Origin of the sequence: Stenotrophomonas sp. YAU14A_MKIMI4_1 (genome assembly GCF_003086855.1) — a bacterium.
In the GTDB taxonomy this organism is placed as follows: domain Bacteria; phylum Pseudomonadota; class Gammaproteobacteria; order Xanthomonadales; family Xanthomonadaceae; genus Stenotrophomonas.
In genome coordinates this window covers 2,849,422-2,906,488 of sequence record NZ_CP025998.1, presented here as the reverse complement: position 1 = coordinate 2,906,488, position 57,067 = coordinate 2,849,422, and the positions used below count along the sequence as shown (strand labels likewise).

Below are 57,067 nucleotides of genomic sequence, written 5' to 3'. Positions count from 1 at the left end.
GGGCGGGCGCGCAGCGTGCCGTGGCGGGCCATCCAGTCCATGGTGCCGTACAGGCCCTGGCCCAGCCAATCGGCCAGGTGCGCTTCATCCTCGCCCAGCTCGATGCCGGCAATGCCGCAGCGCTGGAAGCCGTGCGCGCGCGCCAGATCGCGGATGCGCTGCACGGCCAGGGCCGGATCGAGGGGGGCAGGGGCAGGGGACATGCGCACCAGTATAAAATCTCCGCATGGCCAACCTTGCCGATCTGTTCGATTCCGCTGCCGCGCGTGCGCTCGATGCGCAGGCGTCGGCGCTCGCCGGCGATGGCGGCTGGGAGCTGATGGCCCAGGCCGGGCTGGCCGCCTGGCAGCGCCTGTTGCGGCACTGGCCGCAGGCGCTGCATGTGGGCGTGGTGGTGGGCAGTGGCAACAATGGCGGCGATGGCTTGGTGCTGGCCCGCCATGCGCAGCTGGCCGGGCGCCGGGTGAGCGTGCTGACCCAGCCGGGCAGACCGCCGGGCACCCCGCTGGCTCGCCGCGCCGCATCAGATTTCAAGTCCGTCGGGGGCGCCATGGCCGAGTTCAACGGAACGTTGCCTGACGCCGATATCTGGGTCGATGCCCTGTTCGGCCTGGGCTTTGACCGTGCGCCGGAAGGCGTGGCCAAGGCGCTGATCGACGCGTTGAACGCGCAGGGCTCACCGGTGCTGGCACTGGATGTGCCCAGCGGCGTGGACGCCGACCGTGGCAGCGTGCCCGGTGTCGCGGTGCATGCCGCGCTGACGCTGCAGTTCATCGTGCCGCACCGCGGTCTGTATACCGGCAGCGCACTGGAGCATGTGGGCGAACACGCCCTGGCGGCGCTGCAGTTGCCCAAGGCGGCCTGGCAGGGCGTGGAAGCGGCCGCTGAATGTTGGACGGGTGATCGCCTGGCGGCGCTGCTGCCGCCGCGGCGGGCCAACACACACAAGGGGGAATCGGGCCACGTCCTGTGCGTGGGCGGCAACCATGGCAGTGGCGGCGCCATCGCCCTGGCCGCCGAAGCCGCCCTGCGCGCGGGTGCGGGCTTGTTGAGCATCGGCACCCGTCGCGATCACGTGGGCCCGTTGCTGGCCCGCCTGCCCGAAGCCATGGCCCATGCGCTGGAAGACGGTGACGCGCTGCCGGCGCTGCTGGGCCGGGCCGGCGTGGTGGCGATCGGTCCGGGCCTGGGCCAGGACGACTGGGCGCGCGCGCTGTTTGCGCGGGTAACGGCCGGCGGCAAGCCGCTGGTGATCGACGCTGATGCCCTGAACCTGCTGGCCCAGGACCCGCACAGCATTGCCGACGCCATCCTGACCCCGCACCCCGGCGAGGCAGCCCGCCTGCTGGAGACCACTACCGCGGCCATCCAGGTCGACCGTGCCGGCAGTGCGCAGGCCCTGGCGCAGCGTTATCACGCCGTGGTGGTGCTGAAGGGCGCCGGCAGCATTGTTGCTGCGCCGGGGCAGACGCCGCGCCTGATCGCCGCGGGCAACCCCGGCATGGCCGTGGGTGGCATGGGCGACCTGCTGACCGGCATCATTGCCAGCCTGCGCGCGCAGGGGCTGTGCGCCTTCGACGCGGCGGCGGCCGGTGCGCTCCTGCATGCCCTGGCCGGCGATGCCGCGGCGGCCGATGGTGCGCGCGGCCTGCTTCCTACTGATCTGCTGGCGCCCCTGCGGCGGCTGGCCAACCCGGAACACCCCCGATGACTGAATTCTTCCTGGCCGATCCCGAGGCCACCGACCTGCTGGGCCAGTGGCTGGCCGCGACCCGTCCGCCGCAGGCGGTGGTTGAACTACGTGGCGACCTGGGGGCGGGCAAATCCACCACCGCTCGCGCGCTGCTGCGTGCACTGGGCGTGCAGGGGGCCATCCGCAGCCCGACCTACACCCTGGTCGAGCGCTATCCGCTGGCCAGCGGTGGCGAGGCCTGGCACCTGGACCTGTATCGCATCGGCCAGGCCGGCGAGCTGGATTTCCTGGGATTGGACGAGGGCAGTGCGGTGCTGTGGCTGGTGGAATGGCCCGAGCGCGGCGCTGGTGCGCTGCCGCCGACTGACCTGGTGGTGGCGCTGGAAATCGAAGGCCATGGCCGGCGCGTCCGTCTCACCGGCGTCAGCGACGCAGGCCGGGAGTGGCTGGATCGGCTTCCCGATGGGGGCGACTTGCAGGCCATTTCTGTCGCCTGACGAGAACAAACATCGGCAGGTTACGGATTATTAAGGAAAAAGGTGTTGCATTCCGTTCAGCGCGGTGATTGAATCCTGAGCCATGCGCCTGGGGAACCGTCTCATCGCCATCTGTGCCGCCGTCGGACTGGGTCTGACGAGCGCGGCTGCGTGGGCGGGCGAGGTTCGCCAGGTGGTGCTGAACACCGGTTCGACCGGCACCCGCGCCGAGATCGCGCTGGTTGGCAGTGGCGGCTACAAGACCCTGTCGCTGTCCTCGCCCAACCGGCTGGTGGTCGATTTCCCCGACTCCAGCGCGGTGCGCAACCTGAAGATGCCGGCGGCGCAGGGCGTGGTTACGGCTGTGCGTACCGGCCAGCCGGTGCCCGGCACCTTCCGCGTGGTCTTCGATCTGGCCGAATCGGTCGCGCCGTTCCGCCCGCAGATGCAGCGCGAAGGCAATGAATCCAAGCTGGTGATCGAGTGGCCGGGTGACGGCGCGGCACCGGTTGCCAGTGCGCCGGCCGCGCAGGCCCCTGTTGCCAGCCCGGCGCCCGCGCCCACGCCGGCGGCGCAGAACGCGCAGACCCGCGGTGATGCCGCCCGCGCTACTGCGCTGCTGACCGCGCAGGTGCAGCAGCAGGCCAGCGCCAGTGGGGCGGCTCCGGTGGCACCGGCGCCCGCACCCACCACCACGCCGGCACAGGTTGCTGCAGCGGGCACCGTGGCCGCCAGTTCGCCGGCTGCCGGTTCCCCGGCTGCCATTCTGGCCGGGCAGCCGACCCGCGCCGTGGTCAGCACGCCGGCCGCACCGGCGCCGACACCTGCAGCTCCCACCGAGGCGCCGCGCCCGGCCATGCCCAGCGATGCCTCGCGTATCCGCATGCAGCCCGGCATGCGCCAGCTGGTGGTGGCGATCGACCCGGGGCACGGTGGCCAGGATCCGGGCGCGATCGGCCCCACCGGCAAGCGCGAAAAGGACGTGACTCTGGCGGTTGCGCGTGAACTGGCGCGCCAGGTCAACGCAACGCCGGGCCTGAAGGCCTTCCTGACCCGCGACAGCGACGTCTTCATCCCGCTGCCGATGCGTGCGCAGAAGGCGCGTGCGAACAAGGCCGACATCTTCATTTCGATCCACGCCGACGCCGCGGAAAACCGCTCGGCCACCGGTTCGTCGGTGTACGTGCTGTCCACCAAGGGCGCGTCCTCGCAGCGTGCGCGCTGGCTGGCAGACAAGGAAAACGCGGCCGACCTTGTCGGCGGCGTGCGCCTGCAGCAGACCGAAGGCACCCTGGCCAACGTGCTGCTGGACCTGGCCCAGAGTGGCTACATGAAGGCATCCGAAGACGCGGCCGGGCACGTGCTGGGCGGCCTGAAGCGCATCGGCAACAACCACAAGCCGAACATCGAGCGGGCCAACTTCGCGGTGCTGCGTACCTCGGACATGCCGGCCATGCTGGTGGAAACGGCCTTCATCTCCAACCCGGACGAAGAGCGCCGCCTGACCGACCCGGCGTACCAGCGCAAGGTTGCCGGCGCCGTGCTGGATGGCGTGCACACCTTCTTCAGCCGCCAGCCGCCGCCGGGCACGCTGTACGCCGCCCGCGCCCAGGCCGAGATCGACGCCGCCGCCACCATGGCCGGCGGCAGCAAGTAACCCGCGGTTTGCGCGACCGGTAGCGCCGGGCCGTGCCCGGCGGACGTGTGCCTCCGTTATCATCGCTGGATGAAGTCTGATGCTCATCCGCGCCCGATCCGGCCGTTGCCGGAAATCCTGATCAACCAGATCGCCGCCGGCGAAGTGGTCGAACGCCCTGCGTCGGTCGTGAAGGAACTTGTCGAGAACGCCATCGATGCCGGCGCCAGCCGCGTCGACATCGATCTGGAAGAGGGCGGCGTGCGCCTGATCCGCATCCGCGACAACGGCAGCGGCATCGCGCCGGAACAGTTGCCGCTGGCGGTATCGCGGCACGCCACCAGCAAGATCGCCGATCTGGACGATCTGGAATCGGTGGCCACGCTGGGCTTCCGCGGCGAAGCACTGCCGTCCATCGCCTCGGTCAGCCGCTTCACCCTGGCCTCGCGCCGCGCGCATGACGAACATGGTTCGGCGCTGCAGATCGAAGGCGGCAAGATCGGTGAAGTGACCCCGCGCGCGCATGCGCCGGGCACCACGGTGGAAGTGCGCGAACTGTTCTACAACGTGCCGGCACGACGCAAGTTCCTGCGCGCCGAGCGCACCGAACTGGGCCATATCGAAGAATGGCTGCGTTCGCTGGCGCTGGCACGGCCCGATGTCGAGCTGCGCGTGTCCCACAACGGCAAGGCATCGCGGCGCTACAAGCCGGGTGATCTGTACTCCGATACGCGGTTGGCGGAAACCCTGGGCGAGGATTTCGCCACCCAGGCGGTGCGCGTGGACCACAGCGGTGCCGGCCTGCGACTGCACGGCTGGATCGCGCAGCCGCATTATTCGCGGGCCAGCGCCGACCAGCAGTATCTGTACGTGAACGGCCGTTCGGTGCGCGACCGCAGCGTGGCGCATGCGGTGAAGATGGCCTACGGCGATGTGCTGTATCACGGCCGCCAGCCGGCGTATGTGCTGTTCCTGGAACTGGACCCGACCCGGGTGGACGTGAACGTGCATCCGGCCAAGCACGAGGTGCGCTTCCGTGATTCGCGGCTGGTGCACGATTTCGTCTACCGCACGCTGAAAGACGCGCTGGCCGATACCCGCGCCGGCGTGTCCGCGCAGGAGATCGGTGCCGGTGCGGCCCACCCCGTAGACCCCGCGGGTGGGCCGGTGCTGTCCAGTGCCGGGGCGTCGGGCTTTGGCCTGGTGCGCGGCCCCGCGCCCGGTTCGGGCGGTGGCGGTGGTGGTTTCTCCGGCTGGCGCCCGCAGCAGCCGCTGGGCCTGCAGGTGGCCGATGCGCCAGCCGCCTACGCCGCGCTGTATGCCGCACCCGGTGCGGGCGAGCGCAGCGGCGCGCTGCCGCCCATGCCCAGCGAGAACGGCCTGCCGGTAACCAGTGCCGATGCCGGCGTGCCGCCGCTGGGCTACGCCATCGCCCAGTTGCACGGCATCTACATCCTGGCCGAGAACGCCGAAGGCCTGATCGTGGTGGACATGCATGCCGCCCACGAGCGCATCGGCTACGAACGGCTGAAGAATGCGCACGACGGCATCGGCCTGCAGTCGCAGCCGTTGCTGGTGCCGATTACCCTGGCCGTGGGCGAGCGCGAGGCCGATACCGCTGAAACCGAAGCGGAAACGCTGGCCGCGCTGGGGTTTGAAGTGACCCGTGCCGGCCCGGGCGCGCTGCATGTGCGCAGCATTCCGGCACTGCTGGCCAATGCCGAGCCGGAGGGCCTGCTGCGCGACGTGCTGACCGATCTGCGTGAGCACGGCCAGAGCCGGCGCATTGCCAGTGCGCGTGACGAACTGCTGTCGACCATGGCCTGCCACGGCGCGGTGCGCGCCAACCGGCGCCTGACCGTGCCGGAAATGAACGCGCTGCTGCGCGACATGGAGATCACCGAGCGATCCGGCCAGTGCAACCACGGCCGGCCGACCTGGGCCCGTTTTTCGCTGGCGGAGATCGACCGCTGGTTCCTGCGCGGCCGCTGAGCCGCGCTACCTGGAGGGGAGCATCGATGCGTTACTGGGGAGCGGGCGGCCTGCTGGTCGCCCTGGCGCTGGCAGCCTGCAGTCCGGCCCCCGCGCCGGCGCCGGTTCAGGCCGAAGATCCGGCCTTTGCCGCGCAACAGCAGCAGTGGCGGGTGCAGCGCTACCAGGATCTGGTGCGGCCCGATGGCTGGACCGCGCTGGTGGGCCTGCACTGGCTGCAGAACAAGTCGCATTTCATCGGCAGCGGTGCCACCAGTGGCATCCGCCTGGCGGTGGGCCCGGCCAAGCTGGGCCTGCTACGCCGCGAAGGCAGCCAATGGTGGTTCACCCCCGAAGCCGGCACCGACGTGACCCATGAGGGTCAGCCGGTGCGGGGCCGCATCCGCATGGACACCGACAAGGACGCGCAGCCCACGTTGCTGGCCTTCGATGGCGGCAAGGGCCAGTTGAGCCTGATCCGCCGTGGCCCGCGTGACGCGCTGCGGGTGAAGCACGCCGATGCGGTGGCCCGGCGCGATTTCGCCGGCCTGCAGTACTGGCCGGGCGGTACCCAGTGGCAGGTACCGGCGCGGTTCATCGCCCACCCGGCCGGCAAGACCCTGCCCATCGTCGATATCACCGGCCTGACCACCGAGATGCCCAATGCAGGGGCGGTGGAGTTCGAGCGTGACGGACGGCAATGGCGCCTGGAAGCGATCGGTGAACCGGGCCAGCCGCTGTTCCTGATCTTCGCCGACCGCACCAGCGGCCATGGCAGCTATCCGGCCGGCCGCTACCTGGATACCGCCGCGCCCGCCGCGGACGGCAGCCTGACCCTGGACTTCAACCACGCCTACAACCCGCCCTGTGCCTTCACCGCCTTCGCGACCTGTCCGCTGTCGCCGCCGGAAAACCGGATGGACCTGCGCGTGGATGCGGGCGAGAAGGCCTACCACCTGCCCCCGGGAGAGGGCTGACCATGTCGATCAGAACCCTGTTGCGAAATGCTGCACTGTTGCTGGCCTGTGCCGTTGCGCCCCTGGCGGCCGCGCGCGGTGCGCCTGCCGAGAGCGGCGCCAGCAAGCCGCCGGTGCCGCTGCTGTGGAAGGTGACCGGCGCCGGTGATGCGCGGCTGTACCTGCTCGGCTCGTTCCACCTGCTCACTGCGCAGGACTATCCGTTGTCGGCCGATGTCGAGAAGGCCTTCGACGCCTCGCAGCGCGTGGTGTTCGAACTGTCACCGGAAGACATGCAATCGCCGCAGCTGGCCAGCCGCATGGTGCAGGCCGCCACCCGCACCGACGGCAGCGAGCTCAAGCGTGACCTGGACGAGGCGACCTGGCAGAAGCTGCAGGCGTTTGCGGCCAGCAACAATCTGCCGCTGGCGCAGTTGCAGGGCATGAAGGCCTGGTTCGTGGGCCTGACCATTTCGGTCGGGCAGATGCAGAAGATGGGCCTGGACCCGGCGCTGGGCCTGGACCGCCATTTCATGGAGCGCGCGCAGAAGACCGGGCGCAGGACCGCGGGCCTGGAAGACATCGATACCCAGATCAGCATGCTGGACGGCATGAGCGCCACCGAACAGCGGCAGATGCTGGCCGAGGCGCTGGACGAGGTGGCCAAGGGTGATGCGCAGGCGCGCCAGCTGCACGATGCCTGGCGCCGTGGCGATGAGCGCCTGCTGTGGAACAAGATGGCCGTGGAGATGCGCCAGCAGTACCCGCAGCTCTACCAGCGCATCAACACCGGCCGCAACGACGCCTGGGTGCCCAAGCTGGTGCCGTACCTGCAGGCCGGGCAGGGTGGCACCCTGGTGGTGGTGGGCGGGCTGCACCTGCTGGGCAGCGATGGCGTGGTGGAAAAGCTGAAGGCCAAGGGCTACAAGGTCGAGCGCGTGTGCACGGGGTGCAAGCGGTAGATCCACGCCACGCGTGGATGCCGCGGCAACGACGGCTGCAACAAAAAACGGCGCGCCAGGGGCGCGCCGTTTTCGTTGCAGCCGATGGCCGGACTCAGCGCCGGGTCTTGCCGCCGGTGCCGGTGCTGGCACCGCCCTCGTTCGGCTTGCTGCCGGTACCGGTACCGGTGCCGCCCGGGCGCGGGCCGCCGAAGCCGGCGCCCATGTTGCGCTGGAACTCCTGCCACAGCTCCAGGTTGCGTTCGGTCAGCTGGTTCATCATCGCCCACGGGGTCTGCCCCAGCAGGTTGCCCATCTGCTGGCGGAACTGCTGCTGCTGGTCCAGGAAGACCTGCATGCTGCGTTCCAGGTAGTTGCCCATGAAGCCCTGCAGCGAATCGCCATAGAAGCGGATCAGCTGGCTCAGCAGCTGGGTGGACAGCATCGGTTCGCCGTCCTGTTCCTGGTCGGCAATGATCTGCAGCAGCACCGAGCGGGTCAGGTCGTCGCTGCTCTTGGCGTCGCGGACCTCGAAATCCTCGCCATCCAGGATCAGCTGGCGCACGTCTTCGATGGTGATGTAGCTGGAAATCTCGGTGTCGTACAGACGACGATTCGGATACTTCTTGATGATGCGGGTCGCAGCCATGAAGCGGTACTCGTCACAGTAGATGTGCAGCATGGCGCAGTGCACAAGCCTTGGCAACCGCCCCAGCCCCCGCCGGGCTTGGCTTTGCACGCCGATCATGTTGCGCAGCAAGGGTTTGCGTGCTGCGCAGCATGAGCGCGCAGCGACCGCTCCGGAGCGGCGCGGTCGCCCGGGTTGCGCGGCTTACCAGCCCATGTGGTGGCCGCCGTTGATGTCCAGGTTGCTGCCGGTGATCCAGGCCGCCTCGTCGGCTACCAGGAACGACACGCCATAGGCGATTTCTTCCGGCTTGCCCAGGCGCCCGGTGGGAATGTCGGCAATGATCTTGGCGCGCACCTCTTCGGGCACGGCCATCACCATGTCGGTGGCCACGTAGCCCGGAGAAATGGTGTTGACGGTGATGCCGAAGCCGGCGTTCTCGCGTGCCAGCGAGATGGTGAAGCCGTGCATGCCGGCCTTGGCCGCGGCGTAGTTGGCCTGGCCATACTGGCCCTTCAGGCCGTTGATCGAACTGATCTGGATGACCCGGCCCCAGCCGCGGCGGCGCATGCCTTCGATCACCGGGCGGGTGACGTTGAACACCGAATTGAGGTTGGTGTTGATCACATCGTGCCACTGCTCGGCGCGCATGCGATGGAAGGTGGTGTCGCGGGTGATGCCGGCGTTGTTGACCAGGATCTCGACCGGGCCCAGTTCGGCTTCCACCGCGCGCACCATGGCCTCGGCGCTGGCCGGGTCGGAGACATCGCCGGGGAAGATCGACACGTTGTAGCCGCACGCGGTCATGGCCTGCTGCCAGGCGCGGGCCTTGGCTTCGTCACGGTAGTTGGTGGCGACCCGGTGGCCCTGGTCGGCCAGGCGTTGGCAGATGGCGGTACCGATGCCGCCGGTTCCGCCGGTGACCAGTGCGACGCGAGATGTCATGGAATGCTGTCCGGGTTTCAGGTGGGGGAAAGGGGATTCTGCAACATCGGCGCGGAAAGTGCGCCGTCGGCCAGCAGGATGTCCTGCCGTGGCAGGCGCGCCGGATCGAAGGCGTGCCGGGCGGCCTGCAGCAGCGTGTGCAGGTCTGCGCAGTCGTCCAGCGCCGCCGGCGGCTGCCCCAGCAGTGCCCACAGCTGGCGCAGCACTGGCAGCGGCCGCGCGCTGTCCACCGGCAGGGCCGCCAGCGATTTGGACAGCTTGTGGCCCGGTGAATCCAGCAGCAGCGGCAGGTGCCAGTAGCGCGGCACGGCCAGGCCCAGGGCCTGCTGCAACAGGATCTGGCGGGCGGTGGAATCGAGCAGGTCGGCGCCGCGCACCACCTCGGTCACGCCCTGTGCGGCATCGTCCACCACCACCGCCAGCTGGTAGGCCCAGCAGCCGTCGGCGCGGCGCAGCACGAAATCGCCAACCTCGGCGTGTACGTCCTGCTGCTGCGGGCCGCGCAGGCCGTCGATGAAGCGGACCACGCTGCCCGGCGGCACCCGGAAGCGGACGGCCGGGTCCGGTCGCGGCGTGCGGGCCACGCAGCGGTGGTGGATGCCGCCGCTGGCTGCCAGATCGCTGCGGCTGCAGTGGCAGACGAAGGCCAGGTCGCTGGCCAGCAGCACATCCAGCGCGGCCTGGTAGACAGCGTTGCGCTCGCTCTGCCAGAGCACCGGGCCATCGTGGGCCAGGCCGAAATCGGCCAGGGTGCGTAGCTGCGCCTGCGCGGCACCTGGCACGGTGCGCGGCGGATCCACGTCTTCAATGCGCAGCCGCCAGAGGCCGCCGGCGTGGCGCGCGAGCAGCCAACTACCGAAGGCGGCAAGCAGGGAACCGGGGTGCAGCAGGCCGGTGGGCGAGGGCGCAAAGCGGCCGCAGGGAATGGGGGAGGTCATGCTGGCTGAATCGTCGGTCAGGTTGGCGCTTGAATTCAAGCTGACTGCACCGCAAATTGGCAGATATCGACCCCTTCCGAGCCGGAATTTCCCATGTTCACCCGCATCGCACTCTTTCTAGCCACGAACTTTGCCGTGCTTATCCTGGCCAGCATCGTGATGTCGCTGCTGGGGGTCAATCCCAGCCAGATGAGCGGCCTGCTGGTGATGGCCGCGATCTTCGGCTTCGGCGGCTCCTTCATTTCGCTGCTGCTGTCCAAGTGGATGGCCAAGCGTTCCACCGGCGCGGTGGTGATCACCGAGCCGCGCAACCCGACCGAGCGCTGGCTGCTGGCCACCGTTGAACGCCAGGCCAAGGCCGCCGGCATCGGCATGCCGGAAGTGGCCGTGTATGACGGCCCGGAAATCAATGCGTTCGCCACCGGTGCCAACCGCAACAACGCGCTGGTGGCGGTGTCCACCGGTCTGCTGCACAACATGAGCGAAGACGAGGCCGAGGCCGTGCTGGGCCACGAGATCGCCCACGTGGCCAACGGTGACATGATCACCATGGCGCTGCTGCAGGGCGTGCTGAACACCTTCGTGATCGTGCTGGCCCGCGTGGTGGGTGGTGTGATCGACAGCGCGCTGTCGGGCAACCGCGAAGGCGGCGGCCGTGGCTTTGCGTACTACATCATCGTGTTCGTGCTGGAGATGGTGTTTGGCCTGTTCGCCACCATGATCTCGATGTGGTTCTCGCGCCATCGCGAATTCCGTGCCGACGCTGGTGGTGCATCGCTGGCCGGTCGCCAGAAGATGATTGCCGCGCTGGAACGCCTGCAGCTGAACCATGGCCAGAGCACGCTGCCCAGCCAGATCGCCGCCTTCGGCATTGCCGGCTCGACCGCCAAGAAGCTGTTCATGAGCCACCCGCCGCTGGAAGAGCGCATTGCCGCGCTGCGGGCTTCGACGGTGGCGTAAGCCTCGGCTTTCAAGATAGTGCAGGAACGCCTGGCCCCGCGCCGGGCGTTTTTGTTTGCGGCAATGTATGCGTCGGTAGTGCCGGGTCATGTCCGGCGGATCATTTCCGCGCCTGCGGAGAGGTGTCACTTTCTTTGCTCGTGCACCGTGCTGCAGGAGCAGCGCGGAACGGCGCAGCCGGCCCGCAGGGTGGCGCACATGGATGTGCGCCATCAAGAAAGTAACCAAAGAAACACGCCGCCATCCGCGAGCCGCCGTGCTGCGCACGACGGTTCCCTGCGCTCCTCGGTGACCCAGGGGACGGCGCGGAACTCGCTGCGCTCAGACACCCGCGCCTCTTCGCCCCTGGTTCCCCTGCGGTGCTCGGCTCGCTACAAGGCGGACCCACGTCAAGGTCAAGAGCCACAGCCGCCCGTACCTGGCAGCGTGTAGATCCATGACACATCGCCGCCTACACAAACGAAAACGGCACCTTCGCAGGTGCCGTTTCAGTGAATCGCGTTACGTGGACGCTCAGAACTTCGCGTCGAACTCGGCGGCGTAGGCGGTGTTCACCAGCACCTTCTGCAGGGCCTCGGCCACCTTCAGGTTGCCGGCTACGATCTGGTGGGTGTCCGGGCCGCGGTTGTCCATGCGGCCCAGGGTGGCGCCCTTGAAGTCGCACACCTTGCCGCCGGCTTCGCGCACCAGCAGCAGGCCAGCGGCCACGTCCCAGGCCTTCACGCCGGCTTCGAAGTAGGCATCGGCGCGGCCGCAGGCCACGTAGGCCAGGTCCAGCGCGGCCGAACCGGTGCGGCGCACGTCTTCGGCATGCACCAGCAGTGCGTCCAACGCCTTCAGCTGTGCGCTGGCGCGGCTGCGCTCACGCGGCGCGAAGCCGGTGTGGATCATGGTGCCTTCCAGGTCCTTGCGGTCGGCCACGCGGATGCGGCGGTCGTTGAGCACGGCGCCTGCACCGCGGCTGGCAGTGAACAGTTCATTGCGCAGCGGGTCGAAGATCACCGCGTCGGTCGGTTCGCCGTTCTCCACCAAGGCGATGGACACGCAGTAGTGCGGCACGCCGCGCAGGTAGTTGCTGGTGCCGTCGAGCGGGTCGATGACCCACATCTGGCGACGCTCGCCCTGCACGCCACCTTCTTCACCGAAGATGCCGTAGTCGGGGTAGGCGCGCTTGAGTTCCTTGACGATCACCTTTTCCGCATCGGCATCGACTTCGCTGGCGTAGTCCATGCGGCCCTTCTGCACCACATTCAGCGCCTCGAGCTTGTTGATGTTGCGCAACAGGACGTTGCCGGCGAGGCGGGCGGCCTTGACCATGACGGTGACGGCGGGTTTCTGCATGGCGTGGGCTCCCGGAAAGGCAGAAGAGAAGGGCTGGCGGGGGAAAAGAGCGGGTCCGGCGCAGTGGCCGGCCGCACAGTTTACCATTGGTCTTCGTCCAGCTCGACCTTTTCCCTGTTCATGTCCCAGTTTCCCGCCGCCACCCGCATCCGTTTCGTCCTTGTTGGCACCCAGCACCCCGGCAACATGGGGGCCGCCGCGCGCGCCCTGAAGACCATGGGCCTGGCCCGGCTGGTGCTGGTCGCCCCCGAAAAGCCGCTGGACGAGGAGGCCTTCCGCCGCTCGGCCGGTGCCGAAGACGTGCTGGGTGACGCGCCCGTGGTGTCCACCCTGGCCGAGGCCGTTGCCGACTGCACCCTGGTGCTGGGCTGCACGGCCCGCGCGCGCCGGGTGCAGCTGGAAGAGTTCCTGCCGGTCGATGCCGCCGCCCGTGCGGTGGACAAGGCCGGGCAGGGCGCCGAGGTGGCGCTGGTGTTCGGCCGCGAGCGCACCGGCCTGACCAACGAAGAGCTGCAGCTGTGCCACGCCGCCGTGCATATTCCGTCCGACCCGGCGTTCAGTTCGCTCAATCTGGCCGCAGCGGTGCAGGTGCTGGCCTATGAAACGCGCATGCGCCTGCTGGGCCAGCAGCCGGTGGTACAGGCTGAAGAAGGCCTGCGCGAACAGGCGGCCAGCCATGAACAGCTGGAGAGCTTCTTCGGCCAGTTGGGGCAGACCCTGGATGAGATCGATTTCCACAAGGGGCGGGCGCCCGAATCGGCCATGCGCAAGCTGCGCCGCCTGTTCCTGCGCGCCGAGCCCAGCGAGCAGGAAGTGCGCCTGCTGCGCGGCATCCTGGCCGACGCCCAGCGCATGGCCCGGCTGGCGCAGCCGAAGGATGCGCGGGGCTGACGAAGTTCTCATTTTTTCAGGTAGTCTGTCGCGATTACCTGGGGGATGAATCGTGCTGTCGGGTCTGCGGAAGGCAATGCAGGGGGGACTGCTGAGCCTGGCCTGGGTGCTGCTGGCCGGGATGGCGCATGCTGCGCCGGCGCCCGACCCGGTGCTGGTGCTGGGGCGGATCAGCGACAACCCGAAGGCGCATTACGAACAGCTGCAACCGTTGCTGGACTATGTGGTGGCCCGCATGCACGACGTGGGCATCCGCGAAGGACGGATCCTGATGGCGCGCGATCCGCAGCAGATGGCCAGCTATCTGCGCCGCGGCCGGGTCGACTGGGTCACGGAAACGGCCGGGACCGCGGTAGCGCTGGGCCTGCGCAGCGGTGCGCAACCGCTGCTGCTGACCGAGCGCAGCGGCGTGCGCGAGTACCACACGGTGTTCTTCGTGCGCCGCGACAGTGCGCTGCAGCGTGTGGAAGACCTGCGCGGGCATCGCCTGGCCCTGCAGAACACCGCGTCCACCAGCGCCTACCTGGTGCCGGTGATGACCCTGCTTGAGCGCGGGGTGACGCCGCAGATCCTGGCCGGCAACTGGGATGTGCCCGGCCCGGACGCGGTGGGCTATGTGTTTGCCCGCAGCGAACTGAACGTCGCCACCTTCGTGCACAAGGGGCTGGCCGACGGCGGTGCGGTCAGCAGCGTGGACTGGGAGGATGAGGCGCGGGTGCCGGCAGCGTTCCGCCGCGACTTCCGCGTACTGCTGCGCACCGAGCCTTACCCGCGCGCGGTGGAGGTGGTGCGTGGCGACCTGGACCCGCGGGTGCGCGAGCGCCTGCAGCAGGTGCTGCTGCAGGCCGCCTCCGATCCACGTGCGCAGGTGGCATTGCAGCGTTTTTTTGGTACTTCCGGGTTCCACCGCGTCGATGCGCATGCGCAGCAGCGGCTGGATGAATTGAAACAAGGGTTGACGCGCGTGCGGATGGAAGTTGAATGAAATGGCTCGGCTCCGGGATGCAGGCCCGATTCCTGCTCGCCATGGGCGGAGCAATGCTGGTGGTGATCGCGATCCTGGCCGTGCTGCTGGGGCGCCAGGCATCGATGCAGAGCGAGGTGAAGAGCCTCAGCGGCGGGGTGATCCACGAGCTGTTCGATCGCAGCGTGCGCAGCCGCGGCGAGGCACTGGCGCGTGAACTGTCCGATTCATTGGCCAACCCGCTGTATTACAACGACCTGGACCAGGTTGGTGCGCTGGTGCGCGGTACGGCGCGGCAGCCGGTGGTGCGCTATGTGCTGGTGTTCGACGAGCGCGGGCGCCTGGTGCACGACGGCTCGCTGGACGTGGCCGGCTTCGGCCGCGAAATGGACGACCCGCTGGCGCGTGGCGCGGTGAAGGCACAGACCCTGGTGGTGCAGCAGTCGCCCACCGTGCTGGACAACGCCATGCCGATCACCGTGGGCAAGCAGCGCATCGGCGGCGTGCGTGTGGGCATGGCGCTGGACGAGGTGCATGAGCGCGAAGTGGCCGCCAACGCGACCCTGGGCCAGCGCCTGCAGCAGGTTGGCAGCCGCCACCTGGGCTGGCTGCTGCTGATGCTGGGCCTGCTGGTGGTGATCGGGGTCGTGGTGATCATGTACGTGCAGCGCACGCTGGTCACGCCCATCCGCGAGCTGGCTGCAGCGGCACGCCGTATCGAAGCCGGCGATTACCAGGCGCCGCTGGCCGAGAACACCCGCGACGACGAGGTGGGTGAGCTGGTGCGTGGTTTCGCCCGCATGCGCGATGCGATTGCCCGCCATGACCGCGAAGTGCGGCACATGGCCTATACCGATGCGCTGACCGGGCTGACCAATCGGCTGGCCTTCCGCGAAGCGCTGGACCACCGCCTGATGGCGGCGCGCGCGTCCGGGCATCGCCTGGGGCTGCTGTTTGCCGACATCGATGACTTCAAGCGGGTGAACGACACCCTGGGCCATGAGGCCGGTGACGAGGCGCTGCTGCAGTTCGCCCAGCGCATTTCCAGCGCGGTGGCCGAAGCCGGCGGTGACGAAGCCTTGCTGGCGCGGTTCGGTGGCGACGAGTTCGTGATCCTGGTCGGCGACGGTGATGTGGCGGCCAATGCCCGCCTGCTGGCCGAAGTGCTGGTGCGCGAGCTGGGCAAGCCGCTGGTGGTGCAGGGGCGCGAGCTGTTCCTGGGCACCTCCATCGGTGTGACCCTGTTCCCCGACGATGCCGCCGATGCCACCACGCTGTTGAAGAACGGCGACATCGCCATGTACCAGGCCAAGATGGCCGGCAAGAACTGCTTCCGTTACTACAGCCGGGCCATGGACCACGCGGTCGAACGCCGCGTGCACATGGAACAGGAACTGCGCGGCGCCTGGGAGCGCGGCGAGCTGCGCCTGGCCTACCAGCCTATCTTCCGCATGCGCGACCGCCGCCTGGTGGGCGTGGAAGTGCTGCTGCGCTGGCAGCACCCCACGCTGGGCACCATTCCGCCGTCGGTGTTCATTGAAGTGGCCGAACAGAGCGGGCTGATCGAGATCATCGGGCCGAAGGTGCTGCGCGCCGCCTGCATGGAGGCCTCGCAGTGGCCACGCGGGGCGGCCGGCGATGAACTGTTCGTATCGGTGAACGTGTCGCCGCGGCAGCTGCGCGGCGGCGAACTGCCCGCCCTGGTGGCGCAGTGCCTGCACGAATCCGGCCTGCCGGCATCACGCCTGCACCTGGAGCTGACCGAAACGGCGGTGATCGGCGATGAAATGGTTGCCGCGCAGTTGCTGGACAAGCTGCACCGCACCGGCGTGAAGGTGTGGCTGGACGATTTCGGTACCGGCTTCTCCGGTCTCAGCCATCTGCGCCAGGTGCCGGTGGACGGGGTGAAGATCGACAAGAGCTTCGTGGCCGACATGCAGCGCGACCCGGATGACCTGGCCCTGACCACGGCGATCATCGCCATGGCCCATGCACTGGGCATCACCGTGGTGGCCGAAGGCATCGAGCAGGAAGCGCAGTTCGAGCTGCTGGCCCAGCGCGGCTGCGACCTGGGCCAGGGCTACCGCTTGAGCCACCCGGTGACCGCCACCGAAGTGGTGCGGATGATCGAATCGGGGTTGTAAACGCCTATCCACGCATGGCGTGGATCTACCGGGGCGGGCGTGAGGCGTAACCAGTAGATCCACGCCATGCGTGGATGCCGGGTTACACCGGGCGCTTGCTTGGGTCGCCGGGCAGTTCGCGCACCAGCTTCGGCACCAGGTAACCGGACAGCCGCGCGGTCAGGCCGGCCACCAGCGCCTTGGCCTGCGCATCGTCCACTTCGAAGTGGGCCACGCCTTCCACCCGGTCCAGCTGGTGCAGGTAGTACGGCAGCACGCCAGCGGCGAAGCTGCGTTCGCTCAGGTCCTGCAGGGCCTGCACGCTGTCGTTCACCCCGCGCAGCAGCACGGCCTGGTTCAGCAGCTGCGCGCCGGTGCCGCGCAGGCGCGCCATGGCGCCGTCGACGCTGGCATCGAACTCGTTGGCATGGTTGGCGTGAACCACAATCGCCAGCGGCCAGGGCAGGCTGCCCAGCCAGGCCAGCAGTTCATCGTCCACGCGCTCGGGCAGCACGATGGGCAGGCGGGTGTGGATGCGCAGGCGGCGCACATGCGGAATCCGCCGCAGCGCGTCGGTCAGTTCCACCAGCTTGTGGGTGGCCAGCGACAGCGGATCGCCGCCGGACAGGATCACCTCGTCGATGTCCGCATCGTCGGCAATGGCCTGCACCGCCTCCTGCCAGCCGCCCTTGGCCGCGTTTTCCGCGCCGTAGTCGAAGTGCCGGCGGAAGCAATAGCGGCAGTTGATCGCGCAGCTGCCGGTGGCCACCAGCAGGGCACGGCCACGGTACTTCTGGATGACCCCGGTGGCCTTCCTGGCCGCGCCATCGCCCACGGCATCGAAGCTGAACCCGGGGACCACCTGCATTTCCGCATCGATCGGCAGCACCTGGCGCAGCAGCGGGTCGCTGGCATCGCCGTGGCGCATGCGGGCGACGAACCCCTGCGGCACGCGCAGCGCGAACTGCGCCATGGCCGCTTCGGAAACCCCCAGCGCCGCCGGGTCCAGGCCCAGCTGGGCCAGCAGCTGCTGCGGGTCACGCAGTGCCTGCCGCCAGAGCTGCTGCCAGCGTGCGGGCGCGCCCGGAGACTGGGGCCGGGGGAAGGCGGAAAGCTGCATGGAGAGGGGGCCTGCGGTTATCATGGGGGCATAAATCAGTTGCCCACCGGGGTTCCGGTGGGCTTTCCATTCTATCCGGCTCGCCGCACCCGCGGCGGTTTTGCCATTTGAGGAGCTTGAGCATGGCCACTGTGGGCATGAATGACGTCAAGAACGGGATGAAGATCCTGGTCAACAACGAACCGGCGGTCATCACGGATACCGAGTATGTGAAGCCGGGCAAGGGCCAGGCCTTCACCCGCGTGAAGTACCGCTTCATCCGTTCGGGCCGCGTGGTGGAACTGACCATGAAGGCGACCGACGACCTGGAAGTGGCCGACGTTGTCGACACCGACATGAACTACATGTACAGCGATGGCGAGTACTGGCACTTCATGGACCCGGAAACCTTCGAGCAGGTGCAGGCCGACAAGGCCGGCATGGGCGGCGCCGAAAAGTGGCTGAAGGGCGAAGAAGCCTGCATCGTGACCCTGTTCAACGGCGCGCCGATCTTCGTGCAGCCGCCGAACTTCGTTGAACTGAAGATCACCGAAACCGATCCGGGCGTGCGTGGTGACACCTCGGGCGGCGGCGGCAAGCCGGCCACCCTGGAAACCGGTGCCGTGGTGCGCGTGCCGCTGTTCGTCAACCAGGATGAAATCATCAAGGTTGATACCCGCTCGGGCGAATACTCCTCGCGCGTGAAGTAATACGGCGCAGCCGGATTACCTGTAGAGCCGAGCCCGCGCTCGGCTTTCCGGGCACCGCCCGGACCCGTTGCTGGCGCCCATGGCGCCGCAGCGGACAGCCGCCGGGCACGGCCCGGCGCTACCGCCTCCCGCCAGGCGCGCCCCTGCCATCACGTTCCCCAATAGCCAAGTGAGCCCGCATGAGCGATAGCCCGCACCTCCCCGAAGCCTGCGACCTGCTCATCGAAGCCGGTTATGTCGTTCCGATCGAGCCGCATGCGGTGGTGCTGGAAGACCATGCCGTGGCCGTGCGTGGCAGCGAAATCGTTGCCATCCTGCCGCGTGCCGAGGCCCGCGCGCGCTTCCGTGCTGCGCAGGTGGTCAGCCGTCCCGACGCGGCGCTGATGCCGGGGCTGGTGAACGCGCACACGCACAATCCGATGACCCTGCTGCGTGGCGTGGCCGACGATCTGCCGTTGATGACCTGGCTGCAGCAGCACATCTGGCCGGTGGAAGCGGCGGTGATCGGGCCCGAATTCGTGGCCGACGGCACCACCCTGGCCATTGCCGAGATGCTGCGCGGCGGCACCACCTGTGCCAACGAAAACTATTTCTTCGGTGACGTGCAGGCCGCGGTCTACAAGAAGCACGGTTTCCGCGCGCTGGTGGGTGCGGTCATCATCGATTTCCCCACCGCCTGGGCCAAGACCGATGACGAATACTTCGCCAAGGCCGGTGAACTGCACGACCAGTGGCGCAGCGACCCGCTGATCGGCACCGCGTTCGCGCCGCATGCGCCGTACACGGTGAACGACGCCAATTTCGAGCGCGTGCGCATGCTGTCCGACCAGTTGGACATGCAGGTGCACCTGCACACCCATGAAACCGCGCAGGAAATCACCGATTCGATCAAGCTGCACGGCCAGCGTCCGCTGGCGCGGCTGGATCGCCTGGGCCTGGTCAACGACCGCCTGATCGCGGTGCACATGACCCAGCTGACCGATGCCGAAATCCACCTGTGCGCCGAACGTGGCGTCAGCGTGGTGCACTGCCCGGAATCGAACCTGAAGCTGGCGTCGGGCTTCTGCCCGGCCTGCGCCCTGCAGCGCGCCGGGGTGAACCTGGCGATCGGCACCGACGGCTGTGCCAGCAACAACGACCTGGACATGTTCAGCGAGAACCGCACCGCGGCCATCCTGGCCAAGGCCGTGGCCGACGATGCCACCGCGCTGGACGCGGCCACCACGCTGCGCGCCTCGACCCTGGGCGGCGCACGCGCGCTGGGCTTCGGCGAGCGCATCGGTTCGATCGAAGTCGGCAAGCAGGCCGACCTGGTCTGCGTCGACCTGTCCGCGCTGGAAACCCAGCCGCTGCACAACGTGCTGTCGCAGCTGGTGTACGCCACCGGCCGCCAGCAGGTCAGCGACGTCTGGATTGCCGGCAAGCCCAAGCTGGTGCAGCGCGAGCTGGTCGGCATGGACCTGCCCGGCATCATCGCCAATGCGCGCCAGTGGCGCGAGCGCATCCGCCATATCCGCGCCTGACCGACGGCGCCGCAAGGATTTCCCATGAACGCCCCGCACGCATCCTCCAATTTCGATCAGGCCGAGCTGGACAAGTTCGCCGCGCTCGCCAACCGCTGGTGGGACGCTGACGGCCCGCAGAAGCCGCTGCACGCGCTCAATCCGGTGCGCCTGAAGTACGTGACCGACCGCGTGCCGCTGCGCGGTGCGCGCGTGCTGGACATCGGCTGCGGTGGCGGCCTGCTGAGCGAGGCGCTGGCCCAGGCCGGCGCTGACGTGACGGCCATCGACCTGGCCCCGGAACTGGTGAAGGTGGCCCGCCTGCACGCGCTGGAAAGTGGCGCGAAGGTGGATTACCGGGTGCAGGCCGCCGAGGACCTGGCCGCCGAACAGCCCGGCAGCTTCGATGTGGTCACCTGCATGGAAATGCTTGAGCACGTGCCGGACCCGGGGGCGATCATCGAAGCCTGCAAGCGTCTGCTGAAGCCGGGCGGCCACCTGTTCCTGTCCACCATCAACCGCACGGCCGCCGCGTTTGCGGTGGCCATTGTCGGCGCCGAGTACGTGGCACGGCTGCTGCCCAAGGGCACCCACCACTACCAGGAATTCATCAAGCCGGCCGAGCTGGCCCGCTGGCTGCGCGAGGCGGATGTGCAGCTGGTGGATGTGAGTGGCATGGCCTACGAGCCGTGGCGCAACCATGCCCGGCTGAGCAGCCGCACCGACATCAACTACCTGGCCTACGCGGTCAAGCCTGAATGAGCAGCGCGTCGTTCCCGCGCGCGGTGCTGTTCGACCTGGACGGCACGCTGCTGGACAGTGCGCCGGACTTCGTCGCCACCTGCGATGCGATGCTGGCCGAACGCGGCCGTGCGCCGGTAGACCCGGCGCAGCTACGCCCGGTGGTGTCCAAGGGGTCGCGCGCCATGGTCGGCGCCGCCTTCCCGGATCTGGACGACGCCGCGCGCGACGCATTGATTCCCGAGTTCCTGCAGCGCTATGAGGCGCTGATCGGCCGGCACGCGGTGCTGTTCGACGGCGTGGCCGGCATGCTGGCCGCGCTGGATGCGGCGGGCACGGTGTGGGGCATCGTCACCAACAAGCCGGAATACCTGGCGCGCCTGGTCCTGCCGCAGCAGGGCTGGCAGCAGCGCTGCGCGGTGCTGGTGGGTGGCGATACGCTGGCCGAACGCAAGCCGCACCCGCTGCCGCTGCTGCATGCCGCGCACGCCATGGGCGTTGCCGCCGAAGACTGCGTGTACGTGGGCGACGACGAGCGCGACATCCTCGCCGCGCGTGCGGCAGCCATGCCGTCGGTGGCGGCGCTGTGGGGCTACCGCCTGCACAGCGACGATCCGCTGGCTTGGCAGGCCGACGTGCTGGTGGAAAACGCCGAACTTCTGCAACTGGCCAGTCTGTGGCCGACCCGGCCGGCAGCCCCGGTCCAGCCGTAAGGAACAATGTAGTGAGCAGTACCGCGCTGGAAAGCTTCCTCGACAAGTGGCGCAGCCGCTGGCCGGAATGGTCGGTGGCCGCACCGTTCGTGGCCGAGCCACAACGTGACCTGGCCGTGGCGTGGTTCGCGCTGCTGCAGGAATTCGATGACATGCTCAACACCAGTGGCGACCCGCTGCCGGCCGACGCCAAGCTGGCGTGGTGGGGCGAAGAGCTGCGCAGCTGGGCCGGGCAGCGCTCGCGCCATCCGCTGGGGCGCCTGCTGGAGCCGGTGCGCGCGCCGTGGGCACAGTTGGCCGAGGCCCTGCCGGACCTGGTCGAGGCACGCACGGTCGCGCTGGACGCCGCCGGCGCCGAGCGCGCGCTGGCCCAGTACGCTGAAGCAGTGGCGGCGGTGGAGGCCGTGCTGTTCAACGACACCCCGCGCAAGGGCGCTGGCCGTGCCGTGCAGCTGCAGACCCTGGCCCAGCGCCTGCAGGACGCTGGCGTGGCCGGTGTGCCGCGCAGCCTGCTGGACGAGGACGCCAGCACGGCCAGCCAGCGCTGGGCGCAGCATCTGCTGAAGGGGTGGGGCACCCGTGTGCCAGGCCCGCGCCCGCGCCGTATCTGGTCCAGCCTGGCCCGCGCCCGCGTGGCCGCGCAGGCCGCAGGCAAGCCGATTGAAGCCACCCCGGTACGCACGCTGCTGCGCGTGTGGTGGGCCGCACGCGGCTGATCGCTGCTGGTGGGTGCGGACCGTGGTCCGCACGCTCTACGGGATCGTGCCGAATCGCATGGCGGTAGATCCACGCCATGCGTGGATGAATGCCCGGTTCGCGCGCGCTGCTGGATTGTGCCGACCAAGGTCGGCACCTACCAAATCGCATTGCAGTAGATCCACGCCATGCGTGGATGAATGCCCGGTCCGCGCGCGCTGCGGGATCGTGCCGACCAAGGCCGGCACCTACCAAGGCACATTGCGGTAGATCCACGCCATGCGTGGATGAATGCCCGGTCCGCGCGCGCTGCGAGATCGTGCCGACCAAGGCCGGCACCTACCAAGGCGCATTGCGGTAGATCCACGCCATGCGTGGATGAATGCCCGGTCCGCGCGCGCTGCGGGATCGTGCCGACCAAGGTCGGCACCTACCAAATCACATTGCGGTAGATCCACGCCATGCGTGGATGAATGCCCGGTCCGCGCGCGCTATTTGCGTTCCAGCACCAGCAGCGGGTCGATGCGGGTATCGAACCAGTTCATGCCCCAGTGCAGGTGCGGGCCGGTGGCGCGGCCAGTAGCGCCGACGGCGGCAATCACCTGGCCCTGCTCGACACGATCGCCCACCTTCACGTCGATGCGTGACAGGTGCAGGAAGTTCGAGCTGATGCCGTAGCCATGGTCGATCAGCAACGTGCCGCCGGTCAGGTACAGATCCGGGCCGGCGAAGGTGACCACGCCGGCGGCCGGTGCCTTCACCGGGGTGCCGGTGGGTACCGCGATATCCATGCCGGAATGGCCTGCACCGGGCTGGCCGTTGTACACGCGCGCATTGCCGAAGCGGCCGCTGATGCGGCCCTGCACCGGCCAGATGAAGGTCTGGGTGAAATCGGTGCGGTTGTCATCGCGGGCGCGCGCTGCGGTCACCTGCGCCTGTTCGCGCTTGATGCGCTCGGCAATCGCCGGTGGCGGATTGACCGTCTTCGGCGGCACGCCGTTCACGCGCTCGGTCGGCCAGTCGCGCGGGGTCACCGAAATCGTGGCCGTCTCGCTGCCGCCATCCGGGCGCTGCACCTGCACCTGCAGTGGGCCTTTCTCGTCGCGGCCGATGCCGAACACCACGCTGCCGTAGTTGCTCACGCGCAGGTCGCGGCCGGCGTAGCGCACGCGGCTGCCAGCCGGCACCTTGCCGATCACCATGGCACCCTGCGAAGCGCTGGGCGGGAACACCACGCGGCTGTCGATCAGGCTGCCGATGCCATCCTGCGCCTGTGCCGGCGGTGCGTTGAGCAGGGGCGCGGCCAACAGCAGCGCCCCCAACAGAAGTGCCGGACGCATCATCGGTCGTAGGTCATGCGCTGGCCGGCCGGTTCGCCCACCAGTTTGCTGCCGTCCCACACCAGCTGGCCGTTCACCCAGGTCGAGGCCACGCGCGAGCGGAAGGTGGTGCCTTCGAACGGCGACCAGCCGCACTTGGACAGCACGTCCTCGCGCTTGACGGTGAACGGCACGTCTTCCACCAGCACCAGGTCGGCGAAGTAGCCTTCGCGCAGGAAGCCGCGCTCTTCCACGTCGAACAGCTGCGCCGGGGCGTGGGCGAACTTCTGCACCACCTGCTCGCGGGTCAGCTTGCCTTCGTGCACGCGCTCCAGCGCGGCCACCAGGGCGTACTGCACCAGCGGCAGGCCCGACGGCGCCTGCGCATAGGGCTTCTGCTTCTCTTCCCAGGTATGCGGGGCGTGGTCGGTGGCCAGCACGTCCAGCACATCGTCAGCCAGCGCGGCGGTGATCGCCTCGCGGTCGGACACTTCCTTGATGGCCGGGTTGCACTTGATCAGGTTGCCCTTGGTCGCGTAATCCGGGCGCGCGAAGTGCAGGAAGTGCACGCAGGTTTCGGCGGTGATCTGCTTGCGGCTGCCGTCGGCGCGGATCAGCGGGCCCTTCTCGAACAGCGCCAGTTCGTCGGCGGTGGAAATGTGCAGCACGTGCAGGCGGGTGCCGTGCTTGCGTGCCAGCGACATGGCCAGGCGGGTCGATTTGATGCAGGCCTCGCGCGAGCGGATGTCCGGGTGCATGTCCGGGGTCAGCGCATCGCCGTACTTTTCCTGGAATGCCTTCAGGTTGGCATCGATCATCGGCGTGTCTTCGCAGTGCGTGATGATCGGGGTCGGGCATTCGCGGAAGATCGCATCCAGCGTGTCCGGGTCGTCCACCAGCATGTTGCCGGTGGACGCGCCCATGAACACCTTCACGCCCGGCGCCTTCTTCGGGTCCAGTGCGCGGATCGCTTCCAGATTGTCATTGCTGGCGCCGTGGTAGAAACCATAGTTGGCCCAGGCGCGGCCGCGGGCCAGTTCGTACTTGGCCTCCAGGATGGTCGAATCCAGCGTGGGCGGGTTGGTGTTGGGCATGTCCATGAAGCTGGTCAGGCCGCCGGCCACGGCCGCCGCCGATTCGCTGGCGATGTCGCCCTTGTGGGTCAGGCCCGGTTCGCGGAAATGCACCTGGTCGTCGATCATGCCGGGCAGCAGCCACCGCCCCGCCGCGTCCACCACCTGTTCGCCGTCGCGCGGGGCCAGCCCGCTGCCGATCTGCGCGATGCGGCCGTTCTCGATGCGCAGGTCGCCGTCGAAGGTGCGGCCTTCGTTGACCATGCGGGCATTGGTGATGAGGGTGGAGGACATGTCAGTGTTTTCCTGTGCAACGGCAAGAAGGGGCGTGGGAAGACTCGGGCACTGGATCGAAGCCGCCGGGATGGAAGGGATGGCAGCGGCCCAGCCGGCGCGCGGCCAGCCAGCTGCCGCGCAGCGGGCCGTGGCGGCCGATGGCCTCCATCGCGTATTCAGAACAACTGGGCACGAAACGGCAGCGCGGCCCCAGCAGGGGGCTGATGAAGCGCTTGTAGAAGCGCAGCAGGGCGATGAGCAGGCGCGAGATCACCCAGTCATCTTATGCCAGTTGGCATGAAGGCCGCATTTGTGCAGGATGGGCCGTTGGTCGCATGTCGCCGATGGCCTGCGACCGGTGCTGGCACCCTTGCAGGTGCCGGCCAGGTTCCGCACCGCGCAGGGCGGCCAGGTTGTTCGGACCGCCACGTTGGGCCCGCTGGCTCCAGGACTGAATGGAGCAGGCCCCCAAGGTTGCTGCTGCCGGTCGGGTAGGCTATAAAGGCCCGCTTTCCCGGGCCCCGGGGAATCCAAGGAAGAGCGTTTCGTGGCTGCTAAAAAAACTGCAAAGAAGGCCGTCAAGGCCGCCAAGAAAACCGCCAAGCCTGTTGTGAAGAAGTTGGCGGCCAAGCCCGTTGCCCCGAAGTCGGCCAGCAAGCCGGCAGCGAAGGCGGCGTCATCGCAACCGGCGGCCAGGAAGGCCACCGCAAAGAAGACCCCGGCCAAGGCCGCCAAACCCGCCGTGGCCAAGAAGGCAGCGCCGGTGAAGGCCAAGCCTGCGGCCGCGGCGAAGAAGGCCCCGGTGGCGAAGAAGACCGCTGCCAAGGCTGCTCCGGTGAAGAAGGCTGCCGCCAAGCCGGCGCCCAAACCGGTTGCCAGGAAGGCCGCGCCCAAGCCGGCACCGAAGCCGGTGACCAGCAAGGGCGCTGCCAAGCCCGCCGCGAAGAAAGCGGCTGCCGCTAAACCGGCGCCCGCACCTGCCGTTGTAAAGAAGGCCGCAAAGAATGTTGCCAAGCCGGCTGCAAAGCCGGCCCCGGCCCCCGTAGTGAAGTCCGCACCGAAGCCTGCCGCAAAGCCTGCTCCGGCCAAGCCTGTCCCGGCCAAGACCGCCCCCGTGGTTGCTGCCCCTCCGGCCCCCAAGCCGGCTGCGGCCGCCGCCCCGGTTGCTTCGAAGGCCCCGCAATCCAAGAATCCCGTGCCCGTTTCGAAATCGCCTGCCAAGACCGCCGTGAAATCCGCCGTGAATCCTGATACCGCTCCGAAGACCGTGTCGCGCCCCGTCGGCAAGGTTGCCGTGGCTGTGACCGCCCGTTCGGCGGCGCCGGCCCCGCGCAGCAAGTACAAGGTCATCGAATACAAGACCGACGAGGCCACTGGCCGCCCGATCCTGCCGGCTGGCTACAAGCCGTCCTCGGAAGAGGAATACATGAGCTCGCTGCAGCAGGAATACTTCCGTCAGCGCCTGCAGAACTGGCGTGGTGACCTGGTGGAAGAGTCCAAGCAGACCATCGAAAACCTGCGTGAGGAAGTGCGTGACATCGGCGACGAAGCCGAGCGTGCGACCCGCGAGACCGAGAACTCGCTGGAACTGCGTACCCGTGACCGCTACCGCAAGCTGATCGGCAAGATCGACAGCACCCTCAAGCGCCTGGAAGCAGGTGACTACGGCTACTGCGTGGACACTGGTGAAGAAATCGGCCTGGAGCGCCTGGAAGCGCGCCTGACCGCCGAGCGCACCATCGACGCCCAGGAGCGTTGGGAGCACCTGCAGAAGCAGCAGGGCGACTGATTCCAGAGCATTGTGGGGTCATGCGAAAAACCCGGCCTTGGCCGGGTTTTTTGTTGGGTGGTCGCCGGATCCGGAAACATTCATCCACGCATGGCGTGGATCTGCCGGGCGCCGCCGCGGACGTTATTGCAGGTCGCGCAGATTCAACTTCCGCAGCGTCGGGTTCTTCCAGGCGGTGATGCCGGCCACGCCCAGCACCGCGCAGCCGCCCAGCACCACCGCTGGCACCAGGCCCAGCAGCTTGGCCATCGTGCCGGCGTAGAACGCGCCCAGTTCGTTGGACGAGCTGATGAAGATGCCATTGATGGAAGACACCCGCCCGCGCATTTCCTCGGGCGTGGCCAGCTGCAGGATGGTCGAGCGCACCACCACAGACACGCCATCGAACGCCCCGTAGAACAGCAGGATCAGCGCCGACAGCCAGAAGTGCTGGGACAGGCCGAAGCTGACCACGCACAGGCCGAACCCGGCCACGGCGAACAGCAGCACGCGCCCGGCGTTCTTCTGCAGCGGGTGGCGGGCCAGCCACAGGCCCACCGCAATCGAACCCAACGCCGGCGCCGCGCGCAGGATGCCCAGCCCTTCCGGGCCATGGTGCAGGATCTCCTGCAGGAAGGCCGGCAGCATCGCCACCACGCCGCCCAGCAGCACCGAGAACATGTCCAGCGCCATCGCGCCGACCATGATGCGGTTGCCGACCACGAAGCGCGCACCTTCGGCGATGCTCTTGAAGATCGGCGCGGCCGGGCCGTCATGCACCGGTTCGCTCACTTTCAGCGTGGCCAGGCAGCCCAGCGCGACCAGCGCGAAGCCGGTGGCCACCGCGTAGGAGAGCCCCTTGCCGCCCCAGCCAACCAGGATGCCGCCCAGCGCCGGGCCCACCACCATGCCCGACTGGAACACCACGCTGCCCAGCCCGGCGCCGCGCGCGAACTGCTCACGGGCCAGCACGCGGGCGAACAGGGCGTTGTAGATGGGTGACAGGAAGGCACGCACCATGCCGGTCAGGGCGATGGCCGCATAGATCGGCCAGACCCCGTGGAACGGCAGCCAGCCCTTTGCCACGCAGGTCAGCACGATGGCCGTGGCCACCAGCCCGGCGCAGGCAACCATGCCCAGCCGGCGCCGCGGCAGGTGGTCCACCAGGTAGCCGGCAAACGGCGCCACGCAGAAGAACGGCAGCACCTCGGCCAGGCCGACCAGGCCCAGCGAGAACGGATTGCGGGTGACTTCGTAGATGTGCCAGCCGACGGTGACGGCCACCACCTGGTAGGACAGCATGGCGAAGATGCGGTAGGCCAGCAGCTTGGCAAAGCCGGGCCGGCCCAGCAGGGCCAGCGCGCCTTCCTCTCCAGTGGCGGCGGCGTTCACGGCTGTTCGCGCTGCAGCTGGGCCTGCGCGGTCTCGCGGATGAAGGCCAGCATCGCGGCCACGCCATTACTGCGGGTGGGCGAGAGGTGGCGGGCCAGGCCGATGTCCTGGATGTAGCTGGGTTCGGTGGCCAGGATTTCCTGGGCCGAGCGGCCCGAGTACACGCGCAGGGCCAGGAAGATCAGGCCCGAGACGATGGCCGAATCGCTGATGGCGTGGAAGCGCAGCGACTGCGCGTTGCCTTCCGGCACGATCCACACCATCGACTGGCAGCCCAGCAGGCGGTGCTCTTCGGTCTTCCACTCTTCCGGGAAGGTCGGCAGCTTGCGGCCCAGATCGATCAGGTACTGGTAGCGTTCGGACCAGTCGCCAAAGAAGGCGAATTCTTCGGCAATGGCGCTCTGCGCCTCGGCGGCGGTGGGTTCAAGCGGGAACGGGGAGTCGGTCACAACGGTCTCTGCAGTGGGGGCGTGGCCGGGGGCGCCGGCCACGGGGCAGGGCGGTCAGGCGCGCTTGCGCACCCAGCGCACGCCCTGCGGGGTGTCTTCCAGCACGATGCCCTCGGCGGCCAGCTGGTCGCGGATGGCGTCGGAGCGGGCGAAATCGCGGGCCTGCTTGGCCGCGGCACGTTCGTCGATCAGGCCCTGGATGCGCGCATCGTCGTCGCCTTCGCTGGCGGCGGTGCCGAACCACTGCGCCGGGTCGGCCTGCAGCAGGCCCAGCGCCAGGCCGGCGCCGAGCAGCTCGCTCTTCAGGCGCGCGCGCTCGGTCGGGTCGGTGGCACGGCGGGCCTCGCCGGCAATGCGGGCGACCTCGGCCAGCGCCTGTGGGGTGTTCAGGTCATCGTCCAGGGTGGCTTCCACCGACGCCGGAATGACGGCCGCAGCATCCACGTCCACCAGGTCGCGCAGGGTGCCGTACAGGCGGTCCAGGGTGCGCGCGGACTGTTCGATGAGTGCATCGGACCAGTCCAGCGGCTGCCGGTAATGGGCCGACAGCAGGGCCAGGCGCAGCGCTTCGGGCGGGTGCTGGCGTACCAGGTCGTGCACGCGCTCGATGTTGCCCAGCGACTTGCTCATCTTGGCGCCGCCGAAGTTGAGCATGCCGTTGTGCAGCCAGAAGCGGGCGAAGACCTTGCCACCGTGCGCGCATTCGCTCTGCGCGATCTCGTTCTCGTGGTGCGGGAACTGCAGGTCCACGCCGCCGGCGTGGATGTCGATGGTCTCGCCCAGGTGGGCGGCGGCCATCGCCGAGCATTCGATGTGCCAGCCCGGGCGGCCGCGGCCCCACGGCGATTCCCAGCCGGGCAGGTCGTCGCTGGACGGCTTCCACAGCACGAAATCGCCGGCGTCGCGCTTGTACGGGGCCACTTCCACGCGGGCGCCGGCCAGCATTTCTTCCGGGTCGCGGCGCGAAAGCTTGCCGTAGCCATCGAAGCTGGCCACTGCGAACAGCACGTGGCCCTCGGCGGCGTAGGCATGGCCGTTGTCGATCAGCTGCTCGATCATGGTGATGATCTGCGGCATGTGCGCGGTTACTTCCGGCTCGATGTCCGGCGGCACCACGCCCAGCGCGGCCATGTCTTCACGGTAGGCGGCGGCGAACTTGTCGGTGATGGTGCTGATCGGCACGCCCTGCTCGCGCGCGGCGGTGTTGATCTTGTCGTCCACGTCGGTGATGTTGCGGGCGTAGCGCAGCGCGCCGAAGCGGCGCCGCAGCAGGTCGGCCAGCACCCCAAACACCACCGGGCCACGGGCGTTGCCGATATGCACGTAGTTGTAGACCGTGGGGCCGCACACATACAGGGTCGGACAGGCCGGATCGATCGGGGTGAACGGTTCGAGCTGGCGAGTCAGGTTGTTGTGCAGGCGCAGGGTCATGGGGATCGGGGTGGGGGACAAGCCTGTGATTTTAGAACGTGTCGGGGCCCTTTGGGGGCGCCGGAGCCCACTGGCGGGTGGGGTGGGGTGGGCAGGAGCGGCGCGGACGGGTAATGTTCAGCCCCTTGCGGTCGTCACTGCCTACACTATTGCCGTGTCCTTCCTTCCGTCGCCAATGAAAACCACCGCGTTGCTGACCCTGGCCTGCCTGTCGGCGGCGCCGTTCGTGGTCCGGGCCCAGGAGGCCGAGCCGCGCAACCGGGTGGTGATCGTGGAGAACGTGAAGTTCGACTACGCCCAGGTGCTGAACGTCGAGCCGGTGTTCCAGACCCTGCGCGCCACCCGCACCGAAGAGCACTGCGAGCCGGTGTCCACCCGCACCCTGGCCCCGGTGAACGTGACCGGCGAGGAGCCGGTGGAGGACAAGGGCAGGATCGGCCGCTTCTGGGATTCGGTGCGCTCGATGTTCAAGCGCAGCGACGAGGAGGCCGCCCAGGAGGTGGCCGCCGAGAATCCGGCCCCGGCCCCGGCCAACAATGGCCCCATGCTGACCCGCGACTGCCGCATCGTGCCGGTGGGCCGTGAATTCCGCCGCCCCATCGCCTACGACGTGGATTACGTCTATAAGGGCACCAAGTACCGCTCGCGGCTGCCGGAAGACCCCGGCAACCGGCTGAAGATCCGGGTGTCGATCACCCCGTGGGTGGGTGCCGACCAGACCGCTGGCGCTTCCCCCTGATTCTGCGACGCCTGCCCCTTGCGCAGGCCCCCCGCCCATGCAAAGATGTTCGGCCATGAAGCTCACCGACTTCCAGCACGACAGCAGCGCCGCCCGCCAGGCCACTGGCATGACGTCGCGTGCCCGTCGACCGGAACCCCACATTTCCGCTGGGTAACCGGAGCTTTCTGCTGTTCGTCCGAAAAAAACCCAGCCCGCCGGCTGGGTTTTTTCGTTTCCGCGTCCTGAAAGCTTCATCTGCAACCATTTCGCACCACCCTGTTTGCCGGTTTTCCCTTCCACCGCGCCGCAGCCCGGCGCCGCCACGCAAGGAAAGATGATGTCCCCCAAGCACTTCCTGAACACCCAGGACTGGAGCCGCAGCGAGCTTGACGCCCTGCTGACCCAGGCCGAGCTGTTCAAGCGCAACAAGATCGGCGACCAGCTCAAGGGCAAGTCGATCGCGCTGGTGTTCTTCAACCCGTCCATGCGCACCCGTACCAGCTTCGAACTGGGCGCCTTCCAGCTCGGTGCCCACGCGGTGGTGCTGCAGCCGGGCAAGGATGCGTGGCCGATCGAGTTCAACCTCGGCACGGTGATGGATGGCGATACCGAAGAGCACATCGCCGAAGTGGCCAAGGTGCTGGGCCGTTACTGCGACATCATCGCCGTGCGCGCGTTCCCCAAGTTCGTGGACTGGGCCTACGACCGCCAGGACATCGTCCTCAACAGCTTCGCCAAGTACTCCCCGGTGCCGGTCATCAACATGGAGACCATCACCCACCCGTGCCAGGAGCTGGCCCACATCATGGCCCTGCAGGAACACTTCGGTACGCAGGACCTGCGTGGCAAGAAGTACGTGCTGACCTGGACCTACCACCCCAAGCCGCTGAACACCGCGGTGGCCAATTCGGCGCTGACCATCGCCACCCGCATGGGCATGGACGTGACCCTGCTGTGCCCGACCGCCGATTACATCCTGGACGACCGCTACATGGGCTGGGCCGAGCAGAACGTGGCCGAGAGCGGCGGTTCGCTGAAGATCAGCCATGACATCGACAGCGCCTACGCCGGTGCCGACGTAGTGTACGCCAAGAGCTGGGGCGCGCTGCCGTTCTTCGGCAACTGGGAGCCGGAAAAGCCGATCCGCGACCAGTACAAGCACTTCATCGTCGACGAACGCAAGATGGCGCTGACCAACAACGGTGTGTTCAGCCACTGCCTGCCGCTGCGCCGCAACGTGAAGGCCACCGACGGCGTGATGGATTCGCCGCAGTGCATCGCCATCAACGAAGCCGAGAACCGCCTGCACGTGCAGAAGGCGATCATGGCCGCCGTTGCCGGGCGCTGATTTTTTTCCGATTCAATCATTTCCGCCGGGCACGGCCCGGCGCTACCAGGACATACCCTCCCCATGAGCAACAAAGACGTCGTTCTCGCCTTCTCCGGCGGCCTGGATACCAGCTTCTGCGTGCCCTACCTGCAGGAGCGCGGCTACAACGTGCACACCGTGTTCGCCGATACCGGCGGCGTGGATGATGAAGAGCGCGATTTCATCGAAAAGCGCGCCGCCGAACTGGGCGTCACCAGCCACGTGACCGTCAACGGTGGCCCGGCCATCTGGGAAGGCTTCGTCAAGCCGTTCGTGTGGGCCGGCGAAGGCTATCAGGGCCAGTACCCGCTGCTGGTGTCCGACCGCTACCTGATCGTCGATGCCGCGCTGAAGCGTGCCGCCGAACTGGGCACCAACATCATCGCCCACGGCTGCACCGGCATGGGCAACGACCAGGTCCGCTTCGACCTGGCCGTGAAGGCCCTGGGTGACTACCAGATCATCGCGCCGATCCGCGAGATCCAGAAAGAACACACCCAGACCCGCGCCTATGAGCAGAAGTACCTGGAAGAGCGCGGCTTCGGCGTGCGCGCCAAGCAGCAGGCCTACACCATCAACGAGAACCTGCTGGGCGTGACCATGTCCGGCGGCGAGATCGACCGTTGGGAAGCACCGGGCGAAGGCGCCCGCGGCTGGTGCTCGCCGCGCAGCGAGTGGCCGGAACAGGCGCTGACCGTCACCCTGAAGTTCGTGGAAGGCGAAGCCGTTGAACTGAACGGCAAGGCCCTGCCGGGCGACCAGATCCTGGCCCAGCTGAACAAGCTGTTCGCCCCCTATGGGGTCGGCCGTGGCGTCTACACCGGTGACACCGTGATCGGCCTGAAGGGCCGCATCGTGTTCGAAGCACCGGGCCTGGTTTCGCTGCTGGCCGCGCACCGCGCGCTGGAAGATGCGGTGCTGACCAAGCAGCAGAACCGCTTCAAGCCGGACGTGGCGCGCAAGTGGGTGGAGCTGGTGTACGAAGGCTTCTACCACGACCCGCTGAAGACCGACATCGAAGCGTTCCTGAAGTCCTCGCAGGCCAAGGTGAACGGCGAAGTGGTGCTGGAAACCCGTGGCGGCCGCGTCGACGCGGTGGCGGTGAAGTCGCCGCACCTGCTCAACACCAAGGGTGCCACCTACGCGCAGTCGGCCGACTGGGGCGTGGAAGAGGCCGAAGGCTTCATCAAGCTCTTTGGCATGAGCTCGACCCTGTATGCGCAGGTCAACCGCGGCTAAGCCGCGATCGATGCGCACGTGCGCCCTTCACTGCGAAGGGCGCGCGGCACCAGACGCGATTCGGTAGCGCCGGGCCATGCCCGGCGGAATTCCACAGGAACTGTTGATTCATGCTTGAACAGACGCTCGACCACCTGCAGGCCCTGGTGTCCTTCGACACCCGCAACCCGCCGCGTGCCATCACCACCGGCGGCATCTTCGATTACCTGCGCGACCATCTGCCCGGCTTCAACGTCGAGGTGATCGACCACGGTGCCGGTGCGGTCAGCCTGTACGCGGTGCGCGGTACGCCGAAGTACCTGTTCAACGTGCACCTGGATACCGTGCCCGATTCGCCGCACTGGACTGCCGATCCGCACGTGATGCGCCGCCTGGACGACCGCGTGGTCGGCCTTGGCGTGTGCGATATCAAGGGCGCGGCGGCGGCACTGGTGGCCGCGGCCAACGCCAGCGATGGCGATGCGGCGTTCCTGTTCTCCAGTGACGAAGAAGCCAACGATCCGCGCTGCATCGCCGCGTTCCTGGCCCGTGGCCTGCCTTACGAGGCGGTGCTGGTGGCCGAACCGACCATGAGCGAGGCGGTGCTGGCGCACCGTGGCATCAGCTCGGTGCTGATGCAGTTCTCCGGCCGCGCCGGCCATGCCTCGGGCAAGCAGGATGCCGCCGCCAGTGCGCTGCACCAGGCCATGCGCTGGGGCAACCGCGCGCTGGACCACGTGGAATCGCTGGCCTCGGCGCGCTTCGGCGGCCTGACCGGCCTGCGCTTCAACATCGGCCGCGTGGAAGGGGGCATCAAGGCCAACATGATCGCGCCCGCCGCCGAGGTGCGCTTCGGTTTCCGCCCGCTGCCGTCGATGGACATCGATGCGCTGCTGGCCACCTTCGCCGGTTTCGCCGAGCCGGAAGCGGCGGTGTTCACCGAAACCTTCCGTGGCCCCAGCCTGCCGGCCGGTGACATTGCCGAAGCCGAGCACCGCCGCCTGCTGGCGCGCGACGTGGCCGATGCGCTGGACCTGCCGATCGGCAACGCAGTGGATTTCTGGACCGAAGCCTCGCTGTTCTCCGCCGGTGGCTACACCACGCTGGTGTTCGGCCCGGGCGACATCGCCCAGGCGCATACCGCCGATGAGTTCGTGACGCTGGACCAGCTGCAGCGCTATACCGACGCCGTGCACCGCATCATCGCCGCCGGCGCCTGATTCCTCCTTTCCGACGAAACCGAAATGTCTCCTGCCCTCCAGCCCCACCGCCAGACCCGCCAGACCATCGTGCGCCTGCTTTCCAGCATGGCCAGCGCGAAGGAGATCAGCCAGTACCTCAAGCGCTTTTCGCAGCTGGATGCCAAGCGCTTCGCTGTGGTGAAGGTTGGCGGTGCCGTGCTGCGCGACGACCTTGAAGCGCTGACCTCCTCGCTGTCCTTCCTGCAGGAAGTGGGCCTGACCCCGATCGTGCTGCACGGCGCCGGCCCGCAGCTGGATGCGGAACTGTCCGCGGCCGGCATCGAGAAGCAGACCGTCAACGGCCTGCGCGTGACCTCGCCGGAAGCCCTGGCCATCGTGCGCCGGGTGTTCCAGCAGTCCAACCTGCGCCTGGTCGAAGCGCTGCAGCAGAACGGTGCGCGTGCCACGTCCATTACCGGCGGCGTGTTCGAAGCCGAGTACCTGGACCTGGACACCTACGGTCTGGTGGGCGAAGTGAAGAAGGTGAACCTGGCGCCGATCGAAGCCAGCCTGCGCGCCGGCTCCATTCCGGTCATCACCAGCCTGGGTGAAACCGCCGGTGGGCAAATCCTGAACGTCAACGCCGACTTCGCCGCCAACGAGCTGGTGCAGGAACTGCAGCCCTACAAGATCATTTTCCTGACCGGCACCGGCGGCCTGCTGGACGAGCAGGGCACGGTGATCGATTCGATCAACCTGTCCACCGAGTACGACCACTTGATCGCGCAGCCGTGGATCCACGGCGGCATGAAGGTGAAGATCGAACAGATCAAGGACCTGCTGGATCGCCTGCCGCTGGAATCGTCGGTGTCGATCACCCGTCCGGCCGACCTGGCCAAGGAACTGTTCACCCACAAGGGTTCGGGCACGCTGGTGCGCAAGGGCGAAAAAGTGCTGCGCGCCACCGAATGGAGCGAGCTGGACCTGCCGCGGCTGAAGGGGCTGATCGAATCCAGCTTCGGCCGCACCCTGGTGCCCGATTACTTCCAGAAGACCCGCCTGCTGCGCGCATACGTGAGCGAGAACTACCGCACCGCGGTCATCCTCACCGACGAGGCCGAGGGCGTGTACCTGGACAAGTTCGCGGTGCTGGACGATGCGCAGGGCGAGGGCCTGGGTCGGGCGGTGTGGAACGTGATGCTGGACGAAACCCCGCAGCTGTTCTGGCGCTCGCGCCATGGCAACCCGATCAACCACTTCTATTACGCCGAATCCGATGGCTGCTACAAGCAGGACCAGTGGAAGGTGTTCTGGTTCGGCGCCGATGGCATCGACCGCATCAAGACCTATGTCGACCACTGCGCCCAGCGCACGCCGAGCCTGCAGGGCTGAGCCATGATGCCTGCCGATGCCTGGAACAGCGTTCCCACCCTGCGCGGCCAGCACGTACTGCTGGAACCGTTGCAGTGTGCGCACGTGCCTGGCCTGGCCGCGGCTTTGGAAGGCAGCGGCCTGGACCAGCTCTGGTACACCCAGGTGCCTTCGCCGCGGCAGGCAGGGCACTACGTGCAGGCCGCGCTGGATGCACAGGCCGAAGGCAAGGTGCTGCCGTTCGTGATCCGTGATGCGGCCGGCGCCATCGTCGGCAGCACCCGCTTCTATGGGCTGGAAGCGGACGTTCCCAGACTCAGCCTGGGGTACACCTGGTATGCACCGCGCGTGCAGCGCACCGGGGTGAACACCGAGGCCAAGCTGCTGTTGCTGCAGCACGCCTTCGAGGTGATGGGCTGCATCAGCGTGGTGCTGGAAACCAGCTGGTTCAACCATGCCTCGCGCGCCGCCATCGCCCGCCTGGGTGCCAAGCAGGACGGCGTGCTGCGCAACCACAAGCGGCATGCCGACGGCACGCCGCGTGACACTGTCATCTTTTCCATCATCGACGCGGAATGGCAGGGCGTGAAGCGCCACCTGCAGCACCGCCTGGACCAACACGCATGAACGATTCGACTTTCACCCTGGGCATTGTCGGTGCCCGTGGCCATACCGGCGCCGAGCTGATCAAGCTGGTGGCCGCCCACCCGCGCTTGAAGCTGGCCTTCGTGTCTTCGCGCGAGCGTGCCGGCCAGCGCCTGGCCGACCACCATCCGGAAGTGCAGGGCGACCTGCAGTACGAAAACCTGGATGCCGATGCCGTGGCCGCCAAGGGCGTGGATGCGGTGATCCTGGCCCTGCCCAATGGCCTGGCCGCCCCGTTCGTGGCCGCGCTGGACGCCGCCAGGCCTGACACGGTGATCGTCGATCTGTCGGCCGATTACCGCTTCGACAACGGCTGGTACTACGGCCTGCCCGAGCTCACCCGCAGCCGTTACAGCGGCCAGAAGCACATCAGCAACCCGGGCTGCTACGCCACCGCGATGCAGCTGGCCGTGCACCCGCTGCTGGACCTGCTGGCCGGCCCGCCGCAGTGCTTCGGTGTGTCCGGCTACTCCGGCGCCGGCACCACGCCGTCGGACAAGAACAACGTCGAGCTGCTGGCCGACAACCTGATGCCGTACGCGCTGACCAACCACGTGCACGAGCGCGAGGTGTCGGTGCAGCTGGGCGTGGCCGTGGAGTTCATGCCGCACGTGGCGCCGCACTTCCGTGGCATCACCCTGACCGCGAACCTGTGGTTGAACCAGGTGCAGACCCGCGAGCAGATCGTCGCGCGTTTCCAGCAGGCCTACGCCGGCGAACCGCTGGTGGAGGTGGTGGACGAAGCACCGTGGGTCAGCCGCATTGCCGGCCGCCACGGCGCCCAGATCGGTGGTTTCACCCTGGCACCCGGTGGCAAGCGGGTGGTGGTGGTGGCCACCCTGGACAACCTGCTGAAGGGTGCGGCCACCCAGGCCATGCAGAACCTCAACCTTGCGCTGGGCATCGACGAACTGACGTCGATCCCGCACTGAACACGTATTACGGAGCCCCCCCATGGCAGACCTTCTTTGGCAGAAGCCGGGCGTCGCGGTAGACGCACAGATCCAGACCTTCCTCGCCGGCGATGACGTGATCCTCGACCGTGAGTTCTTCCTGCACGATATCGCCGCCAGCGCCGCGCACGCCGAAGGCCTGCAGCACATCGGCATCCTCAGTGCCGACGAACTGGCCGGCCTGCTGCGTGAACTGGACCTGCTGGCGCAGGACTTCCGCGCTGGCCGTTTCGTGCTGGACACCCAGTACGAAGACGGGCATTCGGCCATCGAAGCGCGCCTGACCGAACGCCTGGGCGATGCCGGGCGCAAGATCCACACCGGGCGCAGCCGCAATGACCAGATCCTGGTGGCCACCCGCCTGTGGCTGAAGGAAAAGCTGCAGCGCGTGGCCCATCTGAGCGCCGAAGTGGCCAAGGTGGCGCTGGACCGCGCGCAGGCCGAGAAGGACCTGCCGATTCCCGGCTACACCCACATCCAGCGTGCCGTGGTGTCTTCGGCGGGCATGTGGTGGGCCGGTTGGGCCGAAGCCTTCATCGACAACGCGGTGCGCGCGCGCGACACCCACGCTCTGGTGGATGCCAACCCGCTGGGCACCGCCGCCGGCTATGGCGTGAACCTGCCGCTGGACCGCGAACACACCACCGCTGCGCTGGGCTTTGCGCGCATGCAGGTGTCGCCGATCTACGCACAGCTGTCGCGTGGCAAGTTCGAACTGGCCGCGCTGGAAGCGCTGGGTGGCGCCACGCTGGACCTGCGTCGCATCGCCTGGGATCTTTCCCTGTTCACCAGTGCCGAATTCGGTTTCGTCGCACTGCCGGCGCAGTACACCACCGGCAGTTCGATCATGCCGAACAAGCGCAACCCGGACGTGATCGAATTGATGCGCGCCACCCACGCCAGCGTGGCCGCGGCGCGTACCGAGATCGAGCAGCTGCTGTCGCTGCCGTCGGGCTACCACCGCGACCTGCAGTCGTCCAAGGGCGCCATCTTCCACGGCTTCGGTCGCGGCCTGGCCGCGCTGGAACTGCTGCCGGCGCTGCTGGCCAACCTGGAGTGGCGCGACGACAAGCTGCGCGCAGCCATCGATTCGGGCATGTATGCCACCGACGTTGCGGTGGAAGCGGCCGTGGCCGGCGTGCCGTTCCGCGAGGCCTACAAGGCCGCCGCTGCCGGCGCCGACAGTGCAGGGCAGGGGCGTACCCCGGAAGGCAGCCTGGCCGCGCGCGTGTCGCCCGGTTCGGCCGCCGACCTGCGCCTGGACGAACTGCGCGCGCGCTGGCTGGCGCTGGCCTGATGAGCGCGGTCAGCACCGCCAGCGCGCGGCACTACACCTGGGGTGGCAGCTGCGATGGCTGGCACCTGCTGGACGTGCCGGACCTGAGCGTGATCGAAGAGCGCATGCCGCCGGGCAGCGCTGAAGCCCGGCACCGCCACCAGCGCTCGCGGCAGTTCTTCCGCGTGCTGGAAGGCGAGGCGCAACTGGAGCTGGACGGCGTAGTGCACTGCCTGCAGGCCGGCGATGGCCTGCACGTGCCGCCCGGCGCGGCGCACCAGATGCGCAACGCCTCGGCCGCCGATGTGCGCTTCCTGGTGGTGTCTGCGCCGCACAGCCACGGTGATCGCGAACCTGCACCTCTGGAGCCCCTGCAATGAACACCCACTACCTGGTCATGGCCCTGCGCCTGCCGACGTTCACCCAGGCCGCGGTGCAGCCGCACCTGGATTTCCTGGACGCGCTGCGCGAGCAGGGCCAGTTGCAGCTGACCGGTGGCTTCACCGATGGCAGCGGCGGCGCCTACGTGCTGTGCAACGTGGACAGCCTGGCGCAGGCCCAGGCCATCGTCGCCACCGATCCGCTGGTGACGATGCAGGCCTCGCAGTTGACCGTGCACGAATGGCGTACCCGCTGAGACCCCGCTGATGACACACCCCGCCGCCCACGTCGCCTCGCCGTTCCCCGAACAAGCGCTGCCGCCGTGGCGGCGTGCGGTGCTGAAGGTGGGCAGCAGTCTGCTGGCCGCCGATGGTGGCGGGCTGTCGCCGCGCCATGCGCTGGGCCTGGCCCAGTTCGTGTCGGCCCATGTGCTGGCCGGCCGCGAAGTAGTGATCGTCTCCTCCGGCGCTGTCGCGGCGGGGCGGGCGATCCTGCCGCGCGTGGATGAACCCGGCGCCGCCATGGCCGCCCGCCAGGCGCTGGCCGCACTGGGCCAGGCGCAGCTGATCGGTTTGTGGCAGCGCTTCTTCGAGCGGCCGGTGGCGCAGGTACTGCTGACCCACGACGACCTGCGCAACCGCCGCCGCTACCTCAATGCGCGCGCAACGCTGAACGAGCTGCTGCGGCTGGGTGCATTGCCGGTGGTGAACGAGAACGACACCGTTTCGGTGGACGAACTCAAGCTCGGTGACAACGACAACCTGGCCGCCACGGTGGCCGCGCTGGTCGATGCCGATGCGCTGTTCATCGCCACCGACATCGACGGGCTGTACAGCGCCGACCCGCGCACGGTGGCCTACGCGCGGCCGCTGCACGACGTGGCCGAGCTGAGCGATGCCGTGCTGGCCATGGCCGGCGGTGCCGGCTCGCGTGCCGGTACCGGTGGCATGCGGACCAAGCTGGAAGCCGCTGCCAAGGCCGGCCGGCTCGGCATTGAAACCTATCTGTTCAACGGTCGCAGCGGTGACGTGGTGCGCGCGCTGACCCGCGATCGGCTGTTTGGCACGCGCATCCACGCCGCACGCAGCCGTGAAGCGGCGCGCAAGCATTGGCTGCGGCATGCGCCGCTGGCCGAGGGCGCGATCCTGGTCGATGCCGGTGCTGCGCAGGCCATGCGCGAGAAGGGCGCCTCGCTGTTGCCCGGCGGCATTACCGGCGCCGACGGCGCGTTCCGTCGCGGTGACATGGTGCAGGTGTGCTGGAACAGCGAGGCGGGGCGGGTCTGCGTGGCGCGCGGGGTCAGCCAGTACGCCGCCGACGATGTGCGCCGCATCGCCGGCCGCCACACGCGCGACATCCAGGCCGTGCTCGGCTACAACTACGGTGGCACGGTCGTGCATCGCGACGATCTGGTGCTGCCATGAACGAACTGCAGGACATCCCCATGAGTGAAATCGAAGCGCAGGCGCGGGCCTGCCGTGATGCGGCCACGGTGGTTGCCGGGCTGGACACTGCGGCGCGCCGTGCGCTGCTGCTGTCCATGGCTCAGGCTCTGGAAGTGAACGCTGGCCTGATCCTGGCCGGCAACGCACGCGATCTGGCAGCAGCGCGGGAAAAAGGCGTGGGTACGGCGATGCTGGACCGCCTGGCGTTGGACCCGGCGCGGTTGTTCGGCATGGCCGAAGCGGTGCGCGACGTGGCTGCGCTGCCCGATCCGGTCGGGCAGGTAACCCGCGACGATGTGCGCCCCAATGGCATCCGCGTGCAGAAGGTGCGCGTGCCGCTGGGCGTGATCGCGATGATCTACGAGGCACGCCCGAACGTGACCGCAGAGGCCGCCGCGCTGTGCCTGAAGGCCGGCAACGGGGTGATCCTGCGCGGTGGTTCCGAGGCCATCCATTCCAACACTGCCATCGCCCAGGCCCTGGCCGGTGCGCTGAAGGCCAACGGCGTACCGCCGGCGGCGGTGACCGTGCTGACCGATCTGCGCCGCGAGGCCATGCTGGAACTGCTGCAGCTGCACGAGCTGATCGACCTGGCCATTCCGCGTGGCGGTGAAGGCCTGATCCGCTTCGTTGCCGAGCACGCGCGGGTCCCGGTCATCAAGCACTACAAGGGTGTCTGCCATCTGTTCGTGGATGCCAGCGCCGATCTGGACAAGGCCGTTGCGCTGCTGGTGGATGGCAAGTGCAGCCGCCCGGCGGCCTGCAATTCGCTGGAAACGCTGCTGGTGCACCGCGACGTGGCCGAGGCATTCCTGCCGCGTGCGGCGCAGGCGCTGGGCGAGCGCGGGGTGGAGCTGCGTGCCGACGCGCGCGCGCAGTCGTTGCTTCCGGGCAGCACGGCCGCTACCGACGAGGATTTCGCTGCCGAATTCCTCGATCTGGTGCTGGCAGTGGGCGTGGTCGATGACCTGGATGCGGCAATCGCCCACATCCGCACGTATACCTCCGACCATACCGAAGTGATTGCGACCGAAGACGCCGGCAATGCCGAGCGCTTCGTCAACGCGCTGCGTTCGGCGGTGGTAATGGTCAACGCGTCCTCGCGTTTCTCCGACGGTGGGCAGCTGGGGCTGGGCAGCGAGATCGGCATTTCCACCACGCGCCTGCACGCGTATGGGCCGATGGGCCTGGAAGCGCTGACCGTGGAACAGTTCGTAGTGCGCGGCGAAGGGCAGACCCGGTAGGGGGCTTTGCGGCAGGGCCTGCGGCCCTGCACCTGCTGCACGTCAACGTCAACGTCAGAAGCGGGATGTCCGTGGGATGGCGGGGCGGTGTCGGAATGCGGGGACGCCGCAAGTCCCCCTCCGGGGCCCGGCCCAGCCGCTGGCGGCTGTGCGTTCGGGCGCTTGCGAAGCAGTGCTTCGCAAGCAAAGCGCCCTCACCCCTGTAGGCTTGTCAGCCGCATCCATGCGGCTGACACCCCGCATTCCGACACCGCCCCGCCTCTGACAGTGTCCCGCGATCTGTCGGAACGGCAGCGGGGTCGGATCCCGTTGCTGCGCAACGGGCTCTGACCCCGAGGAAATGCATCCACGCATGGCGTGGATCTACTGTGTCGACCAAGGTCGACACCTACCGTCGGCGTGCTGTGTCAGAACGGTAGCGGGGTCGGATCCCGTTGCTGCGCAACGGGCTCTGACCCCGGAATTGTTTCGGCATCCGTCAGTAGATCCACGCCATGCGTGGATGATTCATTCGATACCTGACAGATGTGTCGACCAAGGTCGACACCTACCGTTGGCAAGCGCTGCCGGAACGGCAAGGGGTCGGATCCCGTTGCTGCGCACCGGGCTCCGACCCTGGATTCAATATTCGATTTTCATGGAAGTTCATCCACGCATGGCGTGGATCTACTGTGTCGACCAAGGTCGACACCTACCGTCGGCGTGCTGTGTCAGAACGGCAGCGGGGTCGGATCCCGTTGCTGCGCAACGGGCTCTGACCCCGGATTGAATATTCGATTTCGATGGAAGTTCATCCACGCATGGCGTGGATCTACTGTGTCGACCAAGGTCGACACCTACCAGCAGCCGCGGGAATCTGTCAGAGGTGGGGCGGTGTGGGTGGGCAGGACCGCAGGCGCCATGGATGGCGCCTACGAGCCTACACGGACGTACTTGCGGCGTGTCCTGCCCACCCACACCGCCCCGCCACCCACGGATACCCAGCTGTTGACGTTGCTCTTGCTTGAAGCAGGTGCAGGGCTGCAAGCCCTGCCAAAAAAACACCCCTTACAAAAGCGGCTGCCGCGTCAGGCCGACCGGGCGTGCGTTGTCATCCATGTGCAGCGTCACCGCCTTGGCATTCACCAGCAGATCGGCCAGTGCATCGCTGGCGCCCAGCGAATGGGCGATCTCCGCCCGGCTCGAATCCACCCGCGGCGCGCGCCGCTCCTTGCCGGCGAAACGGTAGCGGTTGTACTCGGCCCAGGCGATCAGCAGCAGCGCGCAGCACACCAGGATGATCGGCAGCGCGATCATCACGAACGGATCCAGATGCTGCTTGTGCTGGTACAACTGCACGAACGCCATCTGCCCGCCCAGCAGCCACGAGATCAGCGTGACCAGTGGTGCCCACAGGTAGAAGTAGAAGCCCCAGAAGGCCAGGGTGACGAAGCCCCAGGCCGTGCGCTGCAGGCGCGGCTGCTGGCGAGGCTTCTGGATCAACCGCGAATCGAAGCGGTTGGACGGTTTCTTGGTGGTGGTGCCACGTACGGTGCTCATCGGATCCCCCGGTCAGGGCTGACCCAGGTGGCGCGCTTGCCGCGGCGCTTGAACAGCGTCTTCGGCAACGCCACCAGAGTGGTGAACAGGCTGATCAACCAGTACGCCATCGGGTACCAGATGACCCAGAAGTAGTTGCGTCCAATGTGTGTTTCGTAACGACGGTCGATGATCAGGCTGCTGGCGAACTGCAGCAGACAGACCAGCGCCAGGATCACGCCGTGCCATTGCGGCAGCAGCGTATCGATGTACAGCGGAGCCGGCAGCGGAACGAACTTGCCCAGCGCCCACAGCACCACGATCAGCAACATGGTGTACGCCCAGAACACGCTCAGGATGTACTCCAGCAATACCCCCCACATCCGCCGCTTGCGCCAGCTGAACAGCGAAGTGCCATGCCGCAGCAGCACCTCCACGCCACCCTGGGCCCAGCGCAGGCGCTGCCGCCACAGACCCTTCAGGGTTTCGGGCATCAGGATGAAGCACAGCGCGTTGGGCTCGTAACGGATGTCCCAGTGGTCCAGCTGCAGGCGCCAGCTGATGTCGATGTCCTCGGTCACCATGTCGTCGGCCCAGTAGCCGATGCGGTGCAGGGCGGTACGGCGGAACGCGGCGATCACCCCGGACACGGTGAAGATGCGCCCGTACACGCGCTGGGCGCGCTTGATCATGCCGATGATCGAGGAGAACTCGGCCACCTGCAGGCGACCCAGCAGGGTGGAGCGGTTGCGGATGCGCGGGTTGCCGGTCACCGCGCCCACGCGTGGGCCGCTGGTCAGGTGCCAGACCATCCAGTGCATCGCGAACTCTTCCAGCATCGCATCGCCATCGATGCACACCAGGTATTCCGAACGCGCGGCCAGGGCGCCCATGCGCAGTGCATTGGCCTTGCCCAGGTTGCGGTCCAGGTGCACCACGCGCAGGCGCGGGTGCTGTGCGGCCAGTGCGTCCAGGCGCGCGCCGGTGTCATCGCGGCTGCCATCGTTGATGGCGATCACCTCGAAATCCGGGTAGCGCTGGGCCAGCGCCGCGCCGATGGTGTCGTCCAGGTTGTCCGATTCGTTGTGGCAGGGAATCAGCAGCGTGGCGAACGGGTATTCGGCCATCGGTGGCGGATCGTTGCGCGGCCGCGACTTCCGCTCGCGGCGGAAGAAGTAGTACAGGCCACCGGACATCCAGAAGAACGCCATCACCATCGGGTAGAAGAAGGCGAACTGGAACAGGGCATACAGCCAGGGGCTCATGTCCATGTCACTTCTCCGGGTACGGGAAGTTGCGCGCAGACATCGCGGCGCGCGCGTCCACGGTCGACGGCTTGTCGGCAATGAAATCGTCCGGGTACCACGCGAAGTGGCGTACACCCTGTGCCTGCAGGCGGCGCACCTGGGCGCGCAGGCGCTGGCCGCTGATCGGCGTCTGCGTGCGCCAGTCCACGGTCTGCAGCTCGAACATGGTGTGCTTCAGGTCCGGGTCGTGCGCGCGCACGGCGGTGACCAGGCGGTCCAGCCAACGCTCGGGGTGGCGGCTGCCTTCCATCCACGGCATGGCCATCAGCGCGGTGCGGTCGTAGGCCTTGTTGAACAGGTCCAGGCGCTGGGCGAACCAGGTGGCGCTCTGCGGTTCCAGCACCGGCTGGGCGTACAGGTTGCGCACCGTGCCCAGCTTCGGCCGCCAGCGCTGCGCGCTGTCACGCAGTTCCAGGGTGAAGTCGATCAGTGCCTGGGTGCGGCCGCCATCGGGGCCTTCCTGCGGCAGCTGCGCCAGTTCGGTGTCGCGCACGTAGGCATCGTCATGGAACAGCAGGCCTTCGAAGTACGAATTGATGGCCAGGTCTTCGTAGATGTCCTTGATGATCTGCCGCGCCTGCGGCTTGGTGAAGTCCAACCGGTACATGCCATCGTGTTCGGGGCTGGCGATGCCCAGCGCGCTGCGCTGCGCGGCGTCGGGCAGTTCGTAGCCCAGCACCGGCAGCCACGCATACACCTTCACCCCGGCGCGGGTCTTCAGCTGCCAGGCCACGCGGTTGAACAGGTCCGCACGCATCGGCAGGTGGCGGTTGGGGAAGTACAGTGCATCGGCGGTGTTGTTGCCGTCCGGATCGGCGAAGGCCTGCAGGTAGACGTGGGTCGGGCCGACCTTCTTCACCCGCTCGATCAGCGCATCCAGGTTGCGCGCCTGCTGCGCAGGGTTGGCGTCGTACACCGAATCCATGTCGATCTGCAGCGCGCGGGTGCCGTCCAGGCCGACATTGCGGCGCAGTTCAAAGGCCAGCGAGGCCGTGTTCGGGTTGTTGGTCACCAGCAGGCGTGCCAGGCCGTGCAGGTCGCGGGTCACCGGCGTGCTGCGGCCTTCCAGGTCGAACGACACCGGCATGCCCAGCTGCTCGGCAATATCGTTGCTCAGCTGGTTGTAGGCGGCGTACGGCCAGACGATCGCCTTCGGCGTCACCCCCAGCTCTTTCCTGATCAGCTGCACGCTGCGGCCCAGGTCGGCGCGCAGGCGCTGTTCGTACTCCTGCGCGGTTTCGTAGCGCTGCGCCTTCGGGTCGTACACACGGGTGATCACCGCCGGGGTCTGGTTGCCCTGCGGGTTGGACTGCACGCCGTGGTGCAGGTTGTCGGTGTGGCTGGCCAGTTCGATCAGCCCGCTGGACTGCATCTCGCGCAGCTGTGCCCAGGTCAGGAAATCGTCATGGCCGAACGGGCGGTAGCCGTAGTCGATGGTGCGGCCCGGTGCCATGTCCACGTAATCGGTGATCACCGCCACCAGCGCCGGGTAGTTGTAGGCACGCAGCAGGGGGTACACGCGCGTGTAGACGCTGCGCAGGCCGTCATCGAAGGTCAGCAGCACCGGCCGCGGCGGCAGCGTGGCTTCCCCGCGCGAGGCCTTGATCAGCTGCGACAGCGAGATCGGGTGGTAGCCATGCGCCGACAGCCAGTCCAGGTGTGCGGCGAAGTTCTGCGTGCTGACCGCGTAGGCGTCGGCGTCGGCCTTTTCGCGCACGTCATCGCGGATGTCGTGGTAGCTCAGGATCAGCAGGCCGTTGTCGCTGGCATCCAGCTCGGTGGGCTGCTGGGCGCCGGCCGGCAGTGCCAGGGCCAGCAGGCCCAGCAGCACGGTGGTCATCAGGTAGCGAAGCATCCGTTCCATCTCACTCTCCCCAGCGCAGCGCGGCATCGAAGCCGATATGACGTTCACGTTGGCCGTCGTAGACCGGCCGCGACCAGCTCACCCCGTATTCCAGGATGCGCCCCTGGCTGAACTGCCATTCGTGGCGGTAGGCCACGCTGGGAATCAGTGCGCTGCCATAGCCTTCCTGCCAGTAGTCGCCCAGCGACACCGTCAGGCGGTGGCGGAAGTGGCGTTCGTAGTGGCGCCACAACTGCTGGTCGATGCGCAGGCCGATTTCCACCGAGCGGTCGCGCGAGGGATTGAAGTACGGTGCGTCGTCCTGGCTGCCACGGCTGGTGTAGACGCTGCCCAGGCCATCGATCAGCAGGCGCGGGCGGGTCAGCAGGCGCTGTTCGATGGCGCTGGTCAGGGTGTCGCGGCGGTTGCCGTCGTCGTAGCGGAAGTGGCTGCCACCCAGGCTCCAGTGGGTGCGCTCGTTGCGCGTGTAGTCCACGGCCACGGCCACGCTGTCGGCGGTGATGCCCGAGACGCGGGCCTGCATCGAGGCTTCCGGATCGTTGCGCGCGGCAGTGACGCCGGCATGCCACTGATCATTGAACTGCCAGCCGAAGCCACCGCGCAGACCGGTGTCGCCGATGCTGTCGTTGGGACGAAGCACGGCGGCTTCGGCGTCTGCGTGGCCGAAGCGGTAGCGCACGCCGGCACCCATCCACAGCGGGTTGATCTTCTGGTCCTGGAAGGTGACCGAGCGGCGGTCGGCGAAGGCGAACAGCCGCCAGCGGTCGTCCAGGATGGGCGTGGCCACTTCCATGCCGTAATGCAGGTCGTCGTTGCCCAGCGGCGAGGTGCCGCCGCCGCCCGAGCTGCGGCCGCCTTCAACGGTGGCCTGCAGCTGCCAGCCGCGGTGTGCGCGCCAGTCGCGGTCCATGCGCAGCACCGAGGGCTGGTTGGGGTAGCGTTCCAGCAGATCGTCGTGCAGCGGCCGCGCCAGATCGTCGCGCTGCAGCTGCACGTAGGCTTCGTGCATGCCCAGGCGCGGCGAGACGTCGCGCGGGTCCAGCGTGTAGGCCATCTGGTGGCGTTCCAGCGAACGCCGCGGCCAGCCGCGCATCTGGTACACGCTGCCCAGCGCGGTCTGCAGGCCGCCGTTGCCCGGGCCTACGTCCACCAGGGCTTCCAGTTCGCGCTGCGCGGTGGGCAGGTCGCCGCTGTAGGCGCGGATCATCGCCAGGTTCACGTCGGCCTCGTAGCGCGCCCAGTTGGCGTACGGGCTCTTGCCGCCGCCCCAGCGCCAGGCCGGTTCGTCCTTCTGCCACGCCTGCAGGTAGCCGATGGCTTTTTCTGCCTGCTCGGTTTCCAGGTAGGCGTAGGCCAATTCAGAGCGCGACTGGAAGCGCGACGGATCGTTCTTCACCGCCGCTTCCAGCAGCGGAATGGCTTCGTCGGGGTGCTGGGTGGCCATCATCGAATCGCCCACCGCCGGCAGCACATAGTCGGGCAGGGCATGGCCTTCGGCCTGCAGGGCGCGTGCTTCATCGCGCACCTGTGCGTGCCGTGACAGGCGGTTGAGCAGGATCAGCCGGTCCATGCGGATGCGCAGGGGGGCCTGCGCCAGCGGCGTGCCGTCGCGCTGCACGTACTGCTCCATTTCAGCCAGCGCATCCTCGGCCTCGTCCAGGCGCGAATCTTCGGTCTGGCCGTAGGCCAGGCTCCAGTTAACCAGCTTGGCTACGTAGTTCGCTTCCAGCCGGGCCTTCTGGTCGGCATCGAACAACTGCGGCCGTGCCTGGTACAGGCGCCAGGCGCGGTGCGCATTGCCGATGTCGCCCAAGGTGAGCACCTGCAGCTTGTACAGCAGGTCATCGTTGGGTTCGACCTGCTGCGCGCGCTCGATGGCGGCCAGCGCATCAACCCAGTGGGCCTGGTCACGGTAATGGCCGATTTCAGCCAGCCGATCGGCACGGGTGGCCTGGGTGGGCGGCGGCGCCGCGTGGGCCCCGGACGCCAGAGCGGCGCAGGCCAGGCCGACGCAGAGCGCCAGCGGTCGATGAACAACCATGAATTCCCCCTTCAGCATCCATTCTTAGACGATGTGCAAAAAGTGTGACGCACATCACATGCCAACTTTAGCCGACACGCCCCAAGGAGGCCAGAGCCTCGCTGTTCCCTCTACACGCAAGCGCCACCGGATACAGGCCATTTCCGTCGCACCGTCCCTTCCGCCAAAGGCTTGGACTGCGAAATCACGTTGAACCGGCCGCCGCAGCGGCGCGGTGCGCAGGCACGGTGGGCGCGCCCCGGCCAATGGGCCTGGAAGCGCCCCGCGTCAGCTTTGGACACGCTACGTCAGTTCGCGCCGAAGCGGTGTGTAGACGCGCGGGGGAAGGTGGCCCGGATCACCACAGATCTTCCAGGCGGCGCGGCTTGCACGCCACCCAGGACGCGCACAGCATCACCGTGGCACAACCGAACAGGAAGCCGAACGGCAGGCCCCAGCCGTTGCTGACCGTGTGCAGCCAGCCGACCAGGAACGGCCCCAGGCAGCTGAAGCTGTAACCCACGCCCTGCATGAAGCCGGACAGCGCCGCCGAGCCGGTGGCGGTGCGCGTGCGCAGGTTGATCAGGGTCAGTGCCAGCGGGAAGGTGGACGGGCCCACGCCCAGCAGGGCGGCCCACAGCAGGGGCGCCTTCATCGGCGCCAGCAGCAGGCCGGCAAAGGCGATCACGAACGAGAAGAAGCCGATCAGCACCAGCGGGAACGGGTTCTGCAGGCGCACCGCCAGCGACGGGATGATCAGCGACGGCAGCAGCCCCAGCGCCGAGAACACGGCCACCATCACCCCGCCGAAGGCCGGCGTGGCGCCGGCTTCCACCACGATGCGCGGCAGCCAGGTGAACATCGAATAGGTCATCAGCGAGGTCATGCCGAACATCAGCGACATGCTCCAGCCCAGCGACGTGCGCCAGACCTTGCCATGCGGCTGGGCGCTGGGATCGTTGGCCGCCAGCTGCGCGTGCGGCGCGCGGCGGGCCAGCATCAGCCACGGCAGGGCGGCGGCCAGGGCCAGCAGCGCCCACATGCCCAGCGACACGCGCCAACCGGCCGCCTGCGCGACCGGCACCGCCAGCAGCGCCGGCAGCATGGTGCCCAGCTGCAGCATGCTGATGTACAGCGTGCTCATGGTGCCCACCTTGTTGGCGAAGTAGCGCTTCACCAGCGGCGGTACCACTACGTTGCCGATGCCCATGCCGGCCAGGGCCATCACCGAGCCCAGCAGCAGGGTGCCGACGTTGCCGGCGCTGGAGCGCAGCAGCAGGCCGGCCATGGCCAGGGTCATGGCCAGCAGGGTGGTGCGTTCCAACCCCAGGCGCCGGGCCAGGGCCGGGGTGGCCACGCCGAACAGGGCGAACGAGGCGGTCGGCAGCATGCCCAGCACGCCGGTCATGGTGGTGCCGAAGCCGAAATGCTGGCCCAGCACGTCCAGCAGCGGGGTGATGGAGGTGACAGCGGTGCGCAGGTTCACTGCCGCCAGCAGGATGGCGGCGAAGGCGAGCAGCCGCCCGTGCAGCAGTGAGGGCGAGTCGTGGGAGGCAGTGGTCATGCGGAATCCTTGCAGGTGGCGCACGCGGGAACATGGGCGTGCAGCGGCGGCACCAGACCGGGCCGGTGCGACAGGTGGGGGCAGGGGGCCATTGTACGTGGCCGCGGCATTGCGGCCGCCACGTGGGCGGGGCGCCGATTTCAGATACAAAAAAACCCGGAGGACTGTCGTCTTCCAGGCTTCTTGCTGACCACCGAAGTGGTCGGGGAGACAGGATTCGAACCTGCGACCTCTACGTCCCGAACGTAGCGCTCTACCAGACTGAGCTACACCCCGAAGGGAGCCGCCTATTCTAGCTGTTCACCCCGATGGCGGCAAGGGGTGAAAGCCGTTTCCTTCACACTGCCAGGGCAGTGTCACTTCAGGGAACAAAAAAGCCTGGACAACTTCACCAGGCTTCAATGCGACCACAAAAGTGGTCGGGGAGACAGGATTCGAACCTGCGACCTCTACGTCCCGAACGTAGCGCTCTACCAGACTGAGCTACACCCCGAAGGAGCCGCCTAAGATACCGTGTGAAGGCCAAGGCGGCAAGGCTTTTTTACAACTCAGCGACGGTTTTCCTGTTCGAGCCGGTTCTGCTCGCGCGATTCGAACCACATGCCGTTGAGGATGGCCACGGTGGAGGCCAGGCCGGTGCCGAGAATCCAGGCGAAATACCACATGTTCGTTTCTCCTTCGTTCGGTGAAGGTGCCGACCGTGGGTCGGCACACCTTGCTTGTGGGTGGGTGCCGACCGTTGGTCGGCACACCTTCAAATCAATACGCGTTCGGGTTCTCGTCCATCTCTTCGGTGGTCGTCTTGCCCTTCAGTACGCGGTACACCCAGGTGGTGTAGGCCAGGATGATCGGCAGGAAGATCGCCGTGGCCACCAGCATGATGCCCAGCGTCAGGTGGCTGGACGAGCTGTCCCAGACGGTCAGGCTGGAACCGGGCTGGCTGGAAGACGGCAGCAGGAACGGGAAGATGGCAAAGCCCACGGTGAGGATGATGCCGGCAATCGACGCGCCCGAGGCGATGAATGCCAGACCGCCGCGACGGGCCCGCAGCAGCGCCGCGCTGCCCAGTGCACCCAGCAGGCCCAGCACCGGGAACACGATCGTGAGCGGCATGCTGCTGTAGTTGCGCAGCCAACCGCCGGCGGCCGTACCGATGGCCGCTGTCTTCAGCAGCGGGTTGGTCGGGCCGTCGGTCACCACCTGCGAGGTGATCTGGTAGCCGGGCAGGCCGAAGGCCACCCAGGCACCGGCTGCGGCGAACAGCACGAAGCTGATGATCGCCGCCACGCTGCCGTAGCGGGCGGCACGATCGGCCACCGGGCCATCGGTCTTGATCACCAGCATGGCTGCGCCGTGCGACACCAGCATCGCCACGCTCACCAGGCCGGCCACCAGGGCGAACGGGGTCAGCAGGCCGAAGAACGAGCCGGTGTAGAAGATGCGCATGCTGTCATCGAAGTGGAACGGCACGCCCAGCAGCACGTTGCCCACGGCCACACCGGCGATCAGGCCCGGCAGCAGGCCACCGACGAACAGCACCCGGTCCCAGTTGTCGCGCCAGCGCTTGCTGGGCAGCTTGCTGCGATACTTGAAGCCGACCGGGCGCAGGATCAGCCCGAACAGCATGGCAAACACCGCCAGGTAGAAGCCGGAGAAGCTGACCGCATACAGCGGCGGCCACGCGGCGAAGATCGCGCCGCCACCCAGCACCAGCCACACCTGGTTGCCTTCCCACACCGGGCCGACGGTGTTGATCACCAGTCGGCGCTCTTCATCGGTCTTGGCCACGAAGGGCAGCAGGGTGCCCACGCCCAGGTCGAAGCCGTCCATCACCGCCCAGCCGATCAGCAGGATGCCCAGCAGCAACCACCAGATCACGCGCAGCGTGGTGTAATCCAATCCAAGAAATTCCATGTGCGTTCTCCTGCCTCAGACCTGGCCGGGGGCCGGCATTGCGGCATTGGGGGATGCGGGGCGGATGTCGGCCTGCAGCGTCGGCAGGATCTCGTCCGGGCCCTTGCGGATCGCCTTCAGCATCAGCTTCACCTCGATCACCAGCAGCACCGTGTACAGCGCGGTGAAGATGGCCAGCGTGGTCAGGATTTCATGCAGGGCCAGGCCCGACGCGGCATAGAAGGTGGGCAGCACGCCATCCACCGCCCACGGCTGGCGACCGTATTCGGCCACGAACCAACCGCACTCGATCGCAATCCACGGCACCGGCAGCGACCACACCGCCAGCTTCAGGAACCAGCGCTTGTCCTGGAAGTTGTTGCGGCAGGAGAAGTAGAACGCCAGGGCGAAGAAGGCGATCAGGTAGAAGCCCAGGCCGGCCATCACGCGGAAGGTCCAGAACAACGGTGCCACACGCGGCACGGTATCCAGCGCGGCCTTGGAGATTTCTTCCGGCGTGGCGTTGAGGATGTCCTCGCGGTAACGCTTCAGCAGCAGGCCGTGGCCCAGGTCCTGCCAGTGGCGGTCGAACATCTCGCGCGCTTCCACATCGTCCTTGTTGGCACGGATGCGTTCCAGCGCACCGTAGGCCAGCTGGCCGCCGCGGATGCGGTGTTCGGCGCGCTCCACCAGTTCCAGGATGCCCGGGATCGGCTGGTTGGTGGAACGGGTGGCGATCAGGCCCATCAGGTACGGGATCTTGATCGCATAGTCGTTCTGCTGGGTGGTCTGGTTGGGAATGCCGAAGGCGGTGAAGTCGGCCGGCGCACGCTCGGTTTCCCACATCGCTTCAATGGCGGCCAGCTTCATCTTCTGGTGTTCGCTGGCGGCGTAACCACTTTCGTCACCCAGCACCACCACCGACAGCGACGACAGCAGGCCGAAAGCAGCGGCCACCGCGAACGAGCGGCGGGCCATGTCGCGGTGCTTGTTGCGCAGCAGGTACAGGGCGCTGATCGACATCACGAAGATCGCACCGGTCACGTAGCCGGCGCTGACGGTGTGCACGAACTTGGCCTGGGCCACCGGGTTCAGCAGCACGGCGGCGAAATCCACCACTTCCATGCGCATCGTTTCCGGGTTGAACACCGCGCCGGTCGGGTTCTGCATCCAGCCGTTGGCGATCAGGATCCACACGGCCGACAGATTGGTGCCCAGCGCCATCAGCCAGGTCACCGTCAGGTGCTTGACCGGGCTCAGCCGCTTCCAGCCGAAGAAGAACAGGCCGATGAAGGTGGCTTCCAGGAAGAACGCCATCAGGCCTTCGATGGCCAGCGGCGCACCGAAGATATCGCCCACGTAGTGGCTGTAGTACGACCAGTTCATGCCGAACTGGAATTCCATCACCAGGCCGGTGGCCACGCCGATGGCGAAGTTGATGCCGAACAGGGCGCCCCAGAACAGGGTCATCTGGCGCCAGACCTGCTTGCGGGTCATCACGTATACGCTTTCCATGATGGCCACCATGAAAGACAGGCCAAGGGTGAGCGGTACGAATAGGAAGTGGTACATCGCGGTCAAAGCGAATTGCAGCCGCGACAGTTCTACGACTGTCTGATCAATCATGGCCTGGCTACCTCGTTGGATAGTGCCGTTGCAGGTGGCGGGAAGGGTGGTCTACGGGGTGGATGATGTGACCGACTACTTCAAACAGCCTTGATCCAGATCAATGTATGAATGGCTCTGCACAGGGATCGTATGCCAAACCGGATGAAGACTGCGACCGCTGGCCGCAGGGGAGGGTGCCTGTGTGTGCCTACAATGCCGGCCATGCCCTGTTGCCCGTGACCCCCTTGAGCGCTGCCGAATCTTCCGCTGTTGACACCGACCCGCACGCCGAATCGGCCCTGCAGCGGCGTACCCGTACGGCCTGGCTGGCCGATCTGGCACGCGCGGCGCGTGGCCGCCAGCGTCTGGCGGGGCTGTGCCTGGGCCTGTCCGGCGCGTTGCTGATCGGCCAGGCCGCGGCCATCGCCTGGCTGGTGCAGCACGTGCTGGTGCAGCGTGCGCCGCTGGCGTCGGGGCTGCCGGTGCTGGCCGGGCTGGTGGTCATCCTGCTGCTGCGCACCACACTGGCCGGCGCCAGCCAGGCCGCCGCAGGCGACGTGGCCGATGCCGCGCGCCTGGCCCTGCGCGAGCGCGTGTTCGCACGCCTGCTGGGGCAGGGCCCGCTGTGGCTGCGGCAGCGTCGCACCGGCGAGCTGGGTGAATTGATGCTGCATCACGGTGATGCGATTGAGAACTATTACAGCGGTTTCCTGCCGGTACGCACCGAAGTGGTGGTGGTGCCGCTGCTGATCCTGGCGGCGGTGGCCTGGGTGGACTGGGTGGTGGCGCTGATCCTGCTGTTCACCGCGCCGCTGGTGCCGTTCTTCATGATGCTGGTCGGCTGGGGTGCTGAAGCCGCAGGGCGTGCGCAGCTGGGTGAACTGGCGCGCATGAGCGGGCACTTCGCCGATCGCATCAAGGGGCTGGGCCTGCTGCGCCTGTACGGCCGCGGCGATGCCGAACTGGCCGGTGTGGAAGCGGCGGCCGAAGGCGTGCGGGTGCGCACGATGAAGGTACTGCGCATCGCCTTTCTGTCGTCCACCGTGCTGGAATTCTTCGCCTCGGTCAGCGTGGCGATGGTGGCGCTCTACCTGGGCCTGAGCTACCTGGGCCTGATGTCATTGCATGCCAGCGTGCCCACCCTGGGTGCGGGTCTGTTCTGCCTGCTGCTGGCGCCGGAGTTCTACGCGCCGCTGCGGCGGCTGGCAGCCCACTATCACGACCGTGCCAATGCGCTGGCCGCTGCCGCCGAAGTGGAACGCCTGCTGCACGCATTGCCGGAAGAAACGGCGTTGCCGGACGAAGGCATGGCCACGCGCGCGCCCGAACCGGCCGAGGCCGCGTTGCCGCCGCTGCAGGCGCAGGGCCTGGTGCTGCGCCCGCTGGGCGCGCCGCAGGATGTGCTGAGTGGGCTGGATGTACGCCTGGAACCCGGCCAGCGCCTGGCCCTGGTTGGCCCCAGTGGTTCGGGCAAGAGCACGCTGCTGGAGGCACTGGCGGGCTGGCTGCCGCCGCGCGAAGGCCGCGTGCTGGTGCGCCCCGGCGTGCAGGTGGCCTACGCCAGCCAGCGCCCGTACCTGTTCCATGGCTCGATTGCCGATAACCTGCTCCTGGCCGATCCCGGTGCCAGCGATGCACGGTTGCGCGCGGTGGCCGAGGCGGCACAGGTGCTGCAGTTCGCCCAGCGCCTGCCGCAGGGCCTGGATACGATGATCGGTGAGCGCGGCTTCGGCTTGTCCGGTGGCGAAGCACGGCGCATCGGCCTGGCGCGGTTGCTGCTGCGCGATCCGCAGGTGCTGCTGCTGGACGAGCCCACTGCGTTCCTGGATGCCGACACCGAGGCCGCACTGCTGCGCAGCCTGGCCGCCTATGCGCGTGGCCGCGCCGTGGTGGTGGCCACCCACAGCCCGGCGGTGATCGCCTGGGCCGATCGCTGCCTGCTGCTGCCTGAAGGCCGCCTGGTGGACCCGGCGCAGGCGGTGCACGCATGAGCCGCTCGCCCGATTCGCTGCGCGCGGTATTCATGCGCCACCGTCCGCGGCTGCTGCTGACCGTGCTGCTGCTGTGGATCACGATGCTGGCCGGCACCGCGTTGCTGGGGCTGTCCGGTGGCTTCCTGACCGCCGCGGCGCTGGCCGGTGCCGCAGGCTTGGCGCAGGGCTTCAATTTCTTCTCGCCGTCGGCCGGCATCCGCGGGCTGACCATGGCCCGCATCGTCTCGCGCTATTTCGAAAAACTGGTGGGCCACGATGCCACCCTGCGCATCGCCCGCGACCTGCGCGTGTGGTTCTTCCGCCGCGCGCTGCCGCTGGCACCGGCGCGGCTGGGGGCCACCCGTACCGGTGAACTGCTGGCACGCCTGCTGGGTGACATCGGCGAGGTCGATGGACTGCTGGTGCGCGCGCTCGGGCCGCTGTTCGCGCTCGCTGCGCTGTCACTGGTGGCCATTGCATCGGCAGCGCTGATCCTGCCGGCGGCGGCCGTGCTGCTGGCCGTGCTGGCAGTGCTGATCGGCTTCGGCGTGCCGTGGCTGGGCGTGCGCGGGCGCGATGCCGAAGAAGCCGACCGTGCTGCGCATCGCGCCGCGTTGCGCACCGCTGCGTTCGAAGGGCTGGAAGGCGCGGGTGACCTGGCGGCCCTGCATGCGGGTACCGCGTGGCAGTTGAAGGTGCGCGTTGCGGCCAAGCAACTGGCGGCGCGCGATCGGCGCCGGCGCTGGCGCCTGATTGCAGCGTCCACCCTGCACGGCGCGGTGGCCGGGCTGGGCCTGGTCAGCATGTTGGCGCTGGCCCTGCACGCGGCCGAACAGCAGCGTATTGCTGCGGAAATGGCCGCAGGCCTGGTGTTCCTGACCGTGGCGCTGATCGAGCTGTGGGCCGGCATGGGCCTGGCCTGGCAATCGCTGCAGTCTGGCCGTATTGCGGCCGATCGCCTGCAGGCCGTCGTCGAGCAGCCCGCCGCCGTGGACGAGCCGCACTCGCCGCAGCCGGTGCCGCAGGCATCGGCGGTGCAGTGGGAAGACGTGCATTTCCAGTGGCCGGGCGCGGCGCGGCCGGTGCTGTGCGGGCTGCAGCTGCATCTGGCGCCGGGCGAACGCATCGCGATCCGTGGTGACAGTGGGTGCGGCAAGACCACCCTGTCCAGCCTGCTGCTGCGCCTGTGGGACCCGCAGCAGGGGCGCCTGAGCTATGGCGGCCAGGACCTGCGCACGTTCGCACAGGCCGATTGGCACCGGCAACTGGCCTGGCTGCCGCAGAACGCGCCGGTCTTTGCCGGCAGCGTGGCCGACAACCTGCGCCTGGGCGACCCGGAAGCCAGCGATGCCACACTGTGGGCCGTGCTGCGGCGGGTGCGGCTGGGTGAGTGGGCCGAGCGCAACAGCGGCCTGCAGACCTGGGTGGGGGAGAACGGCGCGACGATGTCGGCCGGGCAGGCCCGTCGCCTTGCGCTGGCCCGCGCGCTGCTGCGCAATGCGCCCATCCTGGTGCTGGACGAACCCACCGAAGGGCTGGACGTGGACACCGCGCACGCGTTGTTGCGCGACCTGCCGGCGCTGCTGGACGGCCGCAGCCTGCTGATGATCACCCACGACGACCTGCCGGACGGCGTGGTGGATGCGCAGTACCGATTGCGTGACGGTGTGCTGGAGCGGGAAACGTAATCGCGGTGGTAGCGCCGGGCCATGCCCGGCGGCCGTTTGCGTGATGGCGTGCCGACCGGCACATCCACGCATTGCGTGGATCTACGGGTGTCGTGCCGCCTGGTAGCGCTGAGCCATGCCCGGCGGCCGTTTGCGTGATGGCGTGCCGACCGGCACATCCACGCATGGCGTGGATCTACCGGTGTCGCCCCCCCCT

General features: G+C 67.9%; 50 protein-coding genes and 2 tRNA genes (1 of these 52 cut by a window edge). 30 read left to right on the top strand and 22 right to left on the bottom strand.

The features are described from left to right. A protein-coding gene (gene queG / locus C1931_RS13320) for a tRNA epoxyqueuosine(34) reductase QueG (RefSeq protein ID WP_108756697.1) crosses the window boundary here: on the bottom strand, positions 1-203 show its start. It extends 868 nt beyond the left edge of the window; 203 of the gene's 1,071 nt are visible here — the first part of the coding sequence; its start codon is at positions 201-203; its stop codon lies beyond the left edge, outside the window. Positions 204-226: 23 nt separating this feature from the next. Here queG and C1931_RS13315 point away from each other — a divergent pair, with 23 nt between their 5' ends. The 6 genes from C1931_RS13315 to C1931_RS13290 all read left to right on the top strand — a co-directional run bounded on the left by C1931_RS13315 (position 227) and on the right by C1931_RS13290 (position 7,694). Then, positions 227-1,711, top strand: a complete 1,485-nt coding sequence (locus C1931_RS13315; RefSeq protein ID WP_108756696.1) for an NAD(P)H-hydrate dehydratase — start codon at positions 227-229, stop codon at positions 1,709-1,711. After that, entirely contained in the window at positions 1,708-2,190 is a 483-nt protein-coding gene (tsaE, locus tag C1931_RS13310) for a tRNA (adenosine(37)-N6)-threonylcarbamoyltransferase complex ATPase subunit type 1 TsaE (RefSeq protein ID WP_108756695.1), read from the top strand. The genes C1931_RS13315 and tsaE overlap by 4 nt, the downstream gene beginning before the upstream one ends. A gap of 82 nt (positions 2,191-2,272) precedes the next feature. Further along, positions 2,273-3,826, top strand: a complete 1,554-nt coding sequence (locus tag C1931_RS13305; protein ID WP_108756694.1) for an N-acetylmuramoyl-L-alanine amidase — start codon at positions 2,273-2,275, stop codon at positions 3,824-3,826. Positions 3,827-3,895: 69 nt separating this feature from the next. Beyond that, complete coding sequence (gene mutL / locus C1931_RS13300; RefSeq protein ID WP_108756693.1) at positions 3,896-5,797, top strand: DNA mismatch repair endonuclease MutL; 1,902 nt, start codon at positions 3,896-3,898, stop codon at positions 5,795-5,797. Between the two features lie 26 nt (positions 5,798-5,823). Further along, entirely contained in the window at positions 5,824-6,753 is a 930-nt protein-coding gene (locus tag C1931_RS13295; RefSeq protein WP_108756692.1) for a DUF1684 domain-containing protein, read from the top strand. A gap of 2 nt (positions 6,754-6,755) precedes the next feature. Continuing rightward, positions 6,756-7,694: a TraB/GumN family protein gene (locus C1931_RS13290; RefSeq protein ID WP_108756691.1), complete on the top strand. Its 939-nt coding sequence runs from the start codon at positions 6,756-6,758 to the stop codon at positions 7,692-7,694. 94 nt (positions 7,695-7,788) lie between these two features. On the opposite strand, the gene phaR is transcribed toward C1931_RS13290, so the two are convergent. The 3 genes from phaR to gluQRS all read right to left on the bottom strand — a co-directional run bounded on the left by phaR (position 7,789) and on the right by gluQRS (position 10,184). After that, on the bottom strand, positions 7,789-8,322 hold the full coding sequence (gene phaR, locus C1931_RS13285; RefSeq protein WP_108757763.1) for a polyhydroxyalkanoate synthesis repressor PhaR: 534 nt from the start codon (positions 8,320-8,322) through the stop codon (positions 7,789-7,791). 183 nt (positions 8,323-8,505) lie between these two features. Next, positions 8,506-9,246 carry a beta-ketoacyl-ACP reductase gene (locus C1931_RS13280; RefSeq protein WP_108756690.1) on the bottom strand — a complete coding sequence of 247 codons (741 nt, stop codon included), beginning with the start codon at positions 9,244-9,246 and terminating at the stop codon, positions 8,506-8,508. Between the two features lie 17 nt (positions 9,247-9,263). Beyond that, on the bottom strand, positions 9,264-10,184 hold the full coding sequence (gene gluQRS / locus C1931_RS13275; protein WP_108756689.1) for a tRNA glutamyl-Q(34) synthetase GluQRS: 921 nt from the start codon (positions 10,182-10,184) through the stop codon (positions 9,264-9,266). 93 nt (positions 10,185-10,277) lie between these two features. Here gluQRS and htpX point away from each other — a divergent pair, with 93 nt between their 5' ends. Further along, positions 10,278-11,144 (top strand): protease HtpX, encoded by an 867-nt coding sequence (gene htpX, locus C1931_RS13270; RefSeq protein WP_108750152.1) that lies wholly within the window; start codon positions 10,278-10,280, stop codon positions 11,142-11,144. Positions 11,145-11,657: 513 nt separating this feature from the next. Here the strand turns inward: htpX and C1931_RS13265 are convergent. Beyond that, complete coding sequence (locus C1931_RS13265) at positions 11,658-12,485, bottom strand: inositol monophosphatase family protein (protein WP_108753642.1); 828 nt, start codon at positions 12,483-12,485, stop codon at positions 11,658-11,660. Positions 12,486-12,605: 120 nt separating this feature from the next. Here C1931_RS13265 and C1931_RS13260 point away from each other — a divergent pair, with 120 nt between their 5' ends. The 3 genes from C1931_RS13260 (at position 12,606) to C1931_RS13250 (ending at position 16,484) form a co-directional block, all read left to right on the top strand. Further along, positions 12,606-13,376, top strand: a complete 771-nt coding sequence (locus tag C1931_RS13260; protein WP_108756688.1) for an RNA methyltransferase — start codon at positions 12,606-12,608, stop codon at positions 13,374-13,376. A gap of 76 nt (positions 13,377-13,452) precedes the next feature. Then, positions 13,453-14,361, top strand: a complete 909-nt coding sequence (locus C1931_RS13255) for a phosphate/phosphite/phosphonate ABC transporter substrate-binding protein (RefSeq protein WP_108756687.1) — start codon at positions 13,453-13,455, stop codon at positions 14,359-14,361. Continuing rightward, entirely contained in the window at positions 14,358-16,484 is a 2,127-nt protein-coding gene (locus C1931_RS13250) for an EAL domain-containing protein (protein WP_108753639.1), read from the top strand. The genes C1931_RS13255 and C1931_RS13250 overlap by 4 nt, the downstream gene beginning before the upstream one ends. An 82-nt stretch (positions 16,485-16,566) precedes the next feature. Here the strand turns inward: C1931_RS13250 and epmB are convergent, their stop codons facing one another. Beyond that, positions 16,567-17,607 (bottom strand): EF-P beta-lysylation protein EpmB, encoded by a 1,041-nt coding sequence (gene epmB / locus C1931_RS13245; protein ID WP_108756686.1) that lies wholly within the window; start codon positions 17,605-17,607, stop codon positions 16,567-16,569. Positions 17,608-17,705: 98 nt separating this feature from the next. Between epmB and efp the strand changes: the two genes are divergently transcribed. From efp to C1931_RS13220, 5 genes are all read left to right on the top strand, one after another. Then, the gene (gene efp, locus C1931_RS13240) at positions 17,706-18,272 is read left to right on the top strand and encodes an elongation factor P (protein ID WP_108750146.1); all 567 of its coding nucleotides are present in this window, start codon (positions 17,706-17,708) and stop codon (positions 18,270-18,272) included. A 179-nt stretch (positions 18,273-18,451) separates the two neighbouring features. Beyond that, a complete protein-coding gene (locus tag C1931_RS13235; RefSeq protein WP_108756685.1) occupies positions 18,452-19,795 on the top strand; it encodes a TRZ/ATZ family hydrolase in 1,344 nt (447 codons plus the stop codon). 24 nt (positions 19,796-19,819) lie between these two features. Next, positions 19,820-20,536 (top strand): bifunctional 2-polyprenyl-6-hydroxyphenol methylase/3-demethylubiquinol 3-O-methyltransferase UbiG, encoded by a 717-nt coding sequence (ubiG, locus tag C1931_RS13230; RefSeq protein ID WP_108756684.1) that lies wholly within the window; start codon positions 19,820-19,822, stop codon positions 20,534-20,536. Beyond that, positions 20,533-21,228: a phosphoglycolate phosphatase gene (locus C1931_RS13225; RefSeq protein WP_108756683.1), complete on the top strand. Its 696-nt coding sequence runs from the start codon at positions 20,533-20,535 to the stop codon at positions 21,226-21,228. The genes ubiG and C1931_RS13225 overlap by 4 nt, the downstream gene beginning before the upstream one ends. Before the next feature lie 11 nt (positions 21,229-21,239). After that, positions 21,240-21,944, top strand: coding sequence for a squalene/phytoene synthase family protein (locus C1931_RS13220; protein WP_108753634.1), 705 nt, complete (start codon positions 21,240-21,242; stop codon positions 21,942-21,944). A 471-nt stretch (positions 21,945-22,415) separates the two neighbouring features. Here C1931_RS13220 and C1931_RS13215 read toward each other — a convergent pair whose 3' ends face one another. The 3 genes from C1931_RS13215 to yidD are packed head-to-tail and all read right to left on the bottom strand — an operon-like array spanning position 22,416 to position 24,866. Next, complete coding sequence (locus C1931_RS13215; protein WP_199913882.1) at positions 22,416-23,264, bottom strand: M23 family metallopeptidase; 849 nt, start codon at positions 23,262-23,264, stop codon at positions 22,416-22,418. Then, positions 23,264-24,610, bottom strand: a complete 1,347-nt coding sequence (locus tag C1931_RS13210; RefSeq protein WP_108756681.1) for a dihydroorotase — start codon at positions 24,608-24,610, stop codon at positions 23,264-23,266. The genes C1931_RS13215 and C1931_RS13210 overlap by 1 nt, the downstream gene beginning before the upstream one ends. Position 24,611: 1 nt before the next feature. Continuing rightward, positions 24,612-24,866, bottom strand: a complete 255-nt coding sequence (gene yidD, locus C1931_RS13205) for a membrane protein insertion efficiency factor YidD (RefSeq protein ID WP_108750139.1) — start codon at positions 24,864-24,866, stop codon at positions 24,612-24,614. Between the two features lie 273 nt (positions 24,867-25,139). Here yidD and dksA point away from each other — a divergent pair, with 273 nt between their 5' ends. Then, a complete protein-coding gene (gene dksA, locus C1931_RS13200; RefSeq protein WP_108756680.1) occupies positions 25,140-26,381 on the top strand; it encodes an RNA polymerase-binding protein DksA in 1,242 nt (413 codons plus the stop codon). Positions 26,382-26,504: 123 nt separating this feature from the next. Here the strand turns inward: dksA and C1931_RS13195 are convergent, their stop codons facing one another. From C1931_RS13195 to cysS, 3 genes are read right to left on the bottom strand one after another with little or no spacing between them, the layout of a single operon-like run. After that, positions 26,505-27,752 carry an MFS transporter gene (locus C1931_RS13195; protein WP_108756679.1) on the bottom strand — a complete coding sequence of 416 codons (1,248 nt, stop codon included), beginning with the start codon at positions 27,750-27,752 and terminating at the stop codon, positions 26,505-26,507. Next, positions 27,749-28,201, bottom strand: a complete 453-nt coding sequence (locus C1931_RS13190) for a SufE family protein (protein WP_108753629.1) — start codon at positions 28,199-28,201, stop codon at positions 27,749-27,751. Before C1931_RS13190 ends, C1931_RS13195 begins: the two co-directional genes overlap by 4 nt. A gap of 54 nt (positions 28,202-28,255) precedes the next feature. Further along, positions 28,256-29,632: a cysteine--tRNA ligase gene (gene cysS, locus C1931_RS13185; RefSeq protein ID WP_108756678.1), complete on the bottom strand. Its 1,377-nt coding sequence runs from the start codon at positions 29,630-29,632 to the stop codon at positions 28,256-28,258. A gap of 175 nt (positions 29,633-29,807) precedes the next feature. Here cysS and C1931_RS13180 point away from each other — a divergent pair, with 175 nt between their 5' ends. The 12 genes from C1931_RS13180 (at position 29,808) to C1931_RS13125 (ending at position 41,436) form a co-directional block, all read left to right on the top strand. Continuing rightward, positions 29,808-30,371: a hypothetical protein gene (locus tag C1931_RS13180; RefSeq protein WP_108756677.1), complete on the top strand. Its 564-nt coding sequence runs from the start codon at positions 29,808-29,810 to the stop codon at positions 30,369-30,371. Between the two features lie 319 nt (positions 30,372-30,690). Beyond that, complete coding sequence (locus C1931_RS13175; RefSeq protein WP_108750133.1) at positions 30,691-31,701, top strand: N-acetylornithine carbamoyltransferase; 1,011 nt, start codon at positions 30,691-30,693, stop codon at positions 31,699-31,701. Between the two features lie 63 nt (positions 31,702-31,764). Next, positions 31,765-32,961: an argininosuccinate synthase gene (locus C1931_RS13170; RefSeq protein ID WP_014037860.1), complete on the top strand. Its 1,197-nt coding sequence runs from the start codon at positions 31,765-31,767 to the stop codon at positions 32,959-32,961. A gap of 110 nt (positions 32,962-33,071) precedes the next feature. Next, on the top strand, positions 33,072-34,160 hold the full coding sequence (locus C1931_RS13165; protein WP_108756676.1) for an acetylornithine deacetylase: 1,089 nt from the start codon (positions 33,072-33,074) through the stop codon (positions 34,158-34,160). 24 nt (positions 34,161-34,184) lie between these two features. Next, entirely contained in the window at positions 34,185-35,513 is a 1,329-nt protein-coding gene (locus C1931_RS13160; RefSeq protein ID WP_108756675.1) for an acetylglutamate kinase, read from the top strand. Between the two features lie 3 nt (positions 35,514-35,516). Further along, positions 35,517-36,119 carry a GNAT family protein gene (locus tag C1931_RS13155; protein ID WP_108756674.1) on the top strand — a complete coding sequence of 201 codons (603 nt, stop codon included), beginning with the start codon at positions 35,517-35,519 and terminating at the stop codon, positions 36,117-36,119. Further along, complete coding sequence (gene argC / locus C1931_RS13150; RefSeq protein ID WP_108756673.1) at positions 36,116-37,069, top strand: N-acetyl-gamma-glutamyl-phosphate reductase; 954 nt, start codon at positions 36,116-36,118, stop codon at positions 37,067-37,069. Before C1931_RS13155 ends, argC begins: the two co-directional genes overlap by 4 nt. A 22-nt stretch (positions 37,070-37,091) precedes the next feature. Next, a complete protein-coding gene (gene argH / locus C1931_RS13145; RefSeq protein WP_108756672.1) occupies positions 37,092-38,387 on the top strand; it encodes an argininosuccinate lyase in 1,296 nt (431 codons plus the stop codon). Then, entirely contained in the window at positions 38,387-38,746 is a 360-nt protein-coding gene (locus tag C1931_RS13140) for a cupin domain-containing protein (protein WP_108756671.1), read from the top strand. Before argH ends, C1931_RS13140 begins: the two co-directional genes overlap by 1 nt. Further along, entirely contained in the window at positions 38,743-39,003 is a 261-nt protein-coding gene (locus C1931_RS13135) for a YciI family protein (RefSeq protein WP_108756670.1), read from the top strand. Before C1931_RS13140 ends, C1931_RS13135 begins: the two co-directional genes overlap by 4 nt. 10 nt (positions 39,004-39,013) lie before the next feature. Then, complete coding sequence (gene proB / locus C1931_RS13130) at positions 39,014-40,171, top strand: glutamate 5-kinase (RefSeq protein WP_108756669.1); 1,158 nt, start codon at positions 39,014-39,016, stop codon at positions 40,169-40,171. Further along, positions 40,168-41,436 carry a glutamate-5-semialdehyde dehydrogenase gene (locus C1931_RS13125; protein ID WP_108756668.1) on the top strand — a complete coding sequence of 423 codons (1,269 nt, stop codon included), beginning with the start codon at positions 40,168-40,170 and terminating at the stop codon, positions 41,434-41,436. The genes proB and C1931_RS13125 overlap by 4 nt, the downstream gene beginning before the upstream one ends. A gap of 1,047 nt (positions 41,437-42,483) precedes the next feature. On the opposite strand, the gene pgaD is transcribed toward C1931_RS13125, so the two are convergent. The 10 genes from pgaD to C1931_RS13075 all read right to left on the bottom strand — a co-directional run bounded on the left by pgaD (position 42,484) and on the right by C1931_RS13075 (position 53,228). Next, positions 42,484-42,975, bottom strand: a complete 492-nt coding sequence (gene pgaD, locus C1931_RS13120; protein ID WP_108756667.1) for a poly-beta-1,6-N-acetyl-D-glucosamine biosynthesis protein PgaD — start codon at positions 42,973-42,975, stop codon at positions 42,484-42,486. Beyond that, on the bottom strand, positions 42,972-44,225 hold the full coding sequence (pgaC, locus tag C1931_RS13115) for a poly-beta-1,6-N-acetyl-D-glucosamine synthase (RefSeq protein ID WP_108750122.1): 1,254 nt from the start codon (positions 44,223-44,225) through the stop codon (positions 42,972-42,974). The genes pgaD and pgaC overlap by 4 nt, the downstream gene beginning before the upstream one ends. Before the next feature lies 1 nt (position 44,226). After that, positions 44,227-46,116 (bottom strand): poly-beta-1,6-N-acetyl-D-glucosamine N-deacetylase PgaB, encoded by a 1,890-nt coding sequence (gene pgaB / locus C1931_RS13110; protein WP_108757761.1) that lies wholly within the window; start codon positions 46,114-46,116, stop codon positions 44,227-44,229. Positions 46,117-46,126: 10 nt separating this feature from the next. Beyond that, complete coding sequence (pgaA, locus tag C1931_RS13105; protein WP_108757762.1) at positions 46,127-48,166, bottom strand: poly-beta-1,6 N-acetyl-D-glucosamine export porin PgaA; 2,040 nt, start codon at positions 48,164-48,166, stop codon at positions 46,127-46,129. A gap of 337 nt (positions 48,167-48,503) precedes the next feature. Next, positions 48,504-49,709, bottom strand: a complete 1,206-nt coding sequence (locus tag C1931_RS13100; RefSeq protein ID WP_108756666.1) for an MFS transporter — start codon at positions 49,707-49,709, stop codon at positions 48,504-48,506. A 199-nt stretch (positions 49,710-49,908) separates the two neighbouring features. Further along, positions 49,909-49,985: transfer RNA gene (locus C1931_RS13095), tRNA-Pro, on the bottom strand. A gap of 140 nt (positions 49,986-50,125) precedes the next feature. Continuing rightward, positions 50,126-50,202 (bottom strand) — tRNA-Pro (locus C1931_RS13090). Between the two features lie 55 nt (positions 50,203-50,257). Continuing rightward, positions 50,258-50,374, bottom strand: coding sequence for a cytochrome bd-I oxidase subunit CydX (gene cydX, locus C1931_RS13085; RefSeq protein ID WP_108750119.1), 117 nt, complete (start codon positions 50,372-50,374; stop codon positions 50,258-50,260). A 94-nt stretch (positions 50,375-50,468) separates the two neighbouring features. Next, positions 50,469-51,623 carry a cytochrome d ubiquinol oxidase subunit II gene (cydB, locus tag C1931_RS13080; RefSeq protein WP_108756665.1) on the bottom strand — a complete coding sequence of 385 codons (1,155 nt, stop codon included), beginning with the start codon at positions 51,621-51,623 and terminating at the stop codon, positions 50,469-50,471. A 15-nt stretch (positions 51,624-51,638) separates the two neighbouring features. Then, positions 51,639-53,228, bottom strand: a complete 1,590-nt coding sequence (locus C1931_RS13075; protein ID WP_108753616.1) for a cytochrome ubiquinol oxidase subunit I — start codon at positions 53,226-53,228, stop codon at positions 51,639-51,641. A gap of 227 nt (positions 53,229-53,455) precedes the next feature. Between C1931_RS13075 and cydD the strand changes: the two genes are divergently transcribed. After that, positions 53,456-55,201 (top strand): thiol reductant ABC exporter subunit CydD, encoded by a 1,746-nt coding sequence (gene cydD, locus C1931_RS13070; protein ID WP_108757760.1) that lies wholly within the window; start codon positions 53,456-53,458, stop codon positions 55,199-55,201. Continuing rightward, complete coding sequence (gene cydC / locus C1931_RS13065) at positions 55,198-56,871, top strand: thiol reductant ABC exporter subunit CydC (RefSeq protein ID WP_108756664.1); 1,674 nt, start codon at positions 55,198-55,200, stop codon at positions 56,869-56,871. The genes cydD and cydC overlap by 4 nt, the downstream gene beginning before the upstream one ends. Positions 56,872-57,067 lie beyond the last annotated feature (196 nt).

Coding starts and splice junctions, on each gene's coding strand:
- C1931_RS13315 (WP_108756696.1), top strand. CDS start 227: ATGGCCAACCTTGCCGATCTGTTCGATTCCGCTGCCGCGCGTGCGCTC.
- tsaE (WP_108756695.1), top strand. CDS start 1,708: ATGACTGAATTCTTCCTGGCCGATCCCGAGGCCACCGACCTGCTGGGC.
- C1931_RS13305 (WP_108756694.1), top strand. CDS start 2,273: ATGCGCCTGGGGAACCGTCTCATCGCCATCTGTGCCGCCGTCGGACTG.
- mutL (WP_108756693.1), top strand. CDS start 3,896: ATGAAGTCTGATGCTCATCCGCGCCCGATCCGGCCGTTGCCGGAAATC.
- C1931_RS13295 (WP_108756692.1), top strand. CDS start 5,824: ATGCGTTACTGGGGAGCGGGCGGCCTGCTGGTCGCCCTGGCGCTGGCA.
- C1931_RS13290 (WP_108756691.1), top strand. CDS start 6,756: ATGTCGATCAGAACCCTGTTGCGAAATGCTGCACTGTTGCTGGCCTGT.
- phaR (WP_108757763.1), bottom strand. CDS start 8,322: ATGGCTGCGACCCGCATCATCAAGAAGTATCCGAATCGTCGTCTGTAC.
- C1931_RS13280 (WP_108756690.1), bottom strand. CDS start 9,246: ATGACATCTCGCGTCGCACTGGTCACCGGCGGAACCGGCGGCATCGGT.
- gluQRS (WP_108756689.1), bottom strand. CDS start 10,184: ATGACCTCCCCCATTCCCTGCGGCCGCTTTGCGCCCTCGCCCACCGGC.
- htpX (WP_108750152.1), top strand. CDS start 10,278: ATGTTCACCCGCATCGCACTCTTTCTAGCCACGAACTTTGCCGTGCTT.
- C1931_RS13265 (WP_108753642.1), bottom strand. CDS start 12,485: ATGCAGAAACCCGCCGTCACCGTCATGGTCAAGGCCGCCCGCCTCGCC.
- C1931_RS13260 (WP_108756688.1), top strand. CDS start 12,606: ATGTCCCAGTTTCCCGCCGCCACCCGCATCCGTTTCGTCCTTGTTGGC.
- C1931_RS13255 (WP_108756687.1), top strand. CDS start 13,453: ATGCAGGGGGGACTGCTGAGCCTGGCCTGGGTGCTGCTGGCCGGGATG.
- C1931_RS13250 (WP_108753639.1), top strand. CDS start 14,358: ATGAAATGGCTCGGCTCCGGGATGCAGGCCCGATTCCTGCTCGCCATG.
- epmB (WP_108756686.1), bottom strand. CDS start 17,607: ATGATAACCGCAGGCCCCCTCTCCATGCAGCTTTCCGCCTTCCCCCGG.
- efp (WP_108750146.1), top strand. CDS start 17,706: ATGGCCACTGTGGGCATGAATGACGTCAAGAACGGGATGAAGATCCTG.
- C1931_RS13235 (WP_108756685.1), top strand. CDS start 18,452: ATGAGCGATAGCCCGCACCTCCCCGAAGCCTGCGACCTGCTCATCGAA.
- ubiG (WP_108756684.1), top strand. CDS start 19,820: ATGAACGCCCCGCACGCATCCTCCAATTTCGATCAGGCCGAGCTGGAC.
- C1931_RS13225 (WP_108756683.1), top strand. CDS start 20,533: ATGAGCAGCGCGTCGTTCCCGCGCGCGGTGCTGTTCGACCTGGACGGC.
- C1931_RS13215 (WP_199913882.1), bottom strand. CDS start 23,264: ATGCGTCCGGCACTTCTGTTGGGGGCGCTGCTGTTGGCCGCGCCCCTG.
- C1931_RS13210 (WP_108756681.1), bottom strand. CDS start 24,610: ATGTCCTCCACCCTCATCACCAATGCCCGCATGGTCAACGAAGGCCGC.
- cysS (WP_108756678.1), bottom strand. CDS start 29,632: ATGACCCTGCGCCTGCACAACAACCTGACTCGCCAGCTCGAACCGTTC.
- C1931_RS13180 (WP_108756677.1), top strand. CDS start 29,808: ATGAAAACCACCGCGTTGCTGACCCTGGCCTGCCTGTCGGCGGCGCCG.
- C1931_RS13175 (WP_108750133.1), top strand. CDS start 30,691: ATGTCCCCCAAGCACTTCCTGAACACCCAGGACTGGAGCCGCAGCGAG.
- C1931_RS13170 (WP_014037860.1), top strand. CDS start 31,765: ATGAGCAACAAAGACGTCGTTCTCGCCTTCTCCGGCGGCCTGGATACC.
- C1931_RS13165 (WP_108756676.1), top strand. CDS start 33,072: ATGCTTGAACAGACGCTCGACCACCTGCAGGCCCTGGTGTCCTTCGAC.
- C1931_RS13160 (WP_108756675.1), top strand. CDS start 34,185: ATGTCTCCTGCCCTCCAGCCCCACCGCCAGACCCGCCAGACCATCGTG.
- C1931_RS13155 (WP_108756674.1), top strand. CDS start 35,517: ATGATGCCTGCCGATGCCTGGAACAGCGTTCCCACCCTGCGCGGCCAG.
- argC (WP_108756673.1), top strand. CDS start 36,116: ATGAACGATTCGACTTTCACCCTGGGCATTGTCGGTGCCCGTGGCCAT.
- argH (WP_108756672.1), top strand. CDS start 37,092: ATGGCAGACCTTCTTTGGCAGAAGCCGGGCGTCGCGGTAGACGCACAG.
- C1931_RS13140 (WP_108756671.1), top strand. CDS start 38,387: ATGAGCGCGGTCAGCACCGCCAGCGCGCGGCACTACACCTGGGGTGGC.
- C1931_RS13135 (WP_108756670.1), top strand. CDS start 38,743: ATGAACACCCACTACCTGGTCATGGCCCTGCGCCTGCCGACGTTCACC.
- proB (WP_108756669.1), top strand. CDS start 39,014: ATGACACACCCCGCCGCCCACGTCGCCTCGCCGTTCCCCGAACAAGCG.
- C1931_RS13125 (WP_108756668.1), top strand. CDS start 40,168: ATGAACGAACTGCAGGACATCCCCATGAGTGAAATCGAAGCGCAGGCG.
- pgaD (WP_108756667.1), bottom strand. CDS start 42,975: ATGAGCACCGTACGTGGCACCACCACCAAGAAACCGTCCAACCGCTTC.
- pgaC (WP_108750122.1), bottom strand. CDS start 44,225: ATGGACATGAGCCCCTGGCTGTATGCCCTGTTCCAGTTCGCCTTCTTC.
- pgaB (WP_108757761.1), bottom strand. CDS start 46,116: ATGCTTCGCTACCTGATGACCACCGTGCTGCTGGGCCTGCTGGCCCTG.
- pgaA (WP_108757762.1), bottom strand. CDS start 48,166: ATGGTTGTTCATCGACCGCTGGCGCTCTGCGTCGGCCTGGCCTGCGCC.
- C1931_RS13100 (WP_108756666.1), bottom strand. CDS start 49,709: ATGACCACTGCCTCCCACGACTCGCCCTCACTGCTGCACGGGCGGCTG.
- cydX (WP_108750119.1), bottom strand. CDS start 50,374: ATGTGGTATTTCGCCTGGATTCTCGGCACCGGCCTGGCCTCCACCGTG.
- cydB (WP_108756665.1), bottom strand. CDS start 51,623: ATGGAATTTCTTGGATTGGATTACACCACGCTGCGCGTGATCTGGTGG.
- C1931_RS13075 (WP_108753616.1), bottom strand. CDS start 53,228: ATGATTGATCAGACAGTCGTAGAACTGTCGCGGCTGCAATTCGCTTTG.
- cydC (WP_108756664.1), top strand. CDS start 55,198: ATGAGCCGCTCGCCCGATTCGCTGCGCGCGGTATTCATGCGCCACCGT.